The 57,671-nt window shown below is 71.4% G+C and carries 47 protein-coding genes and 1 pseudogene (2 of these 48 cut by a window edge); 18 read left to right on the forward strand and 30 right to left on the reverse strand.

The features are described 5' to 3' along the window. A pseudogene (locus Vau01_RS01960) lies at nucleotides 1-726 on the forward strand (ECF transporter S component); its annotated part reaches 105 nt to the left of the window's first position; the annotation flags it as partial. A 78-nt stretch (nucleotides 727-804) separates the two neighbouring features. Here the strand turns inward: Vau01_RS01960 and Vau01_RS01965 are convergent. From Vau01_RS01965 to Vau01_RS01980, 4 genes are all read right to left on the reverse strand, one after another. After that, complete coding sequence (locus Vau01_RS01965; protein ID WP_203986340.1) at nucleotides 805-1,395, reverse strand: hypothetical protein; 591 nt, start codon at nucleotides 1,393-1,395, stop codon at nucleotides 805-807. A gap of 83 nt (nucleotides 1,396-1,478) precedes the next feature. Continuing rightward, a complete protein-coding gene (locus tag Vau01_RS01970) occupies nucleotides 1,479-4,304 on the reverse strand; it encodes a vitamin B12-dependent ribonucleotide reductase (RefSeq protein ID WP_373320153.1) in 2,826 nt (941 codons plus the stop codon). 153 nt (nucleotides 4,305-4,457) lie between these two features. Then, nucleotides 4,458-4,994, reverse strand: coding sequence for a transcriptional regulator NrdR (gene nrdR, locus Vau01_RS01975; protein WP_203986343.1), 537 nt, complete (start codon nucleotides 4,992-4,994; stop codon nucleotides 4,458-4,460). A gap of 319 nt (nucleotides 4,995-5,313) precedes the next feature. Continuing rightward, entirely contained in the window at nucleotides 5,314-6,303 is a 990-nt protein-coding gene (locus tag Vau01_RS01980) for a LysM peptidoglycan-binding domain-containing protein (RefSeq protein WP_203986346.1), read from the reverse strand. Nucleotides 6,304-7,087: 784 nt separating this feature from the next. Between Vau01_RS01980 and lexA the strand changes: the two genes are divergently transcribed. Next, on the forward strand, nucleotides 7,088-7,768 hold the full coding sequence (lexA, locus tag Vau01_RS01985; protein WP_203986625.1) for a transcriptional repressor LexA: 681 nt from the start codon (nucleotides 7,088-7,090) through the stop codon (nucleotides 7,766-7,768). Between the two features lie 111 nt (nucleotides 7,769-7,879). Here the strand turns inward: lexA and Vau01_RS01990 are convergent, their stop codons facing one another. Further along, a complete protein-coding gene (locus Vau01_RS01990) occupies nucleotides 7,880-9,709 on the reverse strand; it encodes an NHL repeat-containing protein (protein ID WP_203986349.1) in 1,830 nt (609 codons plus the stop codon). 52 nt (nucleotides 9,710-9,761) lie between these two features. Next, a complete protein-coding gene (gene hflX / locus Vau01_RS01995; protein ID WP_506018060.1) occupies nucleotides 9,762-11,171 on the reverse strand; it encodes a GTPase HflX in 1,410 nt (469 codons plus the stop codon). Nucleotides 11,172-11,288: 117 nt separating this feature from the next. On the opposite strand from hflX, the gene Vau01_RS02000 reads away from it, so the two are divergent. The 3 genes from Vau01_RS02000 (at nucleotide 11,289) to Vau01_RS02010 (ending at nucleotide 15,077) form a co-directional block, all read left to right on the forward strand. Beyond that, a complete protein-coding gene (locus Vau01_RS02000; protein WP_203986354.1) occupies nucleotides 11,289-12,755 on the forward strand; it encodes an NAD-dependent malic enzyme in 1,467 nt (488 codons plus the stop codon). A gap of 66 nt (nucleotides 12,756-12,821) precedes the next feature. Next, nucleotides 12,822-14,462, forward strand: a complete 1,641-nt coding sequence (locus Vau01_RS02005; protein ID WP_203986357.1) for a sensor domain-containing diguanylate cyclase — start codon at nucleotides 12,822-12,824, stop codon at nucleotides 14,460-14,462. A gap of 36 nt (nucleotides 14,463-14,498) precedes the next feature. Beyond that, a complete protein-coding gene (locus Vau01_RS02010; RefSeq protein WP_203986359.1) occupies nucleotides 14,499-15,077 on the forward strand; it encodes an adenylate kinase in 579 nt (192 codons plus the stop codon). Here the strand turns inward: Vau01_RS02010 and dapF are convergent. Both dapF and miaA read right to left on the reverse strand, forming a co-directional pair. Beyond that, complete coding sequence (gene dapF / locus Vau01_RS02015) at nucleotides 15,042-15,815, reverse strand: diaminopimelate epimerase (protein WP_203986361.1); 774 nt, start codon at nucleotides 15,813-15,815, stop codon at nucleotides 15,042-15,044. The genes Vau01_RS02010 and dapF overlap by 36 nt on opposite strands. Then, a complete protein-coding gene (gene miaA / locus Vau01_RS02020; protein WP_203986363.1) occupies nucleotides 15,803-16,714 on the reverse strand; it encodes a tRNA (adenosine(37)-N6)-dimethylallyltransferase MiaA in 912 nt (303 codons plus the stop codon). The genes dapF and miaA overlap by 13 nt, the downstream gene beginning before the upstream one ends. Nucleotides 16,715-16,982: 268 nt before the next feature. On the opposite strand from miaA, the gene Vau01_RS02025 reads away from it, so the two are divergent. Next, nucleotides 16,983-18,191 carry a DUF349 domain-containing protein gene (locus Vau01_RS02025; RefSeq protein ID WP_203986627.1) on the forward strand — a complete coding sequence of 403 codons (1,209 nt, stop codon included), beginning with the start codon at nucleotides 16,983-16,985 and terminating at the stop codon, nucleotides 18,189-18,191. 1 nt (nucleotide 18,192) lies between these two features. Here Vau01_RS02025 and miaB read toward each other — a convergent pair whose 3' ends face one another. Together miaB and surE are read right to left on the reverse strand one after the other, a co-directional pair. Next, the gene (gene miaB, locus Vau01_RS02030) at nucleotides 18,193-19,647 is read right to left on the reverse strand and encodes a tRNA (N6-isopentenyl adenosine(37)-C2)-methylthiotransferase MiaB (protein WP_203986365.1); all 1,455 of its coding nucleotides are present in this window, start codon (nucleotides 19,645-19,647) and stop codon (nucleotides 18,193-18,195) included. A 29-nt stretch (nucleotides 19,648-19,676) separates the two neighbouring features. Next, nucleotides 19,677-20,459 (reverse strand): 5'/3'-nucleotidase SurE, encoded by a 783-nt coding sequence (gene surE / locus Vau01_RS02035; RefSeq protein ID WP_239151231.1) that lies wholly within the window; start codon nucleotides 20,457-20,459, stop codon nucleotides 19,677-19,679. Nucleotides 20,460-20,665: 206 nt separating this feature from the next. Between surE and Vau01_RS02040 the strand changes: the two genes are divergently transcribed. From Vau01_RS02040 to Vau01_RS02055, 4 genes are all read left to right on the forward strand, one after another. Further along, complete coding sequence (locus Vau01_RS02040) at nucleotides 20,666-21,433, forward strand: amino acid ABC transporter ATP-binding protein (protein WP_203986629.1); 768 nt, start codon at nucleotides 20,666-20,668, stop codon at nucleotides 21,431-21,433. 37 nt (nucleotides 21,434-21,470) lie between these two features. Then, nucleotides 21,471-22,358 carry a glutamate ABC transporter substrate-binding protein gene (locus Vau01_RS02045; protein WP_203986369.1) on the forward strand — a complete coding sequence of 296 codons (888 nt, stop codon included), beginning with the start codon at nucleotides 21,471-21,473 and terminating at the stop codon, nucleotides 22,356-22,358. 63 nt (nucleotides 22,359-22,421) lie between these two features. Further along, complete coding sequence (locus Vau01_RS02050; protein WP_203986372.1) at nucleotides 22,422-23,129, forward strand: amino acid ABC transporter permease; 708 nt, start codon at nucleotides 22,422-22,424, stop codon at nucleotides 23,127-23,129. Between the two features lie 2 nt (nucleotides 23,130-23,131). After that, the gene (locus Vau01_RS02055) at nucleotides 23,132-24,103 is read left to right on the forward strand and encodes an amino acid ABC transporter permease (RefSeq protein WP_203986375.1); all 972 of its coding nucleotides are present in this window, start codon (nucleotides 23,132-23,134) and stop codon (nucleotides 24,101-24,103) included. 89 nt (nucleotides 24,104-24,192) lie between these two features. Here Vau01_RS02055 and Vau01_RS02060 read toward each other — a convergent pair whose 3' ends face one another. Beyond that, nucleotides 24,193-24,645, reverse strand: coding sequence for a hypothetical protein (locus Vau01_RS02060; protein WP_203986377.1), 453 nt, complete (start codon nucleotides 24,643-24,645; stop codon nucleotides 24,193-24,195). A 121-nt stretch (nucleotides 24,646-24,766) separates the two neighbouring features. Between Vau01_RS02060 and Vau01_RS02065 the strand changes: the two genes are divergently transcribed. Next, a complete protein-coding gene (locus Vau01_RS02065; protein WP_203986379.1) occupies nucleotides 24,767-28,108 on the forward strand; it encodes an ABC transporter substrate-binding protein in 3,342 nt (1,113 codons plus the stop codon). A 4-nt stretch (nucleotides 28,109-28,112) separates the two neighbouring features. Here the strand turns inward: Vau01_RS02065 and rny are convergent, their stop codons facing one another. From rny to Vau01_RS02100, 7 genes are all read right to left on the reverse strand, one after another. Beyond that, complete coding sequence (gene rny, locus Vau01_RS02070) at nucleotides 28,113-30,203, reverse strand: ribonuclease Y (protein ID WP_203986381.1); 2,091 nt, start codon at nucleotides 30,201-30,203, stop codon at nucleotides 28,113-28,115. Between the two features lie 308 nt (nucleotides 30,204-30,511). Further along, entirely contained in the window at nucleotides 30,512-31,174 is a 663-nt protein-coding gene (locus Vau01_RS02075; RefSeq protein ID WP_203986383.1) for a regulatory protein RecX, read from the reverse strand. A gap of 2 nt (nucleotides 31,175-31,176) precedes the next feature. Beyond that, a complete protein-coding gene (gene recA / locus Vau01_RS02080; RefSeq protein ID WP_203986385.1) occupies nucleotides 31,177-32,226 on the reverse strand; it encodes a recombinase RecA in 1,050 nt (349 codons plus the stop codon). Nucleotides 32,227-32,390: 164 nt separating this feature from the next. Further along, nucleotides 32,391-32,591: a DUF3046 domain-containing protein gene (locus Vau01_RS02085; protein WP_203986387.1), complete on the reverse strand. Its 201-nt coding sequence runs from the start codon at nucleotides 32,589-32,591 to the stop codon at nucleotides 32,391-32,393. 9 nt (nucleotides 32,592-32,600) lie between these two features. Further along, entirely contained in the window at nucleotides 32,601-33,971 is a 1,371-nt protein-coding gene (locus tag Vau01_RS02090; RefSeq protein ID WP_203986389.1) for an MFS transporter, read from the reverse strand. A 174-nt stretch (nucleotides 33,972-34,145) separates the two neighbouring features. Continuing rightward, nucleotides 34,146-34,943 carry a hypothetical protein gene (locus tag Vau01_RS02095; protein ID WP_203986392.1) on the reverse strand — a complete coding sequence of 266 codons (798 nt, stop codon included), beginning with the start codon at nucleotides 34,941-34,943 and terminating at the stop codon, nucleotides 34,146-34,148. A gap of 86 nt (nucleotides 34,944-35,029) precedes the next feature. Beyond that, nucleotides 35,030-36,355: an aminotransferase class I/II-fold pyridoxal phosphate-dependent enzyme gene (locus tag Vau01_RS02100; RefSeq protein ID WP_203986396.1), complete on the reverse strand. Its 1,326-nt coding sequence runs from the start codon at nucleotides 36,353-36,355 to the stop codon at nucleotides 35,030-35,032. 28 nt (nucleotides 36,356-36,383) lie between these two features. Here Vau01_RS02100 and Vau01_RS02105 point away from each other — a divergent pair, with 28 nt between their 5' ends. From Vau01_RS02105 to Vau01_RS02115, 3 genes are read left to right on the forward strand one after another with little or no spacing between them, the layout of a single operon-like run. Beyond that, a complete protein-coding gene (locus Vau01_RS02105; protein WP_203986399.1) occupies nucleotides 36,384-37,031 on the forward strand; it encodes a pyridoxamine 5'-phosphate oxidase family protein in 648 nt (215 codons plus the stop codon). Nucleotides 37,032-37,072: 41 nt separating this feature from the next. Continuing rightward, nucleotides 37,073-38,131 (forward strand): DMT family transporter, encoded by a 1,059-nt coding sequence (locus tag Vau01_RS02110; protein WP_203986402.1) that lies wholly within the window; start codon nucleotides 37,073-37,075, stop codon nucleotides 38,129-38,131. 46 nt (nucleotides 38,132-38,177) lie between these two features. Beyond that, nucleotides 38,178-42,644, forward strand: a complete 4,467-nt coding sequence (locus Vau01_RS02115; protein WP_203986406.1) for an ATP-dependent helicase — start codon at nucleotides 38,178-38,180, stop codon at nucleotides 42,642-42,644. Here the strand turns inward: Vau01_RS02115 and Vau01_RS02120 are convergent. Further along, the gene (locus tag Vau01_RS02120) at nucleotides 42,613-43,380 is read right to left on the reverse strand and encodes an alpha/beta fold hydrolase (RefSeq protein ID WP_239151232.1); all 768 of its coding nucleotides are present in this window, start codon (nucleotides 43,378-43,380) and stop codon (nucleotides 42,613-42,615) included. The genes Vau01_RS02115 and Vau01_RS02120 overlap by 32 nt on opposite strands. A gap of 24 nt (nucleotides 43,381-43,404) precedes the next feature. On the opposite strand from Vau01_RS02120, the gene Vau01_RS02125 reads away from it, so the two are divergent. Beyond that, the gene (locus Vau01_RS02125; protein ID WP_203986652.1) at nucleotides 43,405-44,238 is read left to right on the forward strand and encodes a hypothetical protein; all 834 of its coding nucleotides are present in this window, start codon (nucleotides 43,405-43,407) and stop codon (nucleotides 44,236-44,238) included. A 77-nt stretch (nucleotides 44,239-44,315) separates the two neighbouring features. Here Vau01_RS02125 and Vau01_RS02130 read toward each other — a convergent pair whose 3' ends face one another. Both Vau01_RS02130 and Vau01_RS02135 read right to left on the reverse strand, forming a co-directional pair. Next, on the reverse strand, nucleotides 44,316-45,206 hold the full coding sequence (locus Vau01_RS02130) for an LLM class F420-dependent oxidoreductase (protein WP_203986409.1): 891 nt from the start codon (nucleotides 45,204-45,206) through the stop codon (nucleotides 44,316-44,318). A gap of 10 nt (nucleotides 45,207-45,216) precedes the next feature. Beyond that, on the reverse strand, nucleotides 45,217-46,152 hold the full coding sequence (locus Vau01_RS02135; protein ID WP_203986412.1) for an EamA family transporter: 936 nt from the start codon (nucleotides 46,150-46,152) through the stop codon (nucleotides 45,217-45,219). A gap of 183 nt (nucleotides 46,153-46,335) precedes the next feature. On the opposite strand from Vau01_RS02135, the gene Vau01_RS02140 reads away from it, so the two are divergent. Continuing rightward, nucleotides 46,336-47,124, forward strand: coding sequence for an SAM hydrolase/SAM-dependent halogenase family protein (locus Vau01_RS02140; protein ID WP_203986415.1), 789 nt, complete (start codon nucleotides 46,336-46,338; stop codon nucleotides 47,122-47,124). 3 nt (nucleotides 47,125-47,127) lie between these two features. Beyond that, nucleotides 47,128-47,961: a DNA-formamidopyrimidine glycosylase family protein gene (locus Vau01_RS02145; RefSeq protein WP_203986418.1), complete on the forward strand. Its 834-nt coding sequence runs from the start codon at nucleotides 47,128-47,130 to the stop codon at nucleotides 47,959-47,961. Here the strand turns inward: Vau01_RS02145 and pspM are convergent. From pspM to Vau01_RS02185, 8 genes are all read right to left on the reverse strand, one after another. Continuing rightward, nucleotides 47,958-48,755, reverse strand: coding sequence for a phage shock envelope stress response protein PspM (gene pspM / locus Vau01_RS02150; protein ID WP_203986420.1), 798 nt, complete (start codon nucleotides 48,753-48,755; stop codon nucleotides 47,958-47,960). The genes Vau01_RS02145 and pspM overlap by 4 nt on opposite strands. A gap of 88 nt (nucleotides 48,756-48,843) precedes the next feature. Beyond that, nucleotides 48,844-49,707, reverse strand: coding sequence for a PspA/IM30 family protein (locus Vau01_RS02155; protein WP_203986422.1), 864 nt, complete (start codon nucleotides 49,705-49,707; stop codon nucleotides 48,844-48,846). 216 nt (nucleotides 49,708-49,923) lie between these two features. After that, nucleotides 49,924-50,418, reverse strand: coding sequence for a helix-turn-helix domain-containing protein (locus tag Vau01_RS02160; protein WP_203986424.1), 495 nt, complete (start codon nucleotides 50,416-50,418; stop codon nucleotides 49,924-49,926). 109 nt (nucleotides 50,419-50,527) lie between these two features. Continuing rightward, nucleotides 50,528-51,004 carry a CinA family protein gene (locus Vau01_RS02165; RefSeq protein WP_203986426.1) on the reverse strand — a complete coding sequence of 159 codons (477 nt, stop codon included), beginning with the start codon at nucleotides 51,002-51,004 and terminating at the stop codon, nucleotides 50,528-50,530. Continuing rightward, nucleotides 51,001-51,561 carry a CDP-diacylglycerol--glycerol-3-phosphate 3-phosphatidyltransferase gene (gene pgsA, locus Vau01_RS02170; protein WP_203986635.1) on the reverse strand — a complete coding sequence of 187 codons (561 nt, stop codon included), beginning with the start codon at nucleotides 51,559-51,561 and terminating at the stop codon, nucleotides 51,001-51,003. Before pgsA ends, Vau01_RS02165 begins: the two co-directional genes overlap by 4 nt. Nucleotides 51,562-51,617: 56 nt before the next feature. Beyond that, complete coding sequence (gene rimO, locus Vau01_RS02175; RefSeq protein WP_203986429.1) at nucleotides 51,618-53,030, reverse strand: 30S ribosomal protein S12 methylthiotransferase RimO; 1,413 nt, start codon at nucleotides 53,028-53,030, stop codon at nucleotides 51,618-51,620. A gap of 33 nt (nucleotides 53,031-53,063) precedes the next feature. Continuing rightward, nucleotides 53,064-54,248, reverse strand: a complete 1,185-nt coding sequence (locus Vau01_RS02180; protein ID WP_203986430.1) for a low temperature requirement protein A — start codon at nucleotides 54,246-54,248, stop codon at nucleotides 53,064-53,066. Further along, nucleotides 54,245-54,688: a DUF3291 domain-containing protein gene (locus tag Vau01_RS02185; RefSeq protein WP_203986432.1), complete on the reverse strand. Its 444-nt coding sequence runs from the start codon at nucleotides 54,686-54,688 to the stop codon at nucleotides 54,245-54,247. Before Vau01_RS02185 ends, Vau01_RS02180 begins: the two co-directional genes overlap by 4 nt. 55 nt (nucleotides 54,689-54,743) lie before the next feature. Between Vau01_RS02185 and Vau01_RS02190 the strand changes: the two genes are divergently transcribed. After that, nucleotides 54,744-55,367 (forward strand): helix-turn-helix transcriptional regulator, encoded by a 624-nt coding sequence (locus Vau01_RS02190; RefSeq protein WP_239151233.1) that lies wholly within the window; start codon nucleotides 54,744-54,746, stop codon nucleotides 55,365-55,367. Here Vau01_RS02190 and Vau01_RS02195 read toward each other — a convergent pair. Then, nucleotides 55,344-57,671 carry the 3' portion of an FtsK/SpoIIIE family DNA translocase gene (locus Vau01_RS02195; protein WP_203986434.1) on the reverse strand. 216 nt of this gene lie beyond the right edge of the window, so only the last 2,328 of its 2,544 coding nucleotides appear in the window; the start codon falls outside the window, past its right edge; it ends in the stop codon at nucleotides 55,344-55,346. The genes Vau01_RS02190 and Vau01_RS02195 overlap by 24 nt on opposite strands.

Below are 57,671 nucleotides of genomic sequence, written 5' to 3' on the forward strand. Positions count from 1 at the left end.
GGCCTCGCCGCGTTCTTCTGGCCCCTGTTCGTGCCGGCCCGGCCGGAGGCGATCGCCCGCACCGCAGAGGCGCCGTTGATCTTCGCGGTGATCCTGCCGGTGCTGGTCGCCGTCGTCATCGCCGAACTCACGAGCGGCGGCCTCGACACCAAGGCGCTGGCGATGCTCGGCGTCCTCTCCGCGATCAACGCGGCGCTGCGGCCGCTCGGCGCCGGCACCGCCGGCATCGAGACGGTGTTCTTCCTGCTCGTGCTCGCCGGCCGGGTGTTCGGCCCCGGCTTCGGGTTCCTGCTCGGCTCGACGTCGCTGTTCAGTTCGGCCCTGCTCACCGCCGGTGTCGGCCCGTGGCTGCCGTTCCAGATGCTGGCCGCGTCGTGGGTGGGGCTGGGCGCCGGGTTCCTGCCGCGCCGCGTCACGGGGCGGGCCGAGATCGCGATGCTGGCCGGCTACGCGGCGGTGAGCGCCTACGCGTACGGGTTCGCGATGAACATGTGGTTCTGGCCGTTCAGCGCGGCCGCCGACACGCAGTTGTCGTACGTGGCGGGTGCGCCGTTGCTGTCTAATCTGCACCGTTTTGTGCTGTTCACGGTCACGACGTCGTCGTTGGGGTGGGACACCGGCCGGGCGATCACCAACGGGGCGGCGGTCGCCGTGCTGGGTACGGCGGTGCTCGGCACCTTGCGCCGGGCCAACCGCCGGGCCGCCTTCGACGCGCCGGTGACCTTCAGGTCTTAGACCGGCTCTCGAGGCCGGCTCTGAGAACGGCTCTGAGAACGGCTCTGAGAACGGCTCTGAGAACGGCTCTCAGGCCGGCTCGAGGAACTTCGCGAGTTCGATCACCTGCGGGGTCACCGCCTGGGCGTCGGTCTGCGGTTTGTCGCCGGCCAGCCGGTACCGCACCACCATGAGTTGTTTCTTCTTGCTCAGCCAGCCGATCTCGACCGCCGGCCCGGGGCCGGCCGGATCCGTGCCGGTCGCCGGCCGCACCAACTGGTAGGCGGCCTGGCCGAGGGCGGCCACGTCGCCGGCGCCGGGCGGGGCCGCGGCCGACTTGAACGCCGCCGCCGCGACGGTGGTCGGGGTGACCGCGAGCGTCAGGTCCGGGTACGCGACGGCGCCGCGCTGCAGGACGCAGGTGGTGGTGGCATCCTTCTGGGCGGCGGCCGCCACTTCGAACGTCACCCCGACGAACTGCTCCACCGCGTAGAAGTCGAGCAGCTGGCAGGCCCCGCCGGCGGCCGACGCGGCGGGACGCCCGGCGCCGCGGGCCGGCACGGCGATGCTCCCCGCCTGGGGTTCCCTGCCCGCCTGCGGATCATCGTCGCCGCAGCCCGCCAGCAGTCCGCCCCCGGCGGCACCGACGACGAGGCACAGCAGCGCGGCTCGCAACCTCACGCGGTCACGCTAGTGCCCACACCGGGCCGATGGCACCCCGGACGCCCACCGTGTTGGTGAGTGTCCGGGGTGACAGGTTTCGATCAGCTGCAGCCGCTCGTGGAGCCGCAGCCCTCGCACACGTAGCAGCTGCCGGCCGGGCGCATCTTCGTGCCGCAGGTGAAGCACAGCGGCGCGTCGGCGGCCTTGCCCTGCACGGCTTCCAGCAGTTCCGTCGACGAACCGACGCGCTTGACCGGCGTCTCCTTGACCTCCGCCACCGGCACGGGTGCCGGCGTCGGGGCCTCGACCGGTGCGGACGCGGCGATCGCGGCCATATCGGCCTCGCCGGCCTCCTCGCGGACCTGCTGGGCCCGCTCCGCCGCGGTGAAGATGCCGATGTCGGCGCGGTCGTCGTAGGGCAGGAAGTCGAGGGCCAGGCGCCGGAAGATGTAGTCCATCACCGAGGTCGCCATGCGGATGTCGGGGTCGTCGGTCATACCGGCCGGCTCGAACCGCATGTTGGTGAACTTGCTGACGTACGTCTCCAGCGGCACCCCGTACTGGAGGCCGATCGAGATGGCCACCGAGAACGCGTCCATCACGCCGGCGAGCGTGGAGCCCTGCTTCGACATCTTGAGGAAGACCTCGCCGAGGCCGTCGTCGGGGTACGACGACGCGGTGAGGTAGCCCTCGGCGCCGGCGACCGAGAACGACACGGTCTGGCTGGGCCGCTTCTTCGGCAGCCGCTTGCGCACCGGCCGGTACTCGATGACCTTCTCCGGCTCGGCCTTCTCCACGTCCTTCTTGGCGGACTTGCCGGCCGACAGCGGCTGGCCGACCTTGCAATTGTCGCGGTAGATCGCCAGTGCCTTGAGGCCGAGCTTCCAGCCCTGGAAGTAGATGTTCTCGACTTCCTCGACCGTGGCCGACTCGGGCATGTTCACGGTCTTCGAGATCGCGCCCGAGATGAACGGCTGGATCGCGGCCATCATCCGCACGTGGCCCATCGGCGCGATCGACCGCTCGCCCATCGCGCAGTCGAACACCGAGTAGTGCTCCTGGCGCAGCCCCGGCGCGTCGACGACGTGACCGTGCTCGGCGATGTACTCGACGACCGCCTCGACCTGCTCCTCCTGGTAGCCCAGGTTGCGCAGCGCCCGCGGCACGGTCTGGTTGACGATCTGCATCGATCCGCCGCCGACCAGCTTCTTGAACTTCACCAGCGCGAGGTCGGGCTCGACCCCGGTGGTGTCGCAGTCCATCATCAGGCCGATCGTGCCGGTCGGCGCGAGGACGCTGGCCTGCGCGTTGCGCCAGCCGTTGCGCTCGCCGATCTCCAGGCACTTCTGCCACTGCTGGGTCGACGCGGCCAGCAGCGCGCCGTCGATGTCTCCGTTCGGGACGACCGAGGCGTTGGCGGCGGCGTGCTTGCGCATGACCCGCGTGTGCGCCTTGGCGTTCCGGGCGTAGCCCTCGTACGGGCCCACGACGCCGGCCAGCTCGGCGGAGCGGCGGTACGCGGTGCCCGTCATCACGGACGTGATCGCGGCGGCGAGCGACCGACCACCGTCGCTGTCGTACGCGAGGCCGCTTGCCATGAGCAGCGCGCCCAGGTTGGCGTAGCCGATGCCCAGCTGACGGTAGGCGCGCGTGGTGACGCCGATCTTCTCGGTGGGGAAGTCGGCGAAGCAGATCGAGATGTCCATCGCGGTGATCACCAGCTCGACGGACTTCACGAACCGCTCGACCGCGAACGAGCCGTCGGACCCGACGAACTTCATCAGGTTCAGGCTGGCCAGGTTGCACGACGAGTTGTCGAGGTGCATGTACTCGCTGCACGGGTTCGACGCGGTGATGCGGCCGGTCTCCGGGCAGGTGTGCCACGCGTTGATCGTGTCGTCGTACTGGATGCCGGGGTCGGCACACTCCCACGCGGCGGTGGCGAGCTTCCGCCACAGCGTCCGCGCGTCGATGCTCTCGATCGGCTTGTTGTCGAGCCGGCCCCGCAGCGCGAAGTCGGTGCCCTTCTCGACCGCCGTCATGTACTCCTCGGAGACGCGCACCGAGTTGTTGGCGTTCTGGTACTGCACGCTGACGATGTCGGAGCCGCCGAGGTCCATGTCGAACCCGGCGTCGCGCAGGGCGCGGATCTTGTTCTCCTCGCGCGCCTTGGTCTCGATGAACTCCTCCACGTCGGGGTGGTCGACGTCGAGGATCACCATCTTCGCCGCGCGGCGCGTGGCGCCGCCCGACTTGATGGTTCCGGCGGACGCGTCGGCGCCGCGCATGAAGCTCACCGGACCGCTTGCGGTGCCGCCGCTGCTGAGCAGTTCCTTGGACGCGCGGATGCGGGACAGGTTCACCCCGGAGCCCGAGCCGCCCTTGAAGATCAGGCCCTCTTCCTTGTACCAGTCGAGGATCGAGTCCATCGAGTCGTCGACGGCGAGGATGAAGCACGCGCTCACCTGCTGCGGCGACGCCGTGCCGACGTTGAACCAGACCGGCGAGTTGAAGCTGAACACCTGGTGCAGCAGCATCCAGGTGAGCTCGTGCTCGAACACCTCGGCGTCGGCCGGGCTGGCGAAGTAGCCGTTCGCCTCACCGGACGCGCGGTAGGTCTTGACCACCCGGTCGATGAGCTGCTTGAGGCTCCACTCGCGCTCCGACGTACCCACCGCACCCCGGAAGTACTTCGTGGTGACGATGTTGGCGGCGTTGATGCTCCAGAAGTCGGGGTACTCGACCCCGCGCTGCTCGAAGTTGATCGAGCCATCGCGCCAGTTCGTCATCACGACGTCCCGACGCTCCCAGGTGACCTCGTCGTACGGGTGGACACCCGCGGTGGTCCACACCCGGTTGATCTTCAAGCCCTTAGCGGACGCGTTACCGTTCGCCGCGCGCTTCCCCCCGGTACGCGCGCTGACGATTCCGTTGCCGTTGCCGTTGGACGTGCTGCCGGCTGCCGGTGCGGTCGACCCCTTGGTCGTGCTCTCCCCCGCCATCAGGCTGGCCCCCTCTGGTTGTTCGCTGGTCATGGTCTTCTGCTCTTCGTGTCTCTGTCGGTGGCCGCGCGGGCCGGTTCACGCCTTCGGCGCGGCGCCGATCTTCTCGGCGTTGCCGTTCTTCTCGGCTGTGCCGCTCTTCTCGGCTCTGGTCGCCTCTATCCGGCTGATCGCCGCGTCGCGGAGGGTCGCGATCTCGCGCTCGAAGTCCTCCAGCGACTCGAACGAGCGGTAGACGCTCGCGAACCGCAGGTAGGCCACCTCGTCGAGGTCGCGGAGCGGGCCGAGAATCGCGAGCCCGACCTCGTTGCTGGGCACCTCGGCGGTCCCCCGGGCCCGGATCGTGCTCTCCACCTTCTCGGCGAGCACCGCGATCGCGTCATCGGTCACCGGCCGCCCCTGGCACGCCTTGCGCACCCCAGACATGATCTTGATACGGCTGAAAGGCTCAGTGACGCCGCTGCGCTTCACGATCGCCAACACCGCCTCCTCGACGGTGGTGAACCGCTTGCTGCACTCCGGGCACGACCGGCGTCGCCGGATCAGCTGACCGTCGTCGGCCTCGCGGGAGTCGACGACCCGGGAGTCCGGGTGCCGGCAGTATGGGCAGCGCATGACCGACCTCCCTGGTGCGCTCGTCTGTCTCGCCCGTCACGACAAGCCCGCTGTGTCGCCTATGTCACAACGACCCGTCCGCGGCGCCCCTGCACGTCATCCACACACCCGAAACCCCGCAGCGGGCATGCCGAACCGAGCGCCACCCGGCTCACCGGGGCCGGCGCTGTGGATAACTCTGTGCAGAAGCTGTGGGTACTCCTCCACAACCTGTGGACGACTTACACCCTTGTAACTACTACATCTAGGGGTCGACGTTAGGCCGCCGCGGACGCCGACGCAAGCCGAACACCCGAAGATGACCCACCTGACACATCCCTCACCGACGGGCCGGCAACGCCAGTCGCTGACCGGGGTGGATCACATACCCTTCGAGGTCGTTCAGCTTCCTCAACTCGGCCACGCCCGCCCTCGGCTGCCACCCGGGCAGGTTCCGCTCCGCGAACGACCACAACGTGTCGCCCGGCTGCACCACCGCCGTGACGGCGGGCCTGGGCGGATCCGCCGCCTGCCCGGGCACGGCGCTGAGAAACCCGACCAACGCGCCGGTGAACAGCAGCACCAGCGCCAACACCACCAACCGCCCCCGCCGGGTGAGCCGGACCGGCCGCCGCCCGGGCCGCCGCCCCCCCGCCACAGCGGGCCGCCGCGCGCCCGCCGCACGGGCGCTCCGGGTCTCCGCTCCACCGGGCCGTTCTGCCACACCGGGCCGCCCCGCACCCGCCGCACGGGACGACCTGGTCTCCGCTGCACCGGGCCGCCCGTCCCCCGCCACGCCGGAACGCCGCTCTTCCGCCATACCGGGCCGCCGCGCGCCGGCCGCACGGGAACCCCGCTCCTCCGCTCCACCGGGCCGCCGCGCGTCGGTCACGCCGGAACGCTGCCGCTGCCCCGCCGAACCCGCGCGGACCTCAACCGCAGCACCCGGCCCGGCTCCTGCCTCATCGCCATCCCGCTCGACCGCGTCGTCAGCCCGTTCTGCCGCGCCTTCGGGTCGCTCGACCGCGCCGGCACCGCCGTACGTCCGGGAAATGGCCCGGTCGGCGGGGCGCTCATCCGTCACATCGCCCCAGAGACCCGAGCGCCCGCCCGCGCCGTCGCCCCCAAAGCGGTCTCCCAGCCAGTCGGTGCCGCGGTTGGCATGGCGCCGCTGCCCGTCGTCGGCGGGGCGCCGCGGTGCCGGGTACGCCTCGCCCTCCCACGCGACCAGGCGCAGGTGGCGCTCGACGATCCCGTCTCGCGCCCACCCGGCCGATCCGGCGGCCGCCCGTGACCGCCGCGCCCGGCGCCCGCGCGTAAGCGGAAGCACCGGGGCAGCGCACCGCGCACCCCGCCCGCCCTGTGGTTGTTGGTTCGCCCGACCCGGCTCCGCCATCGTGTACCTCCGGAAATCGCACAGCGCGTCGAACAGAAGTTCGATCGCACGCCCGTACGATGGTTTACCAGACGGGTACGACAAAAACTGGCCGACACGACGCGCCGCGTAGAACAGATGTTTGAAACTGTCGTACCGGAGGGTTAGCTTGTGATCCACAATCACGGATCGTGCGCAACACTTCGCCGGCCGGTCGACGCGAACGATCAGCCGGTCAACCCCAAGGGAGGACGACGTGACAGCCGACGACCGCGCCGCCGGCGCGCAGAGCCGGGGCGTGCCCCACCCCGGCGCGCCCCAACCCGGATCGGCGGAGCGGGGCCAGCGGCCAGACGGCGCCCAGGCCGGCCCGTCCGCTAAATCCGAGACGGCAGCCCGCCCGGCCGGCACCACCGCCGGCACCACCGCGGGGCCGTCCGGTAAATCCGAGACGGCAGCCCGCTCCGCCGGCACCACCGCCGGCCGCGCCACCACGGGTCGCATCGCCGCGGCGGGAAGCACTCCGGCCGTTCAGGCGGCGGCCTCGCCGTCCGCTACCGGTCGGGCCGCCAACCGCTCCGCCGCCCGCGCCGCCCCCGCGGCTCCCGGCCGCGCGCCCGCGCAGGGCACCGGTCCGGCCGCCGTTCCCGCCACCCCGGCCGCTTCCGGTGCCGGTTCGGCCCGCTCGTCGGGCTCCCGGCCACGGAAGTCGAACCGCCAGCGGGGAGGTGAGCAGGAGATCCGCGCGGTCACGGCCGTGGTCAGCGCCTTCCCCGACCTGTTCGCGTCCGACCTCACGGCGCGGCAGCAACGCATCCTCGAGTTCATCCGCAGCTGGGTCGAGCGGTACGGCTACCCGCCGAGCGTCCGCGAGATCGGCGAGGCCGTCGGGTTGGTGTCGCCGTCGAGCGTCGCCTACCAGTTGAAGGTGCTCGAGGGCAAGGGCTACCTGCGACGCGACCCGAACCGTCCCCGGGCGGTCGACGTGCGTCCGCCCAGCGAGCTGGTCAACGAAGACGAGGAGGCGATCCGCTCGGCCCGCCCCGCGCCCGCCTTCGTGCCGGTGCTGGGCCGGATCGCCGCCGGTGGCCCGATCCTCGCCGAGCAGGCCGTCGAAGACGTCTTCCCGCTTCCCCGGGAACTCGTCGGCGAGGGCACGCTCTTCCTGCTCCAGGTCAAGGGCGACTCGATGCTCGACGCCGCAATCTGCGACGGCGACTGGGTCGTGGTCCGCCAGCAGCCCACCGCCAACAACGGCGAGATCGTCGCCGCCATGCTCGAAGGCGAGGCCACCGTCAAGACCTACCGCCGCCGCGACGGGCATGTCTGGCTCATGCCGCAGAACCCCGCGTTCGAGCCGATCAACGGCGACCAGGCAACCATCATGGGACGGGTGGTGGCCGTCCTCCGCCGCATCTGACCCCGCCGGAGCCCGTCGGCACCCGCCCACGCGACCCACCCGATCTTGGACTCCGGTACACGCCGCCATGGCGTGAACGAGAGTCCAAGATCCAAGGCGTGCACCGCTCTGCTAGCGGCTGTAGCCCGGGTGGTCGCGGGGGTCCTCGTCCCAGTCCATGTCGGGAGGCGCCGGTGCGCGCCGTCCGCCGTAGACGCCTCCGCCGCCGCGGCCGTCGCCGGTCGAGGGGACGCCTCGGCCCGAGCCACCGTGGATGTCGCCGGTGCCGCCGTGGATGTCGCCGGTTCGGTAGACCGAGCCGGTGCGTTCGCTGCCGCCTCGGTTGCCGCCGGGCCCACCGGGGCCACCAGGGCCGCCGCCACGTCCGCCCGGCCCGCCCGGACCGCCGCGGCCGCCACCCGAGACGGCGACACCCGGGCCAACGCCACCCGGGCCGCCACCCGGGCCGCCTGGCCCACGGCCACCGCCCGGACCGCCGCCACCCGGGCCACCAGGGCCACCAGGGCCACCCGGCCCGCGGCCAACGCCGCCGCCGGAGCCGCCGCCCGGGCCACCGGGACCACCCGGACCGCGGCCACCGCCGCCCATGGCACCACGGCCGGCGGCTGCGCCGGGTCCGCCGCGGCCACCGCCCTGAGTCAGCGGCTCCTCGAACTCGGCGAAGTCGTCGAAGGGAGCCGATCGCGCGGCCACCCGCGCTGTGCCCGCACCACCCCGACCCCCTGGCCCACCAGGCCCGGAAGGGCCGCCGGGTCCACCGGGGCCGCCACCAGGTCCACCGGGGCCACCAGGGCCACCGGGACCGTCCCGGCCCATCCGAGCCGCCGCCGCGGCGGCCCGCCGGTTGGTCCGGGACCGCCGGATCGCGAACACCCCGACCACCACCAGGATCAGCCCGAGCACTCCGACGGCGCCGACCATGTACATGATCTCGTTGATCGAGTCGATCGACAGGAGACCGCCGCCGCCGTCCTCGGTGTCGCCGGCGGCCTTCTTGGTGGCGCCGGCCGCGGGGGTGGCGGCTGCCGCCGGGGTGTAGCGCAGCAGCGGGTTCTGCTTGCTGCCGGGCGGCAGCTCGGACGCGGTCAGGAACGACTTGCCGTCCCGGGAGTAGGTGATCGACTCGCCCTGAGGTTCGTTCGGCAGCGGGGTCACGCGGGGCTTGCCGGTGGTGATCGCCTTGACCACGTCACCGTCGGGGACGTCCCATTCCAGGGCATCGGCGTAGGTGCGCAGCGCCACCTTCTTGCCGTCGGCGGAGGTGGCGCCGCCGGTCACCACCAGGCGTCCGGGGGGACCCAGCGGGTTCGGGGTGCTGCTCGCCGGCAACGTGAACTCGCCGACCCGCTTCAGCGGCACGCCGGTGTTGTTGCGGGGCTGCAGCGGGGCGGACGGCACGTAGATGCCGGGCTTGCCGCCCTCCTTGGTGACGATGATCGGCGTCCCGTCGCCGTTGATCAACAGTGCCTCGGCGTCTCTCGCCCCGTCGGGATAGGTGACGCGGTGGATCACCGGGGTGCGCTCGTTCGGCGGGATCTTCCACAGCGCGACCGTCGGGCGCTTGCCGTCGTTGTCACCGATGTCGGCCGACCAGATCGCGCCGTCGGGTGCGACCGCCAGGTCTTCGGGATCGAGCGCGGCCGACGGGTAGGCGGTGGAGTTGACCACCTTGCACTGGTTGTCGAGCCGGTAGATCCGCATCGTGGACTGGTCCTGGGCGCTGTCGTTGACCGCCAGGTAACCGTTGTCGACAGCGGCGAGGCCGGAGATCTCCAGCAGGTTCTTGTCGGTGATGTTGCAGACCGTCTGGCCGCCACCGCTGCCCGCGGCCGCTCCCGAACCGGACGGAGACGGTGCGGCGGAGGCCGCTCCCGGTTGGACAGCCACCGCCGCCAGCGCGACGCAACCAGCCGCCGCCAACACCGATCTCAGACGCCGCATCGGTCCAGAATGACAGAGCCGTCTGAGAACCGGTGTTGGCCCTACGGGCACATCACTCTATGTGGTCACCATCGACAACATATGGTGCCAACTCGGCTGCCAGGGCCTCATCGACCCGGGCATGGACAAACGTTCCCTCGCCACGGTGCGCGGTCTCGAGCACCTCGCCCCGGCTGTGGACGCGCGCCAGCACCTCGCCCCGCGCGTACGGGACGCATGCGCGCACCTCGATGGCCAGCCACGGCAGCCGCTCCTCGACCGCGGCACGCAACTCGTCGACGCCGGTGCCGGTGCGGGCCGAGACGAACACGGCCTCCGGCCACAGCCGCTTGAGCCGCAGCAGCGTCTCCTCGTCGGCGGCGTCGGCCTTGTTGACCACGAGCAGCTCGGGCACCTTGTCGGCTTCGACGTCGGCGAGCACCTCGCGGACGGCGCGCACCTGCTCCTCGGGATCGGGATGGGCACCGTCGACCACGTGCACGACGAGATCGGACTGCGCCACCTCCTCCAGCGTCGAGCGGAACGCCTCGACCAGTTGGTGCGGCAGGTGCCGCACGAACCCGACCGTGTCGGAGAGCGTGTACGACCGGCCCTCCGGCGTGCGGGCCTGCCGGGTGGTGGTGTCGAGCGTCGCGAACAGCGCGTTCTCGACCAGCACGCCGGCACCGGTGAGCCGGTTGAGCAGGCTGGACTTGCCCGCGTTGGTGTAGCCGGCGATCGCCACGCTCGGCACGTTGTTGCGGCGCCGGTTGCCCCGCTTCGTGTCCCGCATCGAGGCCATGCCGGCGATCTGCCGACGGAGCCGGGCGATGCGGCTGTTGATGCGCCGCCGGTCGGTTTCGATCTTGGTTTCACCGGGACCGCGCAGGCCCACGCCGCCGTTGCCGCCGGCCGAGCCACCGGCCTGCCGGCTCAACGCCGCACCCCAACCACGCAGCCGGGGCAGCAGGTACTGCAGCTGGGCCAGCTCGACCTGCGCCTTGCCCTCTTTGCTCTTCGCGTGCTGGGCGAAGATGTCGAGGATCAGCGCGGTGCGGTCGATGACCTTGACCTTCACCTGTTCTTCCAGGTTCCGCAGCTGGCTGGGCGAGAGCTCGCCGTCGCAGATCACGGTGTCGGCGCCGGTGTCGACCACGACGGCGCGCAGGTCGGTGACCTTGCCGCGGCCGACGTACGTGGACGGATCGGGCCGCTGCCGCCGCTGGATGAGCCCGTCGAGCACCACCGCACCAGCCGTGTCGGCCAGCGCCGCGAGCTCGGACAACGAGTTCTCCGCGTCGGCGACCGTGCCCTCGGTCCACACGCCGACGAGCACGACGCGCTCGAGCCGGAGCTGCCGGTATTCGACCTCGGTGACGTCGGCGAGTTCGGTGGACAGGCCCGCGACGCGGCGCAGCGCGTTACGGTCCTCGAGATCGAGTGCACCGGTGTCGAGTTCGAGAATGTCTTCGGTAAGTCGCAAGTGGCACCCCTCCAGAACTTCGATCGTGGCACGCCTTCCCGCAGACCGCACCCGCATTCCACCCGGGGCGGGTCTAAAGTGGGACGCCGCGTACAAGGGAGTACGAAAGGAAGCACGATGAGCAGGGGACGTCTCCCCAGTGCCGGGTTCTCGATCACCGTCCGGATCCAGGTACCCGCCGATGCGTCGGCGATCGGACGGTTGACCACCGCGGTCGGCGACGCGGGCGGCGTGGTCACCGCCGTCGACGTGGTCGACTCCGACCCCACCAGCGTGGTCGTCGACGTCACCTGCGACACCGCCGACTCCGCCCACGCCGAGCAGGTCGTGGACATTCTCGAGGAACTGCCCGGCGTCGAGGTCCGCAAGGTCTCCGACCGCACGTTCCTGCTCCACCTCGGCGGCAAGATCGAGGTGACGTCGAAGGTCGCGCTCCGCAACCGCGACGAGCTCTCCCGCGCCTACACCCCCGGGGTCGCCCGGGTGTGCCTGGCGATCGCCAACAATCCGGAAGACGCCCGCCGCCTGACCATCAAGCGCAACACGGTCGCGGTGGTCACCGACGGATCGGCCGTCCTCGGGCTGGGCAACCTCGGCCCGGCCGCCGCGCTGCCGGTGATGGAAGGCAAGGCGGCGCTGTTCAAGCGGTTCGCCGGCGTCGACGCCTGGCCGGTCGTGCTCGACACGCAGGACACCGAGGAGATCATCAACGTCGTCCGGTGCATCGCGCCGGCCTACGGTGGCATCAACCTGGAGGACATCGCCGCGCCGCGCTGCTTCGAGATCGAGGCGCGGCTGCGCGAGATGCTCGACATCCCGGTCTTCCACGACGATCAGCACGGCACCGCGATCGTGGTGCTGGCCGCGCTCACCAACGCGTTGCGCTGCGTCGAGAAGGCGATCAGCGACGTCCGCGTCGTCGTGTGCGGCGCCGGCGCGGCCGGCACCGCGATCGTCAAGTTGCTGTTGCGGGAGGGCGTCGGGGACGTCGTGGCGGTCGACCGCGCCGGCGCCCTGCACCGCGGTTCACCGGCCGTGAACCCGAACTGGGAGTGGCTGGCCCAGAACACCAACAGAAGCAACATCCAAGGGGACCTCAGAACCGCGATCCGTGGCGCCGACGTGTTCATCGGCGTCAGCGCGCCGAACCTGCTCAACGGCGACGACATCGCCACGATGGCGCCCCGGTCGATCGTCTTCGCGCTGGCCAACCCCGACCCGGAGGTCGACCCGCGGGAGGCCCGCGAGCACGCGGCGGTGGTGGCGACGGGACGCTCCGACCAGCCGAACCAGATCAACAACGTGCTCGCCTTCCCGGGCGTGTTCCGGGGCATGCTCGACGCGCACGCCACCGGGTACACCGACGACATGGGCGTCGCCGCGGCCCGCGCGATCGCCGACACCGTCGGCGAGGACAAGGTCAACCCGACGGTCATCGTGCCGAGCGTGTTCGACGCCCGGGTCGCGCCGGCGGTGGCCGCGGCGGTCCGGGCCGCCGCGAAGGGCGGCCAGGTGGTCGACAGCGAGGTCGACAGCGACGTGGACGCCGAGGTGGAAGGGCGCACGGCCGTCCCCGGCTTCTGAAAATAGTGACCGAGGCCACACCCCGTTCGCCCTTCCGTTCGGCCGGGGTGAGCCGATGGTCCGGGCATGGCGCATGAGGCGAGTATCGACGTGGCGGACCGTGACATGGTCCTCGACACGTTGTTCGCGCAGCATCCCGGTGCCATGATCGTCGCGGTCGGCGACAACGGCCTGTTCACGCCGATGCCGGCGGACGTTCCGCTCCAGGGTCACCACGTGATCAGCGGCGCGCCGTCGGCGATGGAGCTCGTGGTGCCCGACGATCACGTGACGGTGATCGACGCCTGGGAGCGGGTGGCCCGGGACGGGGTCTCCAACGCGATCGTGCACCCGGTGACCGCGCCGGACGAGACGGTCCGGCTGCACTTCATCGACACCCGGTACCGGTACGGCGTGGTGCTGTGCCTCGTCACCGACTTCACCGGCCAGGTGCTCGGTTCCAAGCGGTTCGACGAGGTCGAGGTCGTGCCGCGGGTCGGCGTCGTCCGCAAGGACGGGGTCGCGGTGATCACCACGGTCGACGAGGCGACGCCGAAGATGCTCGGCTGGACGCCGGACGAGCTGATCGGCCGGCGCACCCTCGACCTGCTGCACCCCGACGACCACCAGCGCGCCATCGAGAGCTGGATGGACATGCTCGCCAACCCCGGCGCGGCCCGCCGGGTCCGGCTGCGCCACCGGCACCGCGACGGTCACTACCTGTGGCTGGAGATCACCAACCACAACCAGCTCGACAACGCCGAGCAGCCCGGCGTGATCGCCGAGATGCTGAACGTCTCCGACGAGATGGCCGCCCAGGAGGCGCTGGCCGCCAACGAGCAACTGCTGCGCCGGTTGACCGAGGCGCTGCCGGTCGGCGTCGTGCAGGTCGACCCGGAGCTGCGGATCACCTACCAGAACGAGCGGGCCGTGGAGATGTTCGGCGACCGGCTCGGCACGTCGCTCGACGCGACGACCACCACCAGGGACGGGCCGACGGTGATGCCCGCGCTGCTCGCCGCCCTGCGCGACGACGTCGACTCCGACCTGGAGGTCGCCTACCGGGCCCAGGACGGCGAGCTGCGCCGGACCATGGTCAACATCCGGCCGCTCGACGGTCAGGCCGGCGTGGTGGTCTGCGCGACCGACATCACCGAGTCCGCCCGCCTGCGCGAGGAACTCCGCCAGCTCGCCACCTACGACGCCCTCACCGGGTGCCTCAACCGCGTCTCCGTGCTGGCCGCCGTCGAGGAGGACCTCGACGGCGACGGCGACGGGATCGCCGTCGTCTTCCTCGACCTCAACGAGTTCAAGGAGATCAACGACGGCCTCGGCCACGCGGCCGGCGACGCGCTGCTCCGTTACGTGGGCACCGAACTGCGGACTGCCGTCGCCTCTCTCGGCGACAAATCAGCAGCAGCTCGCGAGACCGACCTGATCGGCCGGCTCGGCGGCGACGAGTTCCTGGTGGTGGCCCGCGGCGTGGCCGGTCCGGCGGAGGCCCGGCAGATCGGCGAGCACATCGCCCGGCACCTGGCCGGCTGCGGCCTCGACCTCGGCGACCGGCGGGTCCAGGTCCGGGCCAGCATCGGCGTCGCGTGGGCCCGCCCGGGCGACATGGACGCCGACGCGCTCGTCGCCCGCGCCGACACCGCCATGTACCAGGCCAAACGGCAACGAACGGGTCGGCTGGCGCTGGTGGTGAGCGCCACTCACGCCGCCGCGTGAGAAGCGGCGTGAAGTACGGATCGGTAGCATCGACCCGTGCGGGTGCTGCTGATCGGTGCGCCGGGCGCGGGCAAGGGCACGCAGGCCGCTCGCATCGCCCGTCACTTCGGGCTGACCCACATCTCCAGCGGTGACCTGCTGCGCCGGCACGTCAAGGAGGAAACCGCGATCGGCCGGCAGGTGGCGGAGTACATCGACCGGGGCGATCTCGTACCCGACGCCATCATCATGGACATGCTGTACAAACCGGTCATGGCGGCCAGCGCGTCGGGCGGCTACATCCTCGATGGCTTCCCCCGCACCGTCGAGCAGGCCGAGGCGGCCTACGCGGTGGCCGGTGAGCTGGGCGTCCAGGTGCAGCTCACCGTGCACATCGAGGTGTCGCCCGAGGAACTGCTGCGCCGGCTCAAGGCCCGCGGCCGCGGTGAGGACGACAGCGACTCCGTGATCAGGCACCGGCTGAAGGTGTACGAGGAGAAGACGATGCCGCTGATCGCGTACTACGCCGAGCGGGAGAAGCTGGTGACCGTCAACGGCGGCCGGCCGGTCGACGAGGTCACCTGGTCGATCGTCGTGCAGCTACAGCGGGCGCGCCGCAAGCATCTGGTCGACTGAGACGGTCCCCTCGGCCACCAGCACCGCCGGGCCGGCGAGCCAGCACCGCTCGCTCTCGATCGTCACCGTCACCCGGCCGCCGGCCACGTCGATCGGCACCGTGCCGTTCGAACCCTCCAGCAGCACCGCGGCCACCGCGCACGCGCCGGTGCCGCACGAGAGCGTCTCCCCCGAGCCCCGCTCGTAGACGCGCATCCGCCCGTCTGCCGAGACGACCTCGACGTTCACACCTTCCGGGAACGACGACGGGTCGAAGACCGGCGGCGCCGACAGGTCGATCACCGACACGTCGGGTACCCGGCACACGAGGTGCGGGTTGCCGACGTCGACCGACTCGCCGGTGAGCGTCAGGGATCCGAGCGTCGCCGACCCGCGCCCGAGGAGCCGCGGCCGCCGCATCGCGATGGCGATCTCGGCACCCTCCACCACAGCCTCGGAGACGCCGTCGCGCGTGCCGAACGACAACTTCGGACCGGCCACCAGCCCCTCGGCCACCAGGAACCGGGCGAACACCCGGGCGCCGTTGCCGCACATCTCGGCCACGGTGCCGTCGGAGTTCCGGTAGTCCATGAACCACGAGCCGTCCTGGCGCACCGCACGGAGAATCCCGTCGGCGCCGATGCCGAACCGCCGGTCGCACAGCGCCCGCACCAGGTCGGGCGTGAGGTCGAGCGCGCCGTCGGGGTCGGGCAGCACGACGAAGTCGTTCCCGGTCCCATGGGCCTTCAGAAATCGCATGGACTCTCCGCTACCAGCGCCAGCGCGGCGCCGACCAGGTCGGGGCGGGCCGCGTCCAGCCAGCGTACCGAGGGGTCGCGCCGGAACCAGGACCGCTGCCGCCGGACGAACCTCCGCGTCGCCCGCGCCGTCTCCAGGCGCGCGTCGTCCTCGGTGCCCACGCCGTCCAGGAACCGGAGCACCTGCTGGTAGCCGAGCGCGCGGCTGGCCGTCCGCCCGTCGCGGAGCCCGACCGCGACCAGTCCGGACACCTCCGCGACCAGCCCGGCCGCCCACATCGCGTCGACCCGGCGGGAGACGCGGTCGTCAAGATCCGGTGTCTCGCGGTCGACCCCGATCTGCACCGCCTCGTACACCGGCCGGGGCGCCGGGAGTTCGGCCACGAACGGCCGGCCGGTGATCGTGATCACCTCGAGCGCGCGCACGATCCGCCGGCCGTTGGTCGGCAGGATCCGCTCGGCGGCCGCGGGGTCGCGTTCGCGCAGGCGGCCGTGCAGCGCCGCCGGGCCGTGCGCGGCGAGGTCGGCCTCCAGGCCCGCGCGCAGGTCCGGGTCGGTGCCGGGAAATTCGAAATCCTCCAGGACCGCGCGGACGTACAGGCCCGAACCACCCACGAGCAACGGGACGCGGTTGCGCGCGGCGATGTCGTCGATCGCCGCCCGGGCGAGGCGCTGGTACTCGGCGACGCTGGCCGGCTCGGTAACGTCCCAGATATCCAGTACGTGGTGATCAATCCCGTTCCGCTCGGCGGCGTCGAGCTTGGCGGTGCCGATGTCCATGCCGCGGTAGAGCTGCATCGAATCGGCGTTCACCACCTCGCCGCCCAGCTCCGCGGCGAGCGCCAGCGACAGGGCGGTCTTGCCGGTGGCGGTCGGGCCGACGACCGCGACGACCGTCATGCGAGGAATATCCAGACGGACACGGCAAATACGGTAGCCGGGCAGGTCGGCCGGCATTTAACTGGTGGCACGGACCCGCCTTGACGTGCCGAAGCGCCTGCTGAAGGTCACGAATCGGCGGCGAGGGGTCGACGTAACCCTTAGACGACCTGTGAGAATGCCGGTCGGGGACAATGACTGGTGCGATGGCGGCACCGGTGGCGCCGGGTCTTGCCCGGATTCGCCGGGTGGCCGGATGGAACGAGGATGGGTCATGAGCGAGCGGGGTATTTCTGATCCGGCTAATTTCGGCCGGATCGACTCCGACGGCACCGTGTACGTGAAGACCGCTGCGGGGGAACGATCGGTCGGGTCGTGGCAGGCGGGTACACCGGAGGAGGGCCTGGCGCACTTCGTCCGCCGGTACCTCGACCTGGTGGTCGAGGTCGACCTGTTGGAGGCCCGCCTCGGCAGCGGTGCCGCCGACGCGTCCCAGACCTTGAGCAGCATCCGCCGGTTGCGGGGCGGTCTCGACGAGGCACATGTCGTCGGCGATCTCGACGGGCTGGCCGCCCGGCTCGACAAGCTGGCCACCACCGCCGAGGAGCGGGCCGGTGCCGCGCGGGCCGAGCGGGAGGCCGCGAAGGTCGAGGCGGTCGCGCGGAAGAACGCGCTGGTCGAGGAGGCCGAGAAGATCGCCGCCGAGGCCACCGGCTGGAAGACCGCCGGCGACCGGCTCAAGGAGATCCTCGACGAGTGGAAGACCATCCGCGGCGTCGACAAGAAGACCGACTCCGAGTTGTGGAAGCGGTACGCCGCGGCCCGCGACGGGTTCGCCCGCCGGCGCGGCGCGCACTTCGCCACCCTGGACCAGTCGCGCAAGCAGGCTCAGGGGCGCAAGGAGGAGCTCGTCGTCGAGGCCGAGTCGCTGGCCGAGTCGTCGGAGTGGAACGTCACCGCCGACCGGCTCAAGCAGCTGATGGGCGAGTGGAAGGCGGCGCCACGGGCGTCGAAGGAGACCGAGCAGCGGCTGTGGGAGCGGTTCCGGGCGGCGCAGGACGCGTTCTTCCGGCGTCGCAGCGAGGTGTTCTCGGCCCGTGACGCGGAGCTCAAGGTCAACCTGGAGCGCAAGCAGGCGCTGCTGGCCGAGGCCGAGGCGCTCGACATCGACGCCGACCCGAAGGCCGCACAGGCGAGGTTCCGCGAGATCCAGGGCCAGTGGCACGACGTCGGGCGGCTGCCGCGCGACGCCGGGTCGGGCATCGACCGCCGGTTGCGCGCCGTCGAAGACAAGGTCAAGACCGCGATGGACGCCGCCTGGCGGCGCACCGCGCCGGCCGACAACCCGCTGCTGACGCAGATGCGTGACCAGGTGGCCGAGGCCGAACAGCGCCTCGCCAGGGCACAGGCCGCCGGCGACGCCAAGCGGATCAAGGAGGCCGAGAAGGCGCTGGAGTCGAAGCGCCAGTTCCTGAGGTTGGCGGAAGGCTCTTCGTGAACTAGCTGCTCCGGACCGCCAGTGTCGGGGTCCCCAGCAGGGTTCCCTTCGGACGCGGGGCCGGCACGGCCTGGGCCAGCGCCCAGACGTCGCCGGCCCTGGTCTTCCGGTGGCTCAGCAGGGCGCCGTCGGCGTTCAGGTGGTGCGGGGCGGCGTAGGTGATCTCGGTTTCCACGATGTCGCCCGGGCGTACCTCCCCGCCGCCGGTGGCGAAGTGGACCAGCCGACCGTCGCGGGCGCGGCCTGACATGCGTCCCGTTGCTTGATCTTTTCGGCCCTCACCGACCGCGGCCAGGACCTCCACGCGGCGCCCGACCAGCGCCTTGTTCTCGGCCCAGGTGATCTCCTCGAGCACGGCGATCAGCCGCTCGTAGCGCTCCTGCACGACGGCCTTGGGCAGCTGATCGGCCATGTCGGCGGCCGGCGTGCCGGGTCGCTTGGAGTACTGGAACGTGAACGCGCTGGCGAACCGGGCCGCTTTGACCACATCGAGGGTGCGTTCGAAGTCGTCGTCCGTTTCGCCGGGGAAGCCGACGATGATGTCGGTGGTGATCGCCGCGTCGGGCATGGCTTTACGCACGTTTTCAATGATTTTCAGGTACCTGTCGGCGCGGTAGGAGCGACGCATCCGCTTGAGGACCTCGTCGGACCCCGACTGCATCGGCATGTGCAGCGAGTGGCAGACGTTCGGGGTCTCGGCCATCGCGGCGATCACGTCGTCGGTGAAGTCGCGCGGGTGCGGGCTGGTGAAGCGGACCCGCTCCAGGCCCCCGATGCCGCCGGTGGCCCGCAGCAGCTTGCCGAACGCGAACCGGTCGCCGAACTCGACGCCGTACGAGTTCACGTTCTGCCCGAGCAGCGTCACCTCCAGCACGCCCTCGGCGACCAGCGCCTCGACCTCGGCCAGGATCTCACCCGGCCGCCGGTCCTTCTCCTTGCCGCGCAGCGCCGGCACGATGCAGAAGGTGCAGGTGTTGTTGCAGCCCACCGAGATCGACACCCAGCCGGCGTAGGCGCTGTCGCGCTTCGTGGGCAGCGTCGACGGGAACACCTCGAGCGACTCGAGGATCTCCACCTCGGCCTTCTCGTTGTGCCGGGCGCGTTCGAGCAGCGCCGGCAGCGAGCCGATGTTGTGGGTGCCGAACACGACGTCCACCCATGGGGCTTTCCGCACTATCTCGCCGCGGTCCTTCTGCGCCAGACAGCCACCGACGGCGATCTGCATGCCGGGGTGGGCGGTCTTCACCGGGCGCAGGTGGCCGAGGTTGCCGTAGAGGCGGTTGTCGGCGTTCTCCCGCACCGCGCAGGTGTTGAACACGACGACGTCGGCCTGCGCACCGTCGGCTGCTCTCACGTACCCGGCCGACTCCAGCAGCCCGGACAGGCGCTCGGAGTCGTGGACGTTCATCTGGCAGCCGAAGGTGCGGACCTCGTAGGTGCGCTGTTGCATGTCCATCTCGATGGACCAGCGTATTCGGTCGCCTCCTAGACCGGCAGGGAGATATCCACGTCGTCGACCTGCACCGCGATGTCGGCCGCCTCGGCGGCCGGGCGGATCGGCGTCACCGTGGCGTACTGCCTGTTCAGGTAGTACTCGTCGGTGCCCTCCTCCAGGGCGGCCTCGTTGTCCTCCAGCGTCATCCGGAGGAACCCCTCGCCGCGCTCGGAGACCGTGAACTGCACGGCACCGAAGGTGGCCAGCCGGGCCCGACGCACGCCGCGGACCTGGTCGAAAGACGGCACATCGGGACAATTCACATTCAGGACGACGCCCGGCGGGATGTCCTCGAGCGCGGGCAGGAGCCGGGCAGCGAGCGTGGCCGGCGTCTCCCAGGACGGCTGCTGCGGCGGCCGGATGCTGTGCCCGACGGAGAACGCGGCCGCGCGGCACCCGCCGAGCGCGGCGGTGAGCGCGGCACCCACGGTGCCCGAGTGGGTCACGGCACGGCCCGCGTTGGCGCCGATGTTGATGCCCGACAGCACGAGGTCGGGTGGCGAGCCCAGCCCGCCGGTGAGCGCGACGAGCACGATGAACGCCGGCGAGGCCGCCACCGACCAGGCCGTCACTCCGGGCAGGCCCGGCAGGGTCCGCGGCTCGACCAGGATCCGGCCGTCGCTCTCGACGGCGGTGAGCGCGGCGCTGGCGCCGGAGAACTCCCGGCTGGGTGCGGCGACGGTGACCTCGTGGCCGGCATCGCGGGCAACAATCGCCAGGGCGGCCAGGCCAGGGCTGTCAATACCGTCGTCGTTGGTGATCAGCACGTGCACCGGGATTCCTCCTTTGTCGGGTACCTGCATTATTTCTGTCGGCTCCCAACAGTGGGGGCGAGACGGTCGAGCCGGTTGACGGGCACGAACAGTGCCCGGCGTTATCACTCCGTGACGTACGCGCGCCGATCACGGTCCTGAGCCCCGATTAGAGTTTCGCGCATCGTGGCGGACGCTACGGGCATAAGGAGCGGCTCTGTATGGAAATGACCAAGACCGGGCCGGCCGGTTCGACGGGTGACCCGTTGATCGTGCTCGAGAAGGTCAACAAACATTTCGGCTCGCTGCACGTGCTGCGCGACATCGACCTGTCCATCGCCCGGGGCGAAGTGGTGGTCGTCATCGGACCGTCCGGGTCCGGTAAGTCCACCCTCTGCCGGGCCATCAATCGGCTGGAGCCGATCGACGACGGCGTGATCAGGTTCGACGACCGGCCGCTTCCGGCCGAAGGCAAGGCGCTGGCCAAGCTCCGCAGCGAGGTCGGCATGGTGTTCCAGTCGTTCAACCTCTTCGCGCACAAGACCATCCTTGAGAACGTGATGCTCGGCCCGCTGAAGGTCCGCAAGGAAAAGTCCAGCGAAGTCCGGAGCCGGGCCAATGCCCTGCTCGACCGCGTCGGCATCGCCAACCAGGCGGACAAGTACCCGGCCCAGCTTTCCGGCGGCCAGCAGCAGCGGGCGGCGATCGCCCGGGCGCTGGCGATGCAGCCCAAGGCGATGCTGTTCGACGAGCCCACGAGCGCTCTCGACCCGGAGATGGTCGGCGAGGTCCTCGACGTCATGACGTCGCTCGCCCGGGACGGCATGACCATGGTCGTCGTCACCCATGAGATGGGTTTCGCCCGGCATGCCGCGAACCGGGTGGTCTTCATGGCCGACGGGCAGTTGGTCGAGGAGGCGGAGCCCGACGAGTTCTTCGCGCGGCCCCGCAGCGACCGGGCAAAGGATTTCCTGTCGAAGATTTTGACGCACTAGCTCTGTCTGCGGTGCGTCGAATGTGGAGGGAGTAGTAATGCGAATCAACCGGCTCGTCGCGTACGCGGCGGTGGCGGTGCTCGCGCTGGGTGTCAGCGCGTGCGGCGGCGATGATGATGGGGGCGACGGCGGCGACGTCAGCACCGACAAGACGTTCGCGGCCGGCAGCACCATGCAGAAGCTCAAGGACGCGAAGAAGATCAAGGTCGGCACCAAGTTCGACCAGCCCGGCTTCGGTCTCAAGGGCCTCGACGGCAAGCCCGCGGGCTTCGACGTCGAGATCGCGAAGATCATCGCCAACGAACTGGGCCTCACCAACGACCAGGTCGAGTTCTCGGAGTCGCCCAGCGCCGTCCGCGAACAGGTGATCGAGCAGGGCACCGTCGACATCGTCGTGGCCACCTACACGATCAACGACACCCGTAAGCAGCGGATCAGCTTCGCCGGGCCGTACTACGAGGCCGGCCAGACGATCATGGTGCGCAACAACGAGTCCGACATCACCGGGCCCGACTCGTTCAAGACCACGAACAAGAAGGTCTGCTCGGTCACCAACTCGACGCCGGCCAACAACATCAAGAAGTACCTGTCCAACGAGGGCCAGCAGCTGGTGCTCTTCGACACGTACCAGAAGTGTGTCGACGCCCTGACCGGCAACCAGGTCGACGCGGTCACCACCGACAACGTCATCCTGCTCGGCTTCATCTCGAAGAACGAGGGCAAGTTCAAGCTCGCCGGTGACACGTTCACCAAGGAGCCCTACGGCGTCGGTCTCAAGAAGGACGACACCGACTTCCGCAACTTCATCAACGACACCCTGGAGAAGGCCAACCAGGACGGTCGCTACAAGAAGGCATGGGACAGCACGGCCGGGAAGATCCCGAACGCCAAGTTGCCCGCGATGCCCACGATCAACCGGTACTGAGTTCCGTCCGTAAATGACAGAAGTGGAGGGTGAGACAGCCGTGTTCGGAACGGATACGCGCCCATGAGCGTGCTGATCGATAACCTCGACTCGTTCGCGAAGGGTTTCTGGCTCACCCTCCAGCTCTGCATCCTGTCGGCCATCGGCGCGCTGGTGATCGGCACCATCGTCGCGGTGCTGCGGATCTCGCCGCTGCCGCCGCTACGGTGGCTGGGCACGACGTACGTCAACGTCTTCCGCAACTCGCCGCTCACCATCGTGTTCTTCATGATCGTGTTCGGCCTGCCGGTGCTGGGCTCCAACGCCGAGTTCCTCGACGTCCCCGGCCTGAACCTGATCTTCACCCGGCTCGACTACGACCTGCCGTACTTCCGGTTCGCGGTGATCGCGCTGTCGCTCTACACCGGTGCGTTCGTGTGCGAGGCGATCCGCAGCGGCATCAACGCCGTCTCACCCGGCCAGGCCGAGGCCGCCCGGGCGATCGGCCTCACGTTCGGCCAGAACCTGCGGCACGTGGTGCTGCCGCAGGCCTGGCAGGCGTCCGTCGTGCCGCTGGGCAGCGTGATCATCGCGATGATCAAGAACTCGGCGCTCGCCGGCTTCTTCGGCCTGGTGGGCGACCTGTCGCAGACCGGCTACGACCTCGTGATCTCCAAGGGCGAACCGGTGATTCCGGTGTTCATCGGCATCGCCGCGGGCTTCCTCATCCTGACGATGCCGCTGGGCCTGCTGCTCGACCGGGTCGAACGTCGCACGGTTAAGGCGCGGTGATCATGAATAATCAGCAGGCTGTTCTGTACGACGCACCGGGGCCGCGCGCCAGGCGGCTGACCGTGATCGTCAGCATCGTCGCCACCGTGCTCGCCGTGATCGGCGCCTACTTCTTCATCTACCGGCCGCTCGACGACGCGGGCCAGCTCTCGATGGAGCTGTGGGGCCCGCTCATCGATCCCAGCAACGAGAACTTCAACCAGTTGTGGACCCGGTTCGGGGAGGGCTTCAAGGCGACGCTGATCGCGGCCGTCCTGGCGATCATCTGCTCGCTGATCGTCGGCACCGCGCTCGCGATCCTCCGGGTGCAGCTCAAGGCGGTACGGAAGCGCCGCTTCGTCGACATGGGCGGGCTCGGCGTGGTGGTCCGCGGCCTCGTGGTCGCGCTGAACACGATCACCCGGCTCTGCATCGAGGTGTTCCGGGGCATCCCCGTGGTCATCACGATCTTCTTCGTGTGGGTCCTGCTCAGCAAGGCCGGCGCTCCCGATCTCGAACTCGGCTTCCTGACGATCCCGAGCCTCACGTACACCCTGGTGATCGGCCTCTCGATCTACAACAGCGTGGTGATCGGCGAGATCCTGCGGTCCGGCATGGAGGGCCTGCCGCCCGGCCAGCGGGAGGCGTCCGACGCGATCGGCCTGAGCACGTTCCAGACGCTGCGCATGGTGCTGCTGCCGCAGGCCTACCGGATCATGATGCCGGCGCTGATCAGCCAGCTGGTGGTGGTGCTCAAGGACACCTCGCTCGGCTTCATCATCACGTACGAGGAGATCCTGCGGGTCGCCGGCCAGACCATCCAGTTCCTAGGCAACGGCATCCAGACCTACATCGTGATCGGCGCCATCTACATCGCGATCAACTACACGCTGTCCAAGGTCGCCGAGTACACCCAACGCCGCCTGGCTCGCGGCCGCAAAGCCCCCAAGGTCGCCGCCCCCCATCCCCCCGCCGCCGTCGCGGCCGACGCATAGCGCCATCCCGCGTCGATCTTGCAGTTGTGGTGCCTCGATTGCCCCGTTTTGGTGGGGCTTGCGGGGCACCACAACTGCAAGATCGACTGCTATTGGTGGGCGGCTACGACGCCCAGCGCCAAGGCGAGGGATATCAGGGTGGTCATCAGGATCGCTATGACGCGGAAGCGGCGGTGAAGCGCCGGGAGCTCGGCCGGTAGCGCGAAGACGCGGGCGGGCCAGCCGCGCCAGGAGACCCACCAGAAGCAGCCGGCCGCGGCGATCAGCAGCCCGGCCTTGAGCGCGATCAGCGTCCACCACCAGCCGTCGCCGTGGTCGTCGCTGAGGAGCGGCACGAGTGCCGCGCCCGAGAGACCGAGGACACCGATCAGCGCCACGACCCGCCAGCGGTTGCCGGCGGCGAGCTCGCGGTAGACGTCCTCCGCCCGGGCCGGATCCCCGAACAGCCGGCCGATCCGGGGCTGCACCACGCCCAGGCTGTACACCATCGAGCCGAGCCACACAGCGCCGACGCCGACGTGGACCAGCACGAGTAGCACCATGCCCGCGATTCTGCCCCGTGGGCCGGTTTGCATGTTTGCGCGGCTTGTTTACGCTGCGCGGGTGGCGGAGAGTGGCTTTCGGCTTGGCATCGACTTCGGAACGTCCAATACCGTCGCTGTATTGCGCTGGCCCGACGGGCGCTCCAAGGCCCTGCTGTTCGACGGTGCGCCGATCATGCCGTCGGCCGTCTACACCGCCGAAGACGGCTCGATCCTCGCCGGCCGCGACGCCGTTCATTCCGCCCGGCTCCACCCGCACCGGTTCGAGCCGTATCCGAAGCGGCGGATCGACGAGGAGATCGTCTACCTCGGCGACCGCGAGATCCGGTCCACCGAGCTGATCGCCACCGTGCTGCGCCGCGTCGGCGTGGAGGCGCAACGCGTCGCCAACACCACGCCGTCGCACGTCACGCTCACCCACCCGGCGGCCTGGGGCGCCCAGCGCCGCGAGGCGCTCAACCGGGCGGCCGCCGCTGCCGGCCTGCCACAGCCGCTGCTGGTGGCCGAGCCGGTCGCCGCCGCGTCCTACTTCGTCGGCACGGTGGGCGCCCACCTCCCGATCGGCGGCTGCGCCGTCGTCTACGACTTCGGTGCCGGCACGTTCGACGCCACCGTCGTCCGCCGGACCGCCGCCGGCGGCTTCGACGTCCTCGCCACCGAGGGCCTCACCGACGCCGGCGGCCTCGACGTGGACGCGGCGATCGTCAGCTACCTTGGCCAGCAACTGGCCGAGCGGGCGCCGGACGAGTGGCGCCGCCTGTCCCAACCCACCGACGACACCGACCGCCGGGCCGCGTGGCAACTCTGGGAGGACGCCCGCCAGGCCAAGGAAACCCTGAGCCGAGCTGCGACGACCTACGTCCACGTCCCGCTGGTCGACGACAGCGTCCCCCTCGGACGCGAGCAACTCGAACAACTCGCCCGCCCGATCCTCGACCGCACCGTCACCGCGACGCTCCTGTCGGTGGCCGCGGCCGGCCTGACCCCGCCCCAGCTGGCGGCGGTGTTCCTGGTGGGCGGTTCGAGCCGGATCCCGCTGGCCGCCACACTCCTGCACCGCGGGTTCGGCACGGCACCGATGGCGATCGAGCAGCCCGAACTGGTGGTCGCGGAGGGGGCGCTCCAGTTGGCGCCGCGGTCGGGTCGGGCGATGGTCGGCCCGCCGGGGGCGCCCGGGCCCGGGACTGCGGGGCCGGGGCAGGTCAGCCCGGGGATGGGCGGTCCGCGGCCCGCGAGTCCCGGTCCCGGGGGACCCGGAATGGCCGGTGCCGGGGTTGCCGGTCCCGGGATGGCTAGGCCGGGTGGTCCAGGGATGGCCGGTCCTGGGATGGCCGGTTCCGGGCCGGGTGGTCCGGGGCCGGGTGGTCCCGGGACGGCGGGTCCTGGGATGGCCGGTCCCGGGATGACGACACATGCGGAACGGCCCGTGTCGGCGGCGCCCATGTCCGGGCCGCCGGTTTCCGGGGCACCGATGTCCGGCGCCCCGATGTCTGGGGCACCGATGTCCGGGGGGCCGTCGTCCGGGGGGCCGACGCCCGGCCCCGCCGGCCCGCCGGTCTCCGGTCCGACGGGGGCACCCGTGTCCGGCTCGACCGGGGCACCGGTATCGGGGCCGCCGGTGTTCGGGACGCCGCCGCCCGTCGGGCCGTTCCCACCGCAACAGGCGGCGCCGCCCGCCGCGACCCCCGCGACGCCGCCGACGTTCACGATGCCGTCGGCCGGGCCGTCCGGACCGCCGGCGCCCGGACCCGGTTACGGGGACCAGCCGCCGCAGGCCGGCCCGGCGCAACCGTCCAGCGGCGCGCCGCAGCCGCCGGGAAGCGCCTACGGCACACCGGGGACCGCCTACGGTGGATCGCCGGCACCCATGCACGGCGGGCCGGCGTTCGGCGCGCAGCAACCCGCGCCCGGCGGGGTCTACGGGTCGGCGCCCGCGGGTCAGCCGACCAGCGGGGCGGCTGGGCCCGCGAGCCCGTGGCCGGGCCAACCGGGCTCGGCGCAGCCCGGCTACCCGGGGCAGGCAACACCCGGACAGCCGACACCCGGACAGCCCATCCCAGGCCCGGGCTACCCGAATCAGCCCACGCCGGGGCAGGCCTGGCCACCGCCCGGTGCCGGGCCGGCAGGTCCGCACGCGCCGCACGGCCAACCGATGTCCAGCCCGCCCATGTCGGGGCCACCGATGTCGGGGCCACCCATGTCCGGGCCACCCATGTCGGGACCGCCCATGTCGGGACCGCCCATGTCGGGGCCACCCATGTCCGGGCCGCCCGGATTCGGGCCGGGGCCTCGACGGTCGCGGGGGCCGCTGGTGGCCGCGATCGCCGCCGGCGCTGCCGTGCTGCTGCTGGTGATCGGTGGCATCGCGTTCGCGCTGACGCGGGATGATCCGGACCCCGTCGTCGACACGCCGGTTGCCTCGCCGGCCTGCGGCTACAAGATTGCCTACCTGGGCATCCTGTCCGGCGAGAACAGCGGCGACGGCCAGACGATCCGCAACTCCGCCCAACTGGCGGTGGACAAGTACAACGGCGCCCACAGCGGTTGCACCACCGAGCTCGTCGAATATGACACCAAGGGCGACGAGGACGAGGCCGCCCGCATGGCCAGCGACATCGTGCGCGACGAGAAGATCGTCGGGCTGGTCGGGCCGATCTGGTACAGCGAGGCCGAGAAGGTCATGCCGATCATCGACGCCGCCGGGATGCCGGTGATCTCGCCGTCGCTGATGTACACGGACCTGTCGCAGAAGAGCTGGAAGACGTTCCACCGCACGGTGGGCACCGATGCCGACCAGGCCGCGGCCGCCGCGCGGTACCTCACCGGCTCGATGGGGGCGAAACGGGTCTTCATCGTGACCGACAGCGACGAGTGGGCGTCGGGTGCGGCCAGCGAGGCCCGGATGCGGCTCAACACCGCGTTCGTCGGCAAGGCCGAGATCGCCGGCGACGAGAAGACGTTCGCCAACGTGGTGAGCCAGGTGACCGCGTCGACCGCGGACGCCGTCTACTTCTCCGGGTACCACGACGCGGGCGGCATCTTCGTGAAGGAGATGCGCGCCGCCAAGCCCGACATCAAGATCATGGGCTGGGACCGGATCTTCACCGACCTGTTCGTCGAGGGTGCCACCGAGGCTGCGGCGCAGGGCGTGGCGATCACGTGCCCGTGCGTGCCGCCGAGCGAGGCCCGCGACAACTTCGCCAACGACTACCGCGAGAAGTTCTCGGAGGCCGGCTACTACGGTCCTGAGGCGTTCGACGCCACGAACGTGCTGCTCGCGGCGCTGGCGGCGGGCAAGTCGGCGCGGGCCGACGTGAACGCGTTCGTCGGTTCGTACGACAAGCAGGGCGTATCGCGTCAGATCAAATTCACGGCGACCGGGGACATCGTGGCCACGGCGCCGGCGGTGTGGTCCTACGTGGTGCGGGACGGCTCGATCTACAAGGACAAGGTGATCGCCTGAAGCCCTACCGGGCGATCTCGGTGACGCGTGACTCGCGCACCACCGTCACCCGGATCTGGCCCGGGTAGGTCAGTTCCTCCTCGACCTGCTTGGCGACGTCGCGGGCCAGGATGGCCGCACCGATGTCGTCGACGTCCTCCGGCCGCACCATCACCCGGATCTCGCGGCCGGCCTGCATCGCGAAGACCTTCTCGACCCCGCCCTTGGTGGCCGCGATCTCCTCGATGCGCTCCAGCCGCTTGACGTACGCCTCCAGCGACTCGCGCCGGGCCCCCGGACGGCCACCCGAGCACGCGTCGGACGCCTGGGTGAGCACCGCCTCGATGGTCTGCGGCAGCACCTCGTTGTGGTGCGCTTCGATGGCGTGCACGACGTCGTCGGCCTCGCCGTACTTCTTGGCGATGTCGGCGCCGATCAGCGCGTGGCTGCCCTCGACCTCGTGGGTGAGCGCCTTGCCGATGTCGTGCAGGAACGCGCACCGCTTGATCATCTGCCGGTCGAGACCCAGTTCGGAGGCCATGATGCCGGAGATGTGCGCGGTCTCCAGGAGATGCTTGAGGACGTTCTGCCCGTAGCTGGTGCGGTACCGCAGCCGGCCGACGAGCGTCACCAGTTCCGGGTGCAGATCGGTGATGCCGACCTCGACCAGCGCGTCCTCGGCCGCCCGCCCGCACAGCCGCTCGACCTCGTGCCTGGCCATGTCGAAGACTTCCTCGATGCGGTGCGGGTGGATCCGCCCGTCGAGGACCAGCTTCTCCAGCGTCAGCCGGCCGATCTCGCGGCGCACCGGGTCGAAGCAGCTGAGCAGCACCGCCTCGGGCGTGTCGTCGATGATCAGGTTCACGCCGGTGACCGACTCGAACGCGCGGATGTTGCGGCCCTCCCGGCCGATGATCCGCCCCTTCATCTCGTCGCTCGGCAGGTGCAGCACGCTGACGACGCTCTCGGCCGTCTGCTCGCTGGCGACCCGCTGGATCGCGTCGACGACCACGTGCCGGGCCCGCTGCTCGGCGGTCGAGCGGGCGTCGTTCTCGATGTCGCGGATGAGGATCGCGGCCTCGCGCTTGGCCTGCCCCTCGATCGTCTCGATCAGTTCCTGCTTGGCGGCCTCCGCGGTGAGCGAGGCGATGCGTTCCAGCTCGCGGCGCTTCTCCTCCTCGGCCTCGGCGATCGACAGCTCCCGGCCGGACAGCGTCGTCTCGCGGGTGCTCATCTCGAGTTCGGCGGCGCTGATCCGCCGGTCGCGCTCGGCGAGCCGCTCGGCCTCCTCGGCGAGCAGGCGTTCCCGTTCGTCGAGCCGGCGCTGGCGCCGCTCGGCGTCTTGCGTCTGTTCCCGGGCGACGGCCGTGAGCTGCGCCAACTCGCGCTCGCCGGCCCGCTTCGCCGCGGCTCGCGCCTGCTCGGCCTCGTGCTCCGACTGCCGGTGCGCCCGGTCGAGCACCGCCTCCGACTCGGCCCGCGCCTCGGCCAGGATCCGGCGCGACTCGGCCCGTGCGGCACCGGCCTCGGCCTTGGCGGCGGCGGCCTCGGTGCGCGCCGCCGCGGCGGCGGCCCGTGCCTCGTCGACGGCGGCGTTCGCGTCTTCGGCGGCCGTACGCAGCGCGGCCAGGGTCCGCTCTTCGGCGGCCAGGCGGTCGGGCGTCAGCTGGGAGGCCCGCAGTTGATCCGGGGCGTCGGACCGCGCGGCCGTCGCCGGCCAGGGCTCGTGGCTGGTGGACGCCGCGTCGACCGCCACCCGCGCGGCCGGCAACGCCGGTTCGGCCGCACCCTGGAGAGCAGCCTGGGAGTCGCTGCGAAGGCCACCCTGGGGAGCGGGTTGAGCAACGGTCTGAAGGCCGGCATCGGGATCCGGACCAGGCCGGGACGTGGCCAGGATCCCGCTCTCGGCCGGCGCACCGGCCCCGGACCCCGCGACATCCGACGGCTCCGACGCACCCGTGGACGCGGCACCCCGAACCGCCTCGGCGGCGCCGACCGGTCCCGGTGCCGCGATCTCGATCTTGCGCAGCACGCGCGCGCCGAACACGACCGCGCCCAGCACGACCACAGCGAGGATCAGAACGACGACGACGAGCACCAGTTCGATCGGTGTCATCGCCGCCTCCTCCCCGCCAGACGCCGGATCCGTACGGATCGGCGCGTGTAGCCGGTAGTCGGAGACACCCAACGTCTGTGGGCACGGCCGATGAACACCTGCCGGGTACTCCCTGAACCCGGCCCGGCAGCGACGCCGGAATCACCGCCGACTCGACCAAGCCGGCGATGCGGTGCGACCCGTCATTATGGGCCAAAAAGATGTCGTTCTGTAATGCGATCTATGTTGTGCGGTAAACCCGCGGTGGTTGAGCGGTCTCCATCCGGTAACGCCGAGGCTAGGTCGTCGGAAGGCTCCCGGTCAAGGACTCATGATCGGAGCTGATCGAAGTCGTCGGGTTCCTCGACGTATGAATCAAGATCGAGCAAACCACCCGTACCACCGTCGTCGGCCATCGCCTCTTTCACCACCCGGTACGCCAGACCGGACGGATAGCCCTTCCGGGCAAGCATCCCGACGAGCTTCCGGATCAGCGCGGCCTGCGCCTTCCGCTGCGCGTCGCGGTCGTCGCCGACCCCGTCGCCGGTGCCGCCGGGACGGCGCCGTTCGACGCGGAGCCGCCGCTCGACCAGCGCCCGCGCCGTCTCGATCTCGGCGTCGCCGTCGAGCTCGTCGAGCGCGACACCCATGTCGTCGGCGGACACGCCCTTGCGCCGCAGTTCGCCGGCCAGGGCCCGCTTCGCCAGCCCCTTGCTGTGGTGCCGGCTGGTGACCCACGCCTTGGCGAACGCCTCGTCGTCGATGATCCCGACGTCGGAGTACCGGTCGAGCACCTCGGAGATCACGTCTTCGTCGTAGCCGCGCTTGCGCAGCGCCGTCTCCAACTCCGACCGCGTGCGCGGCCGCACCGCCAGCAACCGGATGCACTGGTCACGCGCGGCCGTCCCCAGCTCTTCCCGCGTCTTCGGCTTCTCCTCGGGACCGTCCGGGGCCGACCGGCGGCGGCCGGCCCCTCCACGGTGCCCCGCCATGATCAGAAGTCGACCGGGGGCAGCGCCGGACCGGCGGAGTCGTCGGACTGGCCGACACCGACGCCCAGCTTCTCCTTGATGCGCTTCTCGATCTCGGCCGCGACGTCGGGGTTCTCCTTGAGGAAGTTGCGGGCGTTCTCCTTGCCCTGCCCCAACTGGTCGCCGTCGTAGGTGTACCAGGCACCCGCCTTGCGGATGATCGACTGCTCGACACCCACGTCGATGAGCGAGCCCTCGCGGGAGATGCCGACGCCGTACATGATGTCGAACTCGGCCTGCTTGAACGGCGCCGCGACCTTGTTCTTCACGACCTTCACGCGGGTGCGGTTGCCGACCACGTCGGTACCGTCTTTCAGGCTCTCGATGCGCCGGATGTCGAGCCGCACCGAGGCGTAGAACTTCAGCGCCTTACCACCGGTGGTGGTCTCCGGCGAGCCGAACATGACGCCGATCTTCTCGCGGAGCTGGTTGATGAAGATCGCGGTGGTGTTGGAGCTGTTCAGGGCACCGGTGATCTTCCGGAGCGCCTGGCTCATGAGGCGGGCCTGCAGACCCACGTGGCTGTCGCCCATCTCGCCCTCGATCTCGGCGCGGGGCACGAGGGCCGCCACCGAGTCGATCACGATGATCTCGAGCGCGCCGGAACGCACCAGCATGTCGACGATCTCGAGCGCCTGCTCACCCGTGTCGGGCTGGGAAACGAGCAGCGCGTCGGTGTCGACGCCCAGTGCCTTGGCGTAGTCGGGGTCGAGGGCGTGCTCGGCGTCGATGAACGCCGCGATGCCGCCCGCCTTCTGTACGTTGGCGATGGCGTGGAGCGCCACCGTGGTCTTACCCGAGCTTTCCGGGCCGTAGACCTCCACGACCCGGCCACGCGGCAGACCGCCGATACCCAGCGCCACGTCGAGCGCGATGGACCCGGTGGGAATCACCTGGATCTGGGTGACCGGTCGTTCGCCGAGCCGCATGATCGAGCCCTTGCCGAACTGCTTCTCGATGCCTGCGAGCGCGAGGCCGAGCGCCTTCTCGCGGTCGGGCTGCCCTGCTGCCATGTCGGATACTCCTGGGTTTGCGGGCTTCGCGGATGTCCGTCTCGTCACGCCGACACGTTAAGCGCCGGGTACGACAAAAGTGGTGCCCTGTGGATGACCTTCAACCCTGTGGACGATACCCGTACACCTGTTCGATCGAGATCCCAACACGCCCACAAACAGAGTTAATGCAGCTTGGATGGCACGCGGTCGGGGAAAGCGGCCACCACTGCCCGCCAGACGGTTATCGTCTGCTCACCCTGTGCCAATGCCTGGCGGATCGTGCGCCCGTCGAGGCCCGGCAGGACCTGATCCTCGGCGACGCTCCGCGCGTAGCCGGGCCCGAACACCTGCTCCAACCGCTCCCAGAAGTCCGTCAGTCGCACGCGCCAAATCTACGCGCGCGGCGGCTCGTCACTCCGTAGGGCCAGCGCCAGCAGCGGGAGCACCGCCATGCCCGAGAGCAGGGCGAGCGTCCCGTAACTGCCGATCGCGACGACCACGCCCGACAGCGCGCCGGCCATCGCGCCGGCGAAGCCCATCGCCATGTCGTTGAGGCCCTGCGCGGCCGGCCGGACCACCACGTCGACGGCCTCGGTGAGCAGCGTCGACCCGGCCACCATCGTCGCCGACCAGCCCAGCCCGAGCAGCGCCAGCCCGATCGACAGCCGCACCGTCGCGTGCCCCGCCGACCCGGCCACCGCGCACGCCGCCACCAGCAGGCCGATGCCGAGCAGCACCACCGGCCGCCGGCCCAGCCGGTCGACCAGGAAGCCCATCACCGGCGACAGCGCGTACATGCCGGCGATGTGCAGGCTGAGCACGATGCTGACGATCTTCAGCACGTCGGCGTGGTCGTGCCCGCCGTCGTTGATGTGCACCGGCGTCATCGACATCACGCCGACCATCACGAGGTGCCCGACCGCCACCGCCGACATGCCGAGGCGCGCGGCGGGGTTGCCACGCACGGCCCGCCAGGCGGCCCGCAGGCCGCCGGTGGTTTCGGTTTCAGAAGCAACGGGACGCGCGACAGCGGCGCCCGCGACGGCGGCATCCGTCGCCGACGGGTCCACCGGTGGGGGCGGCTCGGGCGGCTGGGCCTCCAGCTCGAGCTTGCGGGCCAACTGCAGCGGGTCGGGACGCAGGAGGACGAACAGCAGCGCCGCGCCGAGCCCGAACGCCAGCGCGCTGAACACGAACGGCCCGGCGTACTCGCGGATGCCCCAGCCCCGCACGGCCCGGTCGGCCACGGGCGCGAGGATCGGGCCGGCCACGGCACCGATCGTGGTGGCCCACACCACCACCGACAACTGCTTCCCGCGGACGGCGGGGTCGGCCAGGTCGACGGCGGTATACCGGGCCTGCAGGTTGGCCGCGGTGCCGCCGCCGAACAGCAGCGTGCCCAGGAACACGAGGCCGAGCAGGTCGGCGCTCGCGCCGGCCACCACGACGAGGGCGCCGAGCGCGCCCACCAGGTACGCGAACACCAGCCCGGGCCGCCGCCCACCGGTACGCATCAGGCGGGTCGCGGGCACGGCGAGCAGCGCTCCGCCGATGACGGCCGCGCTCGACGCGAGACCCGAGATGCCGGCACCGCCCATATCGGCGGCCAGCAATGCTCCGACCGAGATTCCGATTCCGACGCCGACGCCACCGATCACCTGCGTGGCTATCAACAAATAGAGTGTTCTGCGCTGAACTGCACTGATGTGGGCGGTATCTACATTGACGTCTGACGAAGTGTACGGGGGGCGTTGCAGATCCACGGAAGACCTCGGCGTAAGGGGCGACGGCCGCCTTCCATCCTTGCTGAGATGATCCCATCCGGCCAGAGTTGCCCAGGTCGTGGGCTGAAACTCACAGGAAAGTCATCCCATATATAGATCTTGGCCGGTTACCACCATATTCGCGGTGGTAACCGGCCAGTGCTTCCCCGAAATCTACGCCTGCAACATGTCGTACACGGTTTGCGGCGGATTCACCGTTTGGTTCGCCGGCGGCTTGGTGACCGGGAAGGTGCCCCCGTGTTCGGTGAACGCGAGGTCGAAGGTCGTCTCCTTCTCCGCCCCGTACGCCGGAATCGTCATCTTCCAGGTGGCCAACTTGTTGCCCTCGTTGACCGTCGCCTCGAACGGGATCGCCCGCGCCTTCTCGGCGAGCGCCCGCACGGCGGCGGCGTCGAGGCCGAACGCGTCGCTGCCCTTGCTCAGGTCGAGCGTGCCCTTGTACGAGCGGTCGCCGGTCTTCTGGATGGTGGCGATCGTCTTGGCCAGCGTGTTGACGCCGGTCGGATCGTTCAGGTCGTGGATGCCCAGCGCGCCGAACGACTTGATCTTCGTGCGGTCGATCTTCAGCCACTTCGCCGGGTCGACGCCGGGCAGCGGCAGGCCGGTGATCCGCGCGTACACCTCGGGGTCGACGAGCAGGACCTCGGTCTTGAACTCGACGACGGTGACCGTGATCGAGTTCTGCTTGGTCTTCGGGTCGACCGTGCCGGTGCTGGCCGCGTCGCCGGCCTTCATCGTGAACTTGTAGCTCGTGCGGGTGAGCTCCTGCACCGCGGCGTTCAGGTCGCTGGTGGCGGCGGCCGCGGCCGCCGCCTCGGCCGCCGACGGCGCGCTGCTCTTGGTGCTACCGGGCGGCTTGCTGCTCGTCTTCGGACCGTCGTCGGTGCAGCCGGCCGCCAGGAGCATCGCCGTGACCGCCGTCGCGACAGCGAGCGATCTGAATACGCGCACGGAGTGACCTCCTGGAAGCATCGGGTTCGCGTCTGCGACCCTACAACTGTCCAGCGACGGCCTGGTCACGGCACGACGCGTACCCGTCATACCGGCTGGCGAACCGGCCGGCTCGGCCGGACCGCGTCGACGAGCGCGTCGGCCAGGGGGTCGTAGAACGGTGGACGCATCGGACCGATGCTGATCCGCACCGCGGGCGGGGTGCCGACGCGGTAGAGCGCGCCGGGCGCCACCGCGAAACCGGCGTCGCGGAGCCGGGTGACCGCATAGGTCTCGTCGGCGACCGGCACCCACACGTTGACACCGCTGCGGGCGCGGGCCTCGACACCACGTGCGCGAAGCAGGCCGATAAGTGCGAGGCGACGGTGTGCGTATTCCCTCTTTGCGGCCTGGATCTGCGCGGACGCCGCGCGGTCCGACCACAGCTCCACGACAATTCTCTGCAAAATCGTGGAAACCCAGCCGGCGCCGAGCCGCATGCGTCCCTCGACCCGGGCTACCGTGGTGGCGTCCCCGGCGAGTACCGCGAGCCTCAGATCGGGGCCGAACGGCTTCGACGACGATCGCAGGAACGCCCAGCGGCGGGTGGTTCCGGCGAGTGCCTGCAGCTCCTCGCCGGCCAGCTCGGCGGCGTGATCGTCCTCGATCACCAGCACCTCGGGGAACGGCGCAAGAACCGCGCGGAGGTCGGCTGCCCGGGCCGCGGAGACCACCGCCCCGGTGGGGTTCTGCGCGCGCGACGTGATGACCACCGCCTTGGCGCCCTGGCGGAGCGCTTTCTCCAGGCCCTCCGGATCCGGACCGTCGTCGTCGACGCGCACCGGCAGCGGGTGCAGGCCGAGGGCCGCCACGAGATCGAGCATCGCGGCCCAGCCGGGGTCCTCGACCGCGATCCGGTCGCCGGCGCGCAGGTGCGCGGTGAGGATGCGCTCCAGGCCGTCGAGGGCGCCGGCGGTCACCGTGAGGTGCTCCGACGGCACCGGGCCGAGCCGGGGGCGGGCGTTCTCGAGCAGCTCAGGGAGGGGGTTCGTCGAGTAACCGGTCTTCTCGACCCGGGTGGCGATGCGCTGGAGCGCGGGGCCGAGGTCGGGCAGCAGGTCGCGGTCGGGCTCGCCGGCGGACAGGTCGACGACGCCGGCCGGGACGCTGGGCTGCGCGGCGAGCCGGGAGGAGACCGGTGGCCGGTGCCGCACCCGCGTGCCGTTGCGGCCGGCGGTCTCGACCAGGCCGCGGTCGCGCAGCTGGCGGTACGCGGCGGCGACGGTGTTCGGGCTGACGCCGAGTTCCTCCGCGAGCTGCCGGACCGGCGGCAGGCTCTCGCCCGGCGCGAGGTGGCCGTGGGTGAGCGCGAACTCGACGCTCACCGAAATGCCGGCTGCGGTGGAGCCCTCGAACTGATAACGTACTGCCACAGTTCACAGATTGTATTAGGACAAAGCCATGTACGCAAACACCCCCCGCACCACCGCCACCCGGCACCGCGACCGCATGTCGTACGACCGGGACCTGGTCCACTCGGTCCTCGACGAGGCGTGGGTGTGCCACCTCTCCTTCGTGGTCGACGGCGAGCCCCGCGTCCTGCCGACGCTGCACGTGCGCATCGGTGACGTGCTGTACGTGCACGGCTCCACCGGCAGCCGGCCGCTGCGGTCGGCGCAGCCCGACGGCATCAAGGTGTCCGTCGCCGTCACGCTGCTCGACGGGCTGGTGCTGGCCCGGTCCCAGTTCCACCACAGCGCCAACTACCGGTCGGTGGTCGCGCACGGCACCGCCACCGTGGTCACCGATCCGGCGGAGAAGTCCGCCGTGCTCACGGCGATCGCGGAGAAGATCGCGGTCGGCCGGGCCGCCGACACGCGGCCGCCGACGCCGAAGGAACTCGCGCAGACGTCGGTGCTGGCGCTCCCGCTCGTCGAGGTCGCGGCGAAGATGCGCACCGGGGGCGTGAGCGACGACCCCGAGGACTACGCGCTGCCGCACTGGGCCGGCGTGCTGCCGCTGCGGGTCGTTGCCGGCGACCCGGAGCCCGACAAAGGGGTCGAAGGCGTCCCCGACTACCTCCGCGCCGTGATAGGCGTCACGGGCTAATTCGGCTGCGCCCGAACGGTTCCGGGGCCAGGGTGTAAGCCATGACCGCCGCTACCGCCCCTGACAGTACGGCTCCGGCCCGGGAGTGGTTGCCGGGCCTCGTCGTGCTCGCCGCGATCTGGGGTTCCAGCTTCCTGTTCATCAAGGTCGCCGTCGCCGAGATGCACCCGACCTACCTCACGCTGGGCCGGGTCGGCTCGGGCGCGGTGGCACTGCTCATCGTCCTGCTGATCACCCGCGACCGGCTGCCCCGGTCGAAGCGGGTGTGGCTGCACCTCAACATCATGAGCGCGTTCGGCGTCGTGCTGCCGTTCACGCTGTTCGGCTACGGCGAGGAGCGGGTCTCGTCGGTGCTCGCCGGCATCTGGAACGCCGCCACGCCGCTGATCGTGCTCCCGATGGCGTTGCTGGTGTTCCGCACCGAGCAGCCCGCGGTCCGCAAGGCGGTCGGCGTGGTGGTCGGGTTCCTCGGCGTGCTCGTGGTGCTCGGGGTGTGGGAGGGCGTCGGCGGCACGCAGCTCACCGGTCAGCTCATGTGCTTCGCGGCGGCGGCCTGCTACGGCGTGGCGATCCCGTACCAGAAGAAGTTCCTGGCCGGCGAGCCGCTGTCCGGGCTGTCGCTCACGACCGGCCAGTTGCTGGTCGCCACCGCGCAGATCGCGATCGTGGCGCCGCTGGTCGGCGGGGCGCCGCCGGCCGTCGGTGACCTGCCCCTGAAGGTGATCAGCAGCGTCCTCGCGATCGGGGTCCTCGGCACCGGGCTTGCGTTCGTGATCAACATCCGCAACGTGCGGCTCGCCGGTGCCAGCGCGGCGTCCATGGTCACCTACGTCATCCCGCTGTTCGCCGTGGTGATCGGCATGATCGTGCTGGGCGAGGGGCTGAGCTGGTACCAGCCGGTCGGCGCCCTGATCGTCCTGTTCGGTGTCGCGGTGTCCCAGGGTGTCGTGCGCAGGCCCACCTCCAAACGGGAGGTGGCGCCGGCCCCGGGGCCGGCGTCGTCTGGACTGAGGAGCGCAGCGAGCGAAGCGACCGGAGCGACGAGGGAAGACGGCGCCTCCTTGGGCTCCGGGGCCCGCGCGAGCGGAGCGAGCGCCTGAAGCAGAGCCGGGGAAACTGTCGTACCGGCGGGGCACCATTGACCGCATGGCACTGCACCTGTTCGGCACGGCGACGCGCGAGTGGTTCGGGGCGGCGTTCGCCGAGCCCACGGCCGCCCAGCAGGGCGCCTGGAAGGCGATCGCCGCAGGTCGGCATGCCCTGGTCGTGGCACCCACCGGGTCCGGCAAGACACTCGCGGCGTTCCTGTGGTCGCTCAACAAGCTGGCCGAGGAGCCACCGCCGGCCGAGAAGCTGAAGCGTTGCCGGGTGCTCTACGTCAGCCCGCTCAAGGCACTGGCGGTCGACGTCGAGCGCAACCTGCGGGCGCCGCTGGCCGGCATCCGGCAGGCCGCCGCCCGGCTGAGCCTGCCGGTCCCCGACGTCACGGTGTCGATGCGCACCGGCGACACCCCGGCCGACGAGCGGCGCACGTTCGCGCGGGCACCGTCCGACATCCTGATCACCACCCCCGAGTCGCTGTTCCTGCTGCTCACGAGCGCTGCCCGCGAGTCGTTGCGCGGCGTCGAAACGGTGATCGTCGACGAGGTGCACGCCGTCTGCTCCACCAAGCGCGGCGCCCACCTGGCCCTGTCACTGGAACGGCTCGACGCGCTGCTGGAGAAGCCGGCGCAGCGGATCGGCCTGTCGGCCACCGTGCGTCCGATCGAGGAGACCGCGCGGTTCCTCGGCGGCACCGCACCCGTCGAGATCGTGCAGCCCCGCACGCCGAAGACCATCCAGGTCGAGGTTCAGGTGCCGGTCGCCGACATGACCCGGCTCGACGAGGAGGACGACGCCGACCCCGACGAGAGCGGGGTGGCGCGCCAGGCGTCGATCTGGCCGGCGGTCGAGGAGCGGGTGTCGGAGCTGATCGCGGCCCACCGGTCCACGATCGTGTTCACCAACTCGCGGCGCGGGGCCGAGCGGCTGTGCGCGCGGCTCAACGAGATCGCGGCGGGACGCGTGGTCCCGGCCAACACGCCGGCCGAGATCATGGCGCAGGCGGGGCAGGCGGCCGGCGCGGCGCCGGTCATCGCGCGGGCGCACCACGGCTCCGTGTCGCGCGAGGAGCGCAAGCACATCGAAGAGGCGCTGAAGTCCGGGCAGTTGCCCGCCGTGGTGGCCACGTCCAGCCTGGAGCTGGGCATCGACATGGGCGCGGTCGATCTCGTGGTGCAGATCGAGGCGCCGCCGAGCGTCGCCGCGGGCCTGCAACGGGTCGGTCGGGCCGGGCACCAGGTGGGCGCCGTGTCGCGCGGCGTGGTCTTCCCCAAGCACCGGGGCGACCTCCTGTCGTGCGCCGTCGTGGCCGAGCGCATGGTCGAGGGTGGCATCGAGGCGATGCGCTACCCGCGCAACCCGCTCGACGTGCTGGCCCAGCAGGTCGTCGCGATGGTGTCGATGGAGCCGTGGACGCTGCCCGAGTTGGCCGCCGCCGTTCGCCGGGCGGCGCCGTTCGCCGAGCTGCCCGAGTCGGCCCTGCGGGCGGTGCTCGACATGCTGGCCGGCCGGTACCCGTCGACGGCGTTCGCCGAGCTGCGGCCGCGCATCGTGTGGAACCGCGCCACCGACGAGCTCACCGCGCGCCCCGGCGCGCAGCGGCTCGCGGTCACCAGCGGCGGCACGATCCCCGACCGGGGGCTGTTCGGCGTGTTCCTGGCCCACACCGAGAAGCCGGTGCGGGTCGGCGAGCTCGACGAGGAGATGGTCTACGAGTCGCGGGTCGGCGACGTGTTCCTGCTCGGGTCCACGTCCTGGCGCATCGAAGACATCACGCCCGACCGGGTGCTGGTGAGCCCCGCGCCCGGGCAGGCGGCGAAGATGCCGTTCTGGAAGGGCGACCAGGCGGGCCGCCCGATCGAGCTGGGCCGGGCCATCGGTGCCCGGCTGCGGGGGCTGGCGAAGTCCCCGGCCGACGAGGCCCGGCAGAAGCTCACCGAGTCGGGGCTCGACGAGTGGGCGGTCGACAACCTCCTCGCCTACCTCTCCGAGCAGCGCGAGGCGATCCGGCAACTGCCCGACGACCGCACGGTCGTGGTCGAGCGGTTCCGCGACGAGCTGGGCGACTGGCGGTTGACCGTCCACTGTGTACTCGGGGCGAAGGTCAACGCGCCGTGGGCGCTGGCGATCGGGCGCCGGCTCAGCGAGCGGTACGGCGTCGACGGGCAGGTCATGCCCAGCGACGACGGCATCGTGGTGCGGCTGCCCGACATCGCGGAGGAGCCGCCCGGCGCCGACCTGGTGACGTTCGACGCCGACGAGATCCGCACGATGGTCGAGGAGACCGTGGGCACGTCGGCGATGTTCGCCGCCCGGTTCCGCGAGTGCGCCGCCCGGTCGCTGCTGCTCCCCCGGCGCGACCCGCGCAAGCGGCAGCCGTTGTGGCAACAGCGGCAGCGCGCGTCCCAGTTGCTCGACGTCGCCCGCGAGTACGCCGACTTCCCGGTCACCCTGGAGGCCGCCCGCGAGTGCCTGCAGGACATCTTCGACGTCGACGGCCTGGTCGGGCTGATGGGCGACGTCGCCTCGCGCAAGGTCCGGTTGGTCGAGGCCGAGACCCCGCGCCCGTCGCCGTTCGCCCGGTCGCTGCTGTTCGGGTACGTGGGCGCGTTCCTCTACGAGGGCGACGCCCCATTGGCCGAGCGCCGGGCCGCGGCGCTGGCGCTCGACTCCACGCTGCTGGGCGAGCTGCTGGGCCGGGTCGAGCTGCGCGACCTGCTCGACCCCGACGTGGTCCGCAGCACCCACGAGCAGTTGCAGTGGCTCACCCCCGAGCGGCGGGTCCGCGACGCGGAAGACGTGGCCGAGCTGCTCCGGCTGCTCGGCGACCTGTCCGACGAGGAGCTCCGGGAACGCGGCGCCGAGCCGGCCTGGGCGGCCGAGCTGGGCGCGGCCCGGCGGGCGATCCGGGTCCGCATCGCCGGTGCCGAACGCTGGATCGCGGTGGAAGACGCGGCCCGGGTGCGCGACGCGCTGGGCGTGGCCCTGCCGGTCGGTATCCCCGACGCCTACCTGGAGACGGTCACCGACCCGCTGGGCGACCTGATCGCCCGCTACTGCCGCACCCGTGGCCCGTTCACCACGGCGGCCGTCGCGCAACGGTTCGGGCTCGGCGTCTACGTCGTCGACCAGACCCTCAAGCGGCTCACCTCGGCCGTCCCCGGGTCGTACACGCCGCAGGAAACGGCGGGCGAATGGTGCGACGCCGAGGTGCTGCGCCTGCTGCGCCGGCGGTCGCTCGCCGCGCTACGCCGCGAGATCGAGCCGGTGCCGCCGGCGGTGCTGGCCCGGTTCCTGCCCCGGTGGCAGCACATCGGATCGTCCGGCCGTGGCGTCGAGGCGGTCGCGGCCGCGATCGACCAGATCCAGGGCGTGCCGGTGCCGGCGTCGGCGCTGGAGCGGTTGGTGCTGCCGGCCCGCGTCGCCGACTACTCGGCCGCGTACGTCGACGAGCTGTGCGCGTCCGGCGAGCTGGTGTGGGCCGGTGCGGGGGCGATCGCCGGCGGCGGCGACGGCTGGATCACGCTGGCCTACGCCGAGAACGCGCCGCTGGTCCTCGCGAAGCCCGAACCCGAGGCGGTCGCCACCCCGCTGCACGAGGCGATCCTCGACACACTCGGCGACGGCCAGGCCCTGTTCCTCCGCAATCTGGCGGAGAAGACCGGTGCGCCGCTGGAGAAGGACCTGCTCGCCGCGCTGTGGGACCTCGTCTGGGGCGGCCACGTCTCCAACGACACGCTGGCGCCGCTGCGCGGCCTGATCACGCGGGGGACCCACCGGGCCAAGGCGGCTCCGAGCCGGTCGAGGTACCGCCGGCCGGGTCGCCCGCTGGTGAGCGCGGGGCCGCCGAGCGGTGCTGGCCGCTGGTACCGGCTCCCGGAGCGCGACCTCGACCCCACCCGGCGCGCCGCGTTCACCGCCGACCTGCTGCTCGAACGGTACGGCGTGGTCACGCGGGGCGCGGTGATGGCCGAGGGTCATCCCGGCGGGTTCGCCGGCGTCTACCCGGTGCTCGCCGCGCTGGAGGAGCGCGGCGCCGCCCGGCGCGGCTACTTCGTCGAGGGGCTCGGTGCCGCCCAGTTCGCCCTGCCCGGCGCGGTCGACCGGTTGCGCGGCATGGCCGAGCGGTCCGACGAGCAGGCCGTGGTGCTCGCCACCACCGACCCGGCCAACCCGTACGGCGCCGCCCTGCCGTGGCCCGATCGGGTGGTCGACGAGCTCACCACCGGTCACCGGCCGGGGCGCAAGGCCGGGGCGCTCGCCGTCCTCACCGGTGGCGACCTGGCGCTCTACGTCGAACGGGGCGGCCGCACGCTGCTCTCGTTCACCGACGACAAGGAGGCGCTCGCCGCGGGGGCGAAGGCACTGGCCGACGCCGTCCACAGTGGAGCGTTGGGCGCGATGTCGGTGGAGCGCGTCGACGGCGAGGCGATCCACTCGTCACCGTTGCGCGACGCCCTCACCTCGGCCGGCTTCCGGGTCACTCCCCGGGGGCTCCGGCTCCGCGGATGAAGGAGAGCATCGCGGCGAGCACCTCGGCGGGGCGCTCCTCCAGCATCATGTGCCCGCAGTCGATGTCGACCAGCGTCACGTCGCAGCCGTCCGCCGCGCACAGTTTCAGGAAGTGGCGGCGCACCACCTTCTCGCGAGGCGCCCGCAGGATCAGCGTCGGCACCGACGGCGGCGGCGTCACCGGATCACGCGACAACTCCGAGTAGACGGTGGCGGCCGCGGCCGGTCGCACCCGGAACCGGTACGTGCCGTCGTCGCCGCGGGCCAGGTGCCCGTCGATCTCGGCGGAACGCACCGCCGCCGACGCGTCGGGCCAGGCCCGGGCCAGCCACTCGGCGGCCATTTCCGGTGAGGGGAACGACTTCTGTGTGATCGCCGCGTCGGCCTCCCGCCCGGCCACCTCCGGATGGACCCCCATCGCCGGGTCGACCAGCAGCAGGCGGCGCACCCGGGCGGGCTCCAGGCGGGCGATCCGCACCGCGAGGGCGCCGCCGAACGAGTGCCCGACCAGGTCGACCGGTGGCAGGTCGGCGAGGAGAGCCAGCACGTCGTCGGCGAAGCGCTCCATGGTCCACGGCGGGTCCCACGACGAGAGCCCGTGACCGGCCAGGTCGGGCGCGTACACCCGCCGGCCGAGCGCCGCGAGCGGCGCCCACCGCCCGCCGTACCCCTGCACCCCGTGCAGCGCCACGAGGGGCGGATCGGCCGGATCCCCGAACTGGTGAACGTTCAGCACGCCGACCAGTCTTACACTGCCCCGATGCGTCCTGGCCTCCTGCGTAACGCGTCCACGGCCGTGGCCGCTCCCCTGGTGACCGCCGCGGTGCTCGCCACCGCGATGGTCGGCCTCGCCGAACTCACCGACGCCACCACGCTCGACGAGTCGTTCGAAGCCGGTGGCGAACGGGTCATCGACGTGCAGATGACGCTGATCGCCTACCTGTGCGCCACCGCGGTCGTCATCGGGGCCACGGCCGTCCCCACCGGGCGTCGCGCGCTGCGCCGCATCCCGCCGGTGGCTGCCGCGGTCGGTGCGCTCGCGCCGATTCCGCTGGTCAACGGCCGCGCCACCGAGTACATCGGCGGCCTCGCCACCGACGCGGTGCTGGCGGGCGTGATCGTGGGCGGGATCGCCGCGTTCCTGCTTGGCCCGCTCGGCGTGCGGGCGCTGATCGGCGTGGCCAGCCACCTCGTCCTGCTGTGGGTGGCCACGCTCGCGTTCATCGGCTGGACCGAGACCGTCGTCTACGCCGGCCTCGTGCAGCCGATCGGCACCACCGTCCTCGACGACCTGCTCGGTGACGCCCTCGGCTACCACCTGCCGACGCTGCTCCCGTACGCGCTGGTCGCCGTCGCGGTGACGGCCGCGCTCGGGTACTGGTTCGCCCGCCGGGGCGCGTCCCGCGGCACCGCCGTCCTGGCCGCCACCGCCGCGCCGATACTGGCCGCCGTCCTCTACCCCGTGGTCGGCATGGACCTCTGGAACGGCAAAACCGCCCCGGTCGCGGCGGGAGTCGCGGTGATCGGCGCCCTGGCGGCCCTCGCGGCCACCGCACGCACCAAACCCGCCGTGCCCGCCGCCCGCAGGAGTTGATCTTGCAGTTGTGGTGGCGCCCAAACCGGCACAAAACAGGGTGAGCGCGGCACCACAACTGCAAGATCGACTGGGGTTCAGCGGAGGTGGGGCATGACCTCCGATGCGATCAGGTCCAGGTGGTCGAGGTCCTGCAGGTCGAGGATCTGGAGGAAGGCCCTCGTGGCGCCGGCCACGCCGAACTCGCCCAACCGGTCGACCAGCTCGCTCGGCGTCCCCGAGAGGCCGTTTTCCGCCATCCGGCCGGCCGCCGCCACGCGGCGCTTGACCTCGGCGGCGTCGCGGCCGACCGCGACGGTCTGTGCCATCGAGAGGACGATGGGCCGGTCGACCAGCGCGCGGACCCGGTCGAACGCGTCCCGGGTCCGGTCCAACGGCTGGAACGGCACGTTGTACTCGGCCGCGAAGCGGGCCGCCAGCGCCGGGGTCCGCTTCGGGCCGGCGCCGCCGACGATGACGTGCACCGGCTGCTGCACCGGCTTCGGCAGGGCCGGCGAGTCGACCAGGGTGTAGTGGCGGCCGGCGAACGAGTACGGCTCGACGGCCGACCACAGGCCGGTGACGATCTCCAGCTGCTCCTCCAGGCGGTCGAAGCGCTCGCCCACCGGCGGGAACGGGATCCCGTACGCGGTGTGCTCGGCCTCGAACCAGCCCGTACCGAGGCCGAAGTCGACCCGGCCGTTGCTCATCTGGTCGACCTGCGCCACCGCGATCGCCAGCGGCCCGGGCAGCCGGAACGTCGCCGACGACACCAGCGTGCCCAACCGGATCGTGCTGGTCTCGCGGGCGAGCGCGCCCAGCGTCACCCACGAGTCGGTCGGGCCGGGCAGGCCGGTGCGGCTCATCGTGAGGAAATGGTCGGAGCGGAAGAACGCGTCGAACCCGCACTCCTCGGCCCGGCGGGCCACGGCCAGCTGGTCGTCGTACGACGCGCCGTTCTGGGGCTCGATGAAGACACACAAGCGCATGATCTCCACCCTACGAGTCCACGCTCTGGCGTTCCGACCGCATGAGCAGGAACACAGTTCCCAGCAGGATCGCCCCGCCCACGGCGGCCACGGGCGTCAGCCGCTCGCCCAGCAGCGTCACCGCGACGGCCGCGGCCGTGACCGGCTCGACCAGCGCGACCACCGACGCCGTGGTCGCCCGCACCACCGCGAGACCGGCGAAGAACAGCGCGTACGCCAGGGCGGTCGGCACCGCCATGAGGTAGAACAGCAGGCCCGCCGTCAGCACGACGCCACCGGAGGACGGCAGCGGGCCGTCGATGATCGCCAGCGGCGCCAGCACGACCGCGCCGACGCCGAAGCCGCCGAGCGCGGTGTCGTACCGGTCCAGGCCGTTCCCCCGCCGGGTCAGCAAGGTGACGGACGCATAGCCGGCCGCCGACAGCAGCGCGAACCCGACGCCGACCGGATCGACCCCGGCATCGGCGCCGGTGCCCGCACCGACACCGACCACGCCGTCGCCCACCAGGAGAACGAGCCCGAGCACCGCGCCGACGCACGCGGCGACGCCCGCGCCGTCCAATCTCTCGATGCCCGCGAGCCGCGCGCCGACCGCGATCAGCACCGGCCCGGCGCCCAACGTGACGACCGTGGCCACCGCCAGCCCGGTGTACTGGATCGCGACGAAGTACGCGGTCTGATACAGGGCCAGGCCGCAGCCCGTCACCGTCATCGAACCCCAGGAACCACGCGGAAAGCGCAACCTTCCGCGCGGACCGAACCACCGGCGGACCCCGGCCAGCAGCAGCACGCCGCCGACGAACCGCCACCACGACACCGCGACCGGGCCGAGCCCGCTCGTGTCGTACAGAACCGCCGCTACCGCGCCACCGGTGCCCCACGCCGTGGCCGCGATGCAGACGAACCAGAGTCCCCGCCCGACGGGCAGGGATGAGTTGCTTGCCAATGTTGTCTCCGCTTCAGAGTGGTCACGTCAAGGAAGGAAGGCGACGCGGACCACCCCGAGCGGCTCAGAACGCCGGTCGGGGCTGCGGTGCCGCCGCCGCTAGGCGGCGACGGGTGGAGACAACAGACGCATGGGTCGGCACGTTACCGGGCAAAGGCGCATCGAATCCATACGATTACCCGCATGCCGCGGTACGACTGCATCTCGTTCACGACCGACTACGGCTTGTCCGACGGATTCGTCGCCGCCTGCCACGGCGTGCTCGCCCGGCTGGCCCCGCACGCCCGGATCATCGACGTGACCCACCTGGTGCCGCCCGGCGAGGTGGCGCAGGGCGCGACCGTGCTCGCCCAGACCGTGCCGCACCTGCCGGTGGGCGTCCACGTCGCGGTCGTCGATCCGGGCGTCGGCACGGCCCGCCGATCGGTGCTCGTGGAGACGCCGTCCGGTCTGCTCGTCGGGCCCGACAACGGGCTGCTGCCGGCGGCGGCCGAGGCGCTGGGTGGCGCCCGGCGGGCGGTGGTGCTCGACAACCCGGAGTGGCACCTACCGGTGGTCTCGGCGACGTTCCACGGCCGCGATGTCTTCGCGCCGGTGGCGGCGCGACTCGCGCTGGGCGGTGATCCGTCGGACGCCGGAACCGAGATCCTGCCGAACAGCCTGGTCCGGCTGCCGGAACCGGTGCTGGTGCTCGGCGACGACTGGCTGGAGGCGGAGGTCACCGCGGTCGACCGGTTCGGCAACGTCCAACTGGCCGCGCCCGGTGCGGCCCTCGACGGGTACCCGACCGCGGTGCTCATCGGCGGGCTGCGCGCCGCCCGCGGCCGCACGTTCGGTGACGCGCGGGCGGGCGAACTCGTCGTGTACGTCGACTCGGCCGGCCGGGTGGCGGTCGCGGTCAACGGCGGCCGCGCGGTGGTCGCGCTCGGCGTCACCCACGGCGACGTGCTGCGCGTGGAACGCGAGAACTGATCCGTGCCCGAAGGAGACACCGTCTGGAACACCGCCCGGGTGCTGGACCGCCTGGTGGGCCAGACGCTGGAGCGGGGCGAGTTCCGCGTCCCGCGGCTGGCCGGTGCCGACGTCTCGGGATGGCGGGTGGCGGAGTCGGCGAGCCGGGGCAAGCACCTGCTGTTGCGGTTGCTGGACAAGGACCACGAGCCCTGGACGCTGCACTCGCACCTGCGCATGGACGGCGCCTGGCGCGTCTACAAGCCCGGCGAACGGTGGAGCGGCCGGCCCGCCCACCTGATCCGGGTCGTGCTCCGGGCCGAGCGTGCGGTGGCCGTCGGCTACCACCTGCACGAACTCGACCTGGTGCCGGCGAGCAGGGAAGGCGCGCTGGTCGACCACCTCGGACCGGACCTGCTGGGCGCCGACTGGGACCCGGCCGAGGCCGTCCGCCGCATCGGGCAGCGACCCGAGCGCGAGATCGCCGACGCCCTGCTCGACCAGCGGAACCTCGCCGGCATCGGCAACCTCTACAAGAGCGAGACGCTGTTCCTGCGCGGGATCAACCCCTGGCGCACCGTCGGCGAGATCGTCGAGTTGGAGAAGACGGTGACGCTGGCGCAGAAACTGCTCGCCGCCAACAAGGGACGCTGGAGCCAGGCCACCACCGGCTCACTGCGGCGGGGCGAGCAGCACTGGGTCTTCGAGCGGGCCGGCTCACCCTGCCGGCGCTGCGGCACCACGATCCGCCGCTCGAAACAGGGCGACCACGAACGCATCAGCTACTGGTGCCCGACCTGCCAGCCCGGCACGGAATCCCCGGCCGGCCAGGGTCGCCCGACGCTGGCCAGGGACTAGGGCATCTGGGTGCGGAGGTCGGCCAGACCGGCGCTCACGCCGCGAAGGAGGTCGGCGGCCTCCGTCAGGCGGGCAGCCGCCGGGTCCATGAACTTGGCGCCCATGCGGCCGTCTTCGGCGACGAAACTGGCGCCGGCCGCGACCAGCCGCTCGTAGGCGGTGACGCCCTCGGTGATCTGGCCCATGAGATCGACGTGCGCGGCGGCCAGCCCCTGGCGGCTGTCGAGGGCGCCGTCGGTGCCCGCCGGCAGGCCGGGGATGGTCTTCATCGTCCGCTCGACGGTGGCCGCCCGCTCGACCAGGTCGGTCAGGGTGCGCTCGGCGGTGGCGGCTTCGAGCACCGCGTCGGCCGCGATGCCGTGGAGCCGGGGCGCGATGCCGGCGAACGTCATCGACGCCCGGTCGAGCCGCATCCACAGCGGCGCCACGGCCAGCCCCCGGTACTTGAGGCGGGCCCGGTGGCGACGCAGTTCGGTGATCGCGCTCTGCCCGGCCGGCACGCTGCTCACCGCCGAGACGACCTTGCGCCGCAGTTCGGCGGCGACGGTTGCCGGGTCGGTGGGTTCGGGCACGGGCAGCGCCTTCATCTCGCGGAAGTCGCGCCACCGCCAGACGGCCAGGGCCACCGCGGCACCGGCACCGGCGGCCCAGCCCGCGTCGCCCACGCCGAGGCCCTCGTACGGGACGAGGATCGCGGTGGCACCGGCCAGCCCGCCGCCGATGACCGACCACCGCCGGGCCGAACCCAACAGGCGGCGCAGCCGACGCAGGTGCTTCGTTCGCTGATCAGCCATGATCTCTACCGCCCAAATCCCGCACAAGACGGCGGCATGACCGCCTCCGCTTCACCCCGGCGGCCAGGCCGGCCGCCGTCCATCATGATCAGTTCGAGCCGGCGGGCTTCTGCAGGCTCGCCCGGATCTGTGCGAGCCGGGCGGCGCTTGCCGGGTCGCCGCCGGTTCCGTTGCCCGTGTTCGCGCCGGCCTGGCCGGGACCGACCGCCGGCTGCTGCGGGCCCGCCTCGACCCCCTGCATGCTCTGGCGGATCTGGTCGAGCCGGGATGCGCCGGCCATGTCGAGCGTCGACTTCTGCACTTCGAGCATGCGGCCCTCGACCGAGTTGCCGGCGAGCTCGGCCCGACCCATCGCGTTGGCGTACCGGCGCTCGATGCGCTCGCGCACGTCGTCGAGCGACGGGGTGTTGCCGGGCGCGGCCAGCGAGCTCATCGACTCGAGCGAGCGGGCGATGGTCTCCTGCATGCGGGCCTGCTCGAGCTGGCTGAGCAGCTTGGTGCGCTCGGCGAGCTTCTGCTGGAGGACCATCGAGTTGTTCTCGACCGCCCGCCGGGCCTGCGCCGCGGCGCCGAGCGCCTGGTCGTGCAGGGTCTTCATGTCTTCCATGCTCTGCTCGGCCGCGACCAGCTGGGTCGCGAACACCTGTGCGGTGTTCTCGTACTCGCCGGCCTTGGTCGTGTTGCCCTGCGCGCGGGCCTGGTCGGCCAGCACGAGCGCCTGCCGGGCCGAGCCCTGCAGCTTCTCGACCTCGCCCATCGTGCGCGAGAGCTTCATCTCGAGCTGACGCTGGTTGCCGATCACCGCGGCCGCCTGCTGCACGAGCGCCTGGTGGGTGCGCTGGGCCTCTTCGACCGCCTGCTGGATCTGCACCTTCGGGTCGGCATACTCGTCGATCTTGGCTCCGAACAGCGCCATCAGGTACTTGAAGCCCTTAGCGAAAGGGTTCGCCATTGTTCGCGGTCCTCTCTCCCCCGTCGACCAGCGCCGCCGCTGTAGTCATCGTCTGTGTTCGCCCGCCTGCTCCGGTGCGGCTTCCATCGTTGCAGGCATGCGCCAGAACGTCACCAGGCCTAGGGGACAATCCAGGGTCGCGGCACGGCAATAGGCACCGAACCGGACAAACCGGGGTAGGGCTTCCCAGCAAAACTCAGCTGGCTCTCAGCCGAACTACGCACCCACGAGGTCGAGGCGCTGGGCGTGCAGCGTCGTCTTCAGGGGACCCTGATGCCGCACGGCGACCGCCATCGACCCGTCGCCCACGAAGTTGGTGACGGTGCCGCCGAACGCCTCCGGCTCGCGCTGCGGCGGGGCCCCGAACTCGATCGGCTCGCCCGACTCGGTGGCCGGCGCCGGTGTCGGCCCGGACCCCGAGCCCACTCCAGCCGGTTCGAGCCGACGGGCGCGATCGAGCAGGCCGGACTCGGTGAGTTCGGCGAGCTCCAGGGTGTCGCTCACGTCGCGCATCAGTTCGGACATCTGGGCACCGAGCGCATCGCAGATTGCCGACAGCAGTTCGCTCGACGCCTCTTTCTGGCCTCGCTCGATCTCGGAGAGGTAACCCAGGCTCACGTTCGCGGCACCGCTGACCTCACGCAGCGTGCGGTGTTGGGACTGCCGGCGCGCGCGAAGCGCGTCGCCGAGTACCCGACGAAGCAGGATCACAGCGCACCTCCTCTTGTAGAGGCCACCGGCGATGCAGAGAGGCATCGCCGGCATTGCCACGGTACCCGCTGGTGGGCGGCACCCGCACCATGGCGGGGCCCATTGCGCCCTAAGCGAACCGGGCGGACACCAGCGTGTCTTCCAACAACACCAGTACCGCCGCGACACTTCCCGCCCGGATCGCCGGCCGGTCGCCGGTGAGCGTGAGCTCACGCACCTCGTCGACACCGGGTCCGGAGACCGCCACGTACACCCGCCCCACCGGGTGCCCGTCCTGCGGATCGGGGCCGGCGACGCCCGTCGTGGCCAGGCCCCAATCGGCCCCGCACCGTTCGCGCGCACCACGGGCCAGCGCCCGGGCCACGTCCGGATCAACCGGCCCGCGCGCCGCTAAAAGATCATTCGGGACGCCCACCAACGCGGCCTTCAGCTCTGTCGCATACGCGACGAGCCCGCCCCGGTACACCGCGCTGGCGCCGGGCACGTCGACGATCGTGGCCGCCACGAGCCCACCCGTCAGGGATTCCGCCGTGGCGAGCGTCTCCCCGCGCTTCTTCAACAGGGAGAGGACCGTTCCCGCCGTCATGAGCGGCTGAGGCGGATCGCCCGGATGACGTAGTCGACGCCGGTGACCACCGTGACGACCATCGCCGCGTAGATGACCCACAGCCCGAGGTCGCCCAGCGCGTCGGGCAGGGGCAGCAGCAGCCATCCGATGCCGATGCTCTGCAGCATGGTCTTGAGCTTGCCGCCGGGGCTGGCCGGGATCACACCGTGCCGCAGCACCAGGAACCGCATCGCGGTGATGCCGATCTCGCGCACCAGAATCAGCGTGGTGACCCACCACGGCACCACCCCGTACCCGGAGAGCAGCACCAGGGCCGTGCCGATCAGCGCCTTGTCCGCGATCGGATCGGCGACCTTGCCGAACGACGTCACGAGGTTGAGCCGGCGGGCGATCCAGCCGTCGACGTAGTCGGTGATCGAGGCGACCGCGAACGCGATCGTCGCCGCGATCTGCCACCCCGCGTGCTCCATCTCCCCCATGACGAGGAAGAAGCCGAACACCGGCACCAGCAGCACCCGCAGCGTGGTGAGCGCGTTGGCGATGTTGACCAGCGGAATGGCCGGCACCGGCTGCATCTCCACCTCCACCGGCGCAGCGGCGGGAAGGTCGGACGCTGTCACCGGTTCCGGGATCATGACGGTGCCTTGGAAACGATCTCCACCGGCTCGGCGACCAGGTCGACACCGTCGCTGGCGGTGACCTTCGCCCGGACGAGATCCCCCACGCGCAGGTCGCCGGCGAGCGCACCGCGCAGCGTGGTGGAGCCGTCGATCTCCGGAGCCTGGTGCGCCGCGCGTCCCTCGATCACGCCGCTCTCGATCGCGTCGACGAGCACGTCGACCTCGGTGCCGACGCGGTCCTCCGCGCGCTGGGCGCACAGCGAGTCGGCCAGCTCGGTCATCCGCTCGACCCGCCGCCGGACGGTGGTCGGGCTGACCTTGCCGGTCATGCCGGCCGCCTCGGTGCCGTCCTCGTCGCTGTAGCCGAAGACGCCGATCGCGTCGAGGCGGGCGGCGGTGAGGAAGCCGGCCAGTTCGGTGACGTCGGCGCGGGTCTCGCCGGGGAAGCCGACGATCACGTTGCTGCGGGCACCGGCCTCCGGCGCGTACGCGCGGGCCATCTCGAGCAGGTCGAGGAAGCGGGCGGTGTTGCCGAACCGGCGCATCCGGCGCAGCACCGGCTCGCTGGAGTGCTGGAACGACAGGTCGAAGTACGGCGCTACGCCGGGCGTCGTCGCGATCGTCTCGATCAGGGCCGGCCGGGTCTCGGCCGGCTGCAGGTACGACACCCGCACCCGCACGATGCCGGTGGTGGCCGCGAGTTGGGGGAGCAACTTGTCGAGCGCCCGCGGGTCACCGAGGTCCTTGCCGTACGAGGTGGAGTTCTCGCTGACGAGCACCAGCTCGCGCACCCCCGTGCCGGCCAGCCACTCGGCCTCGGCGAGCACCTCCTCCGGCGGACGCGAGACGAACGCCCCCCGGAAGGACGGGATGGCGCAGAACGCGCAGCGCCGGTCGCAGCCGCTGGCGAGCTTGAGCGCGGCCACCGGACCCTTGTCGAGCCGCTGCCGGGAGACGCGAAGATGGGCCGGCGCGTGGCCGGGAAGTGACACGTCGGCCCGCTTGACCTGCCGCTGTGCGGGTGTGAGCGGCAGCAGGGTGCGCCGGTCGCGCGGCTGGTGGCTGTCGACCTTCTCACCCCGCGCGACCGCGTCGATCGTGGCGGCGATGTCGGGATAGTGGTCGAAGCCGAGCACGGCGTGCGCCTCGGGCAGGGTGTCGGCCAGCTCCTTGCCGTACCGCTCGGCCATGCAGCCGGTCGCGACCACTTTGGCCCCACCGTCGGCGGCGGCCAGCAGCGTGTCGATCGACTCCTGCTTGGCGTCGGCCACGAACCCGCACGTGTTCACCACGACCACGTCGGCCCCGGTGGCGTCGGTGCCTACCGACCAGCCTCCGGCGGAGAGGCGGGCGGCCAGTTCCTCGGAGTCGACCTCGTTACGGGCGCAGCCGAGGGTGACCAGGGCAAGACGGCGTTGGGACACGTGTCGAGGGTACCGGCCTTCGCCGGGCCCGACTCAACCCGAATGCGGACCTGGCGTATCCCCGGCTCGCCAGGCCCGCAGGACCGGACGCGGGCCGCCCGCCTCGACGAACCAGGACACCGCGAACACCACGATGATCGCGCCCAGCATGAGCGCGGCGGACACCAGACCGAGCGGCAGCGCCACCAACGGGATCAGCACGCCGCACATCAGCGCGTACCGGAGCCGGCCCAGCCCCAGCACCAGCAGGAACACCGCGTGTCCGATCAGGTAGAGCAGCACGCCGCCGGCGACCGCCAGCGCGTATTCGATCTTCGCCGCGTCGAACGGATGCCCGATGATCTTCTTGACGCCCGCGGCGAACGCCACGATCCCGAGCAGCATCGGGATGTGTGCCCAGCCGAACGCGTGCACCGCCCGGTACGCCCGGCGGGTGGGGTCGGCGGTGGCCGCCAGCACGTGCTCGGCCCGCTCGTCGTCGCCACCGAAGTAGACCCAGTACATGTAGTAGAGGACGGTGAGCACGAGCATCGCGCCGAACACGATGGACAGGCCGAGGTCGTAACCGCGGACCCCGACGCCGATCGCGATGATCGACTCACCGAGCGCGATGATCACCACCAGGCCGTGCCGCTCGACGAAGTGCCCCGCCGCGATCGAGAACCCGCCGATCGGGCTCAGGTACGGCGTCGCGGCCTGGATCGCGAACGCCAGCGCCCACAGCCCGTACCGCCACGGCCCGGTGAGAATCCCGCCGGCGAGCACCAGCGAGGAGGAGAGCAGGTTCAAGAGGGCGAGCCCGCCGCGCAACGCCCGGAGCACGCCCTCGCCGCCCGCCAGCGCGAACGCGCCGGTGTGCACCAGGTTGACCACCAGGTAGCCGAGGCCGAACAGCCAACCGGCGGCGCCGAACGCGTCCGGTACCGCGAGCGCGACGGCCAGGAAGCTGCCCATGCCCACCAGCAGCAGGACGCGCCGCAGCGGGCTCGACGGGGTCATGGCGTTGGTGAGCCAGGCGTAGGCGGAGTACATCCACCAGATCACGCCGAGCATCAGCGTCACCCGCACGACGCCGATCAGGTCGAGGTGGTCGGCGAGCACCTCGGTGAGCTGGGTGATCGTGAAGACGAAGACCAGGTCGAAGAACAGTTCCAGGGTGGAGACCCGGACCTGCCCGGTTTCCTCCGCAGTCGGTGTCTCTGCTGGCTCAGCCGTCACGCGGCGAGCGTAGCGGGGAACTGATTCCGGAACGTGAAAGCGTCCCGCGTCGGGCCGCTCTCGGCCAGGAGGGCCAGCCGCCGCGCGGCCTCGGCCACCGTCGGCCGCGCACCCTCGTCGACCCACCAGAGCACGAGATGGGGACGCCCTGAGCGCCGGAACCATTCCCGCCGGCGCTGCAGCACGCCGAGGTGATCGGTGCGGTACGTGTACGCGTACAGCGCCTCGATCGACTCCCACACCGTCAGGTTGACGATCACGTCCGGCCCGAACGGCCTTATCGCCGTGGCGTCACCGTTCTCGTCCTGGAGTCGCCACACGAACCCGGGCGAGTTGTCGGCGAGGTCGTTGATCTCGACCAGCAGGTCGACGAAGCCCTTGAGCTCCGGGCTGTCGAGCGGGGCGACCAGCGTCGCGATGTTGAGCTGCGCGATGTGCATGCATCGGAGTTTAAACAACTTCCATTATTTTTTGAAAGGCCTCACACTGGAACACGTGACCGTGGACGCGATCGGGTTGTTGCACGAGCCGGTGCGGCGGGCCGTGTACGAGTACGTGGCCGCCCAGCCCGGCCCGGTCGGGCGCGACGCCGTGGCCGAGGCGGTCGGCGTCGGACGCACGCTCGCCGCGTTCCATCTCGACAAGCTCGCCGGCGGCGGGCTCCTCACGGTGTCGTTCGCGCGGCGTCCGGGCCGCACGGGCCGGCCGGCGAAGCTGTACCGGCGGGCGCCCGGTGAGGTCGCGGTCAGCGTCCCGCCGCGCCAGTACCGCCTGCTGGCCGGCGCCCTGGCCGAGGCCCTGGAGGAGACGGGCGCCGACGCGACGGCCTACGCGGCGGCGCACCGGCGCGGCCGCACCCAGCCCGTGGTCGGTGATCTCGTCGACCACCTGGACGGGCTCGGCTACGAACCGGTCACCGACGACTCCTGTGTCCGGCTGCGCAACTGCCCGTTCGGCACGGTGGCCGAGGAGTTCCCGCCGCTGGTGTGCGGGATGAACCTGGCGCTGATCCGCGGCATGCTCGACGGCGGCGGGATGGCCGAGTCGCGCGCGGAGCTCGACCCGCAGCCGAACGGCTGCTGCGTGCGGATCGCGCTAGTCGCCGCCGCCCGCTCGTAGCGCGTCCAATGCCTCTTCCAGCTCGTCGGGCTTGATCAGGACGTCGCGGGCCTTCGACCCCTCCGACGGTCCGACGATTCCCCGGCTCTCCATGAGGTCCATCAGGCGGCCCGCCTTCGCGAAACCGACCCGCAGCTTGCGCTGGAGCATCGACGTCGACCCGAACTGGCTGGTCACCACCAGCTCGGCGGCCTGGATCAGCAGCTCCAGGTCGTCACCGATGTCCTCGTCGACCTTCTTCTTGGTCGACTCCGGTGCGGCCGTGACGTCCTCGCGGAACTCCGGCTCGCGCTGGTCCTTGCAGAACTTGACGATGTCGGCGATCTCCGACTCGTTCACCCAGGCGCCCTGGATCCGGGTCGGCTTCGACGCGCCCATCGGCAGGAACAGCCCGTCACCGCGACCGATCAGCTTCTCGGCGCCGGGCTGGTCGAGGATGACCCGCGAGTCGGCGAGGCTCGACGTCGCGAACGCCAGCCGCGACGGCACGTTCGCCTTGATCAGGCCGGTGACCACGTCGACGCTGGGCCGCTGGGTGGCCAGCACGAGGTGGATGCCGGCGGCCCGGGCCAGCTGGGTGATGCGGACCACCGAGTCCTCGACGTCGCGCGGGGCGACCATCATGAGGTCCGCGAGCTCGTCGACGACCACCAGCAGGTACGGGTACGGCCGGATCACCCGCTCGCTGCCCGGCGGCGCCTTGATCTGGCCGGCCCGCACCTTGCGGTTGAAGTCGTCGACGTGCCGCACCCCGAACGCGGCCAGGTCGTCGTAGCGCATGTCCATCTCGCGTACGACCCAGTCGAGGGCGTCGGCGGCCTTCTTCGGGTTGGTGACGATCGGGGTGACGAGGTGCGGGATGCCCTCGTAGTTGGTCAGCTCGACCCGCTTGGGGTCGACGAGCAGCAGCCGCACCTCGTCGGGCGTCGCCCGGGTGAGGATCGACACCAGCAGGGTGTTCAGGCACGAGCTCTTGCCCGCCCCGGTGGCGCCGGCTATCAGAATGTGAGGCATCTTCGCGAGGTTGGCGACGACGAACCCGCCCTCGATGTCCTTGCCGAGGCCCACGGTGAGCGGGTGGTGATCGCTGGTCGCCACGCGGGAACGCAGCACGTCGCCGAGGGTGACGTTCTCCCGGTCGAGGTTCGGGATCTCGACGCCCACCGCGCTCTTGCCCGGGATCGGCGACATGATCCGGATGTCGGGCGACTTGACCGCGTACGCGATGTTGCGGGTGAGCGCGGTGATCCGCTCGACCTTGACGCCCGAGCCCAGCTCCACCTCGTACCGCGTGACGGTGGGGCCGCGGGTGAAGTCGGTGACCGCCGCGTCGACGTTGAACTGGTCGAACACGCCCGTCAGGGCCGCGATGACCTCGTCGTTGGCGCGGCTGCGGGCCTTCGGCGCGTCGCCCTTCATCAGGAGGTTCGGCGGCGGCAGCTTGTAGTCGGCGTCGGTGAGCGCGAGCTGTTCGGCCCGGGTGGGCATCGGCGTGTGCTCGGGCGGCGGCTTCTTCGCCTTCGGCTGCGGCTTGCGCGGCAGCGCGACGGTCTCCAACGCCTCGATCGGGCCGGGCATCGACTCGTCGTCGAGGGACAGCTCGTCCCTGACCTCGTCACCGACCTCGGCCAGGGCGCCCTGGCGGCGGCGGGCCGGGCGACGCTTGGCCGCCGGCTCCCCGTCGGACGCCTGGTCGTGGGCGGCCGATCCGTCCTCGTAGTCCTCGTCCTCGTCGTCGGGGAGCCGGCCGAACGCGAGGTCGCGCAGGTCGCGGAAGCGCTGCGGGATCTTGTTGATCGGCGTCGCGGTGACCACGAGCAGGCCGAACACCACGAGCAGCAGGAGCAGCGGCGCCGCGACCCAGCCGGTGACCGCCTTGGCCAGCAGCCCGCCGGTGAACCGGCCGAGCACGCCGCCGGCCTTCTCCATCTTCAGCGGGTCGACCGGCTGCTTGAACACCAGGTGCAGCAGGCCGGCGACGCCGACGATCAGCGCCGACCAGCCGACGACGCCGCGGCCGCGCGGCGGCTCCTCGACCGGCTTGCGCATCAGGCGCACGGCGCCGACCAGCATCAGCACCGGCAGCGTGGCGGCGATGGCACCGAGGAAGAACCGGACGGTGTCGGCGAGCCAGGTGCCGACCGGGCCGGCCGAGTTGAACCAGACCGCGAACGCGAGCAGCACCGCCAGGCCGAGCACGGCGAGGCCGACGCCGTCGCGGCGGTGCTCCGGGTCGAGGTCCTTGGCGGTGGCGGCCTGCCGGCCCACGGCCCGCACCATCCAGCCGAGGATGTGCGCGAGGCC

Origin of the sequence: Virgisporangium aurantiacum (assembly GCF_016863635.1) — a bacterium.
GTDB lineage: Bacteria > Actinomycetota > Actinomycetes > Mycobacteriales > Micromonosporaceae > Virgisporangium > Virgisporangium aurantiacum.

Bases quoted from the DNA above. Each gene is read 5' to 3' on its own strand.
- rny (WP_203986381.1), bottom strand. From the start codon at position 30,203: ATGACACCGATCGAACTGGTGCTCGTCGTCGTCGTTCTGATCCTCGCT.
- pgsA (WP_203986635.1), bottom strand. From the start codon at position 51,561: ATGCAGCCGGTGCCGGCCATTCCGCTGGTCAACATCGCCAACGCGCTC.
- Vau01_RS02005 (WP_203986357.1), top strand. From the start codon at position 12,822: ATGGCGCATGAGGCGAGTATCGACGTGGCGGACCGTGACATGGTCCTC.
- pspM (WP_203986420.1), bottom strand. From the start codon at position 48,755: ATGGCTGATCAGCGAACGAAGCACCTGCGTCGGCTGCGCCGCCTGTTG.
- Vau01_RS02155 (WP_203986422.1), bottom strand. From the start codon at position 49,707: ATGGCGAACCCTTTCGCTAAGGGCTTCAAGTACCTGATGGCGCTGTTC.
- Vau01_RS02105 (WP_203986399.1), top strand. From the start codon at position 36,384: ATGTACGCAAACACCCCCCGCACCACCGCCACCCGGCACCGCGACCGC.
- miaA (WP_203986363.1), bottom strand. From the start codon at position 16,714: ATGACGGTCGTCGCGGTCGTCGGCCCGACCGCCACCGGCAAGACCGCC.
- Vau01_RS02000 (WP_203986354.1), top strand. From the start codon at position 11,289: ATGAGCAGGGGACGTCTCCCCAGTGCCGGGTTCTCGATCACCGTCCGG.
- Vau01_RS02060 (WP_203986377.1), bottom strand. From the start codon at position 24,645: ATGGTGCTACTCGTGCTGGTCCACGTCGGCGTCGGCGCTGTGTGGCTC.
- Vau01_RS02125 (WP_203986652.1), top strand. From the start codon at position 43,405: ATGCGTCCTGGCCTCCTGCGTAACGCGTCCACGGCCGTGGCCGCTCCC.
- Vau01_RS02055 (WP_203986375.1), top strand. From the start codon at position 23,132: ATGAATAATCAGCAGGCTGTTCTGTACGACGCACCGGGGCCGCGCGCC.
- Vau01_RS02110 (WP_203986402.1), top strand. From the start codon at position 37,073: ATGACCGCCGCTACCGCCCCTGACAGTACGGCTCCGGCCCGGGAGTGG.
- Vau01_RS02040 (WP_203986629.1), top strand. From the start codon at position 20,666: ATGACCAAGACCGGGCCGGCCGGTTCGACGGGTGACCCGTTGATCGTG.
- dapF (WP_203986361.1), bottom strand. From the start codon at position 15,815: ATGCGATTTCTGAAGGCCCATGGGACCGGGAACGACTTCGTCGTGCTG.
- Vau01_RS02045 (WP_203986369.1), top strand. From the start codon at position 21,471: ATGCGAATCAACCGGCTCGTCGCGTACGCGGCGGTGGCGGTGCTCGCG.
- Vau01_RS02130 (WP_203986409.1), bottom strand. From the start codon at position 45,206: ATGCGCTTGTGTGTCTTCATCGAGCCCCAGAACGGCGCGTCGTACGAC.
- nrdR (WP_203986343.1), bottom strand. From the start codon at position 4,994: ATGCGCTGCCCATACTGCCGGCACCCGGACTCCCGGGTCGTCGACTCC.
- Vau01_RS02165 (WP_203986426.1), bottom strand. From the start codon at position 51,004: ATGACGGCGGGAACGGTCCTCTCCCTGTTGAAGAAGCGCGGGGAGACG.
- Vau01_RS02140 (WP_203986415.1), top strand. From the start codon at position 46,336: ATGCCGCGGTACGACTGCATCTCGTTCACGACCGACTACGGCTTGTCC.
- Vau01_RS01990 (WP_203986349.1), bottom strand. From the start codon at position 9,709: ATGCGGCGTCTGAGATCGGTGTTGGCGGCGGCTGGTTGCGTCGCGCTG.
- Vau01_RS02185 (WP_203986432.1), bottom strand. From the start codon at position 54,688: ATGCACATCGCGCAGCTCAACATCGCGACGCTGGTCGCCCCGCTCGAC.
- recA (WP_203986385.1), bottom strand. From the start codon at position 32,226: ATGGCAGCAGGGCAGCCCGACCGCGAGAAGGCGCTCGGCCTCGCGCTC.
- miaB (WP_203986365.1), bottom strand. From the start codon at position 19,647: ATGGACATGCAACAGCGCACCTACGAGGTCCGCACCTTCGGCTGCCAG.
- Vau01_RS02050 (WP_203986372.1), top strand. From the start codon at position 22,422: ATGAGCGTGCTGATCGATAACCTCGACTCGTTCGCGAAGGGTTTCTGG.
- Vau01_RS02115 (WP_203986406.1), top strand. From the start codon at position 38,178: ATGGCACTGCACCTGTTCGGCACGGCGACGCGCGAGTGGTTCGGGGCG.
- Vau01_RS02075 (WP_203986383.1), bottom strand. From the start codon at position 31,174: ATGGCGGGGCACCGTGGAGGGGCCGGCCGCCGCCGGTCGGCCCCGGAC.